The following is a 56463-nucleotide window of genomic DNA, read 5'->3' as shown; positions in this document are numbered from 1 at the left end:
GGTGCTGGTGCCCGTGTTCGTGCTGCTGAACTGGTGGTACGAAGATGAGATGCTGGCGCAACGCATCTTCCACGATGCGGCCTACTCGGTGGTGGTGCTGGTCGCGGCCTTCACGATGCTGCGGCCGGTGAAGGGTGATGATCGGATGATCAACAGCCTGGTCGCCTTCTTCCTGATGGGCATTGCGGGCGCCATGGCAGCCCGCAGCCTGGTGGCCGCCCAGGTGGCCAGCCCCGAGGCCTTGCAGAACCACCCCATCCACTCCCTGACGCTGGCCGTGGTGGTGCTGAGCATCATGGGCTGGACCTACAGCGTGCACATGGCCTGCTATGTGCGCTCCCAGGCCTCGCTGCGGCTCATGCTGAACAAGGACCCCGTCACCGGCTTGAGCGGCCGCCAGCGCATGGTCGATTTCATCCAACGCGAGATTGCCCGAAGCGAGCGATCGGGAATTCGTTTCAGCTACCTGCTCGTCGATCTGAACGAGTTCCACCGCCCCGGCCGACACAACGACAGCGCCCTGCGAGACGAAGTGCTGGTGGCGCTGAGCAAACGCCTGGACGAATACGCCCGTGATGCCGACTTTGCCAGCCCGCTGGGTGAAGACCTTTTCGGAGTGGTCTTGCACCACACCCCCACCCAGGAGCACCTGCGGGGCGCGGTGGCCCGCTTGCGCAACCTGCTGGCCCAACCCCTGGAGGTTCGCAACACGCCCGTCCAGCTCGACATCAGCCTGGGCATGGCCATGTGGCCCACCGACGGTCAGACGCTGGAAGCGCTGGAAAACATCGCCACCCAACGCATGCAGGCCGAGAAGTTCTCGATGTTCAAGCCCTACGTGCAAAGCGAAGGCCTGCGCACCGGCTGAGCCGGGGCTCAGCCCGGGCTTTCGCCCGATCCCTCAAAGACCGCCTGCGGTCGCTCACCCGCCAAGGCCTGCAGCAGGTTGGTGGTGGCCAACTCGGCCATGGCATGCCGGGTTTCCAGGGTGGCCGAGCCGATGTGGGGCAAGGCGGTGATGCGCGGGTGGCCGCGCAGGGGCGAGTCCAATGGCAGGGGTTCGGTGGCGAACACATCCAGACCCGCCGCCCACAAGGGGCCGGACGCCAGGGCCTGCAACAAGGCGGCCTCTTGCACGATGGCCCCCCGGGCGCCGTTGATGAAGATCGCGCCCGGTTTCATCCGATTGAATTCACGCGCGCCCATCAGGCCCCGCGTCTCTTCACTGAGGGGCAGCACCAGCGCCACCACATCGGCTTGGGCCAATACCTCGTCCATCGGCGCCTGACGCACCCGCCCCAGCAACTCGGGGGCCTGCACCGCCAGGTCCACCGTGCGCCGGGCATGGAAGATCACCGGCATCCCAAAGCCCAGTGCCGCGCGGCGGGCCAGGGCCTGGCCGATGCGGCCAAAACCGAGGATGCCCAGGGTCTTGCCGTGCACGTCGCGACCGAACAGGTCTTCGCCGATGTTGCGCTGCCAATGCCCCTCGCGCACATGGTTGGCCAGTTCGACCAGACGTCGACTGGTAGCCAGGATGAGCGCAAAAATCGTGTCGGCCGTGGTCTCGGTCAGCACGCCGGGGGTATGGCAAAGCAGGATGCCGCGCTGCTGCAGCGCCGCCAGAGGGTAGTTGTCCACGCCCACCGAGATGCTCGAAATCACCTTCAATCGCGGTGCCCGTGCCAGCAGGGCCGGCGTGATGGGGTAGCTGGAACCGATCAGACCCTCGGCCTGGGCCAGGGCGGCCTCGAAGGCCTCGATCTGCTCGGGCTGCCGGGGGTCGGCCACCGTGACCTCGTGCAGGGCCTGCAGGCGGGCCAGTTGGTCCGGCGGCAAGGCCCGGAACACCAGCACCCGCTGGCGCCCTGCCCCTACCTTGGTCAGCGCGTTCACAGCGCGGCCTCGTTCAACTGGGCCCGCGTCGGCAGCCCTTCGGTATCGCCCAGCACCTGCACCGCCCGGGCGCCGATCCAGGCGCCGCGGCGCACGGAGTCAGCCACGCTGCGCCCCTCCAGCAAGGCACTGACCACGCCCACGGCAAAGCCGTCGCCGGCGCCGACCGTGTCCACCACCTCGGCCACCGGAAAGCCCGCCACCCGCCCCTGCACCGACTGGCCGGCATGGCGGCCCTCGCAGTAAGCGCCCTCGGCCCCCAGCTTGACCACCACCAGTTGAGCGCCCTGCGCCAGGTAGAAACGGGCAATGGCCTCGGGGGTGTCGTGGCCGGTGAGCACCCGCCCTTCCTCGATGCCGGGCAGCACCCAGTCGGCCAGGCTGGCCAGTTGATTGACCTCGCGTCGCATCACCTCGGCCGAGGGCCACAGCGTGGGGCGCAGGTTGGTGTCGAAAGAGATGCTGCGGCCGGCCGTCCGCATCTGCTGCAGGGTCTCGCGGGTCAGCGCCAGGGTGCTGGGCGAGACGGCGGCAAACACGCCCGTGGCGTGCAAGTGCCGGGCCGCGGTCAGCCAGGGCAGGTCCAGGTCGGCCGGGCCCATCTGGCTGGCAGCCGAGCCTTTGCGGTGGTATTCGATCGGCGGGTCGCTGCCATCATCGACCCGGCCCTTGATCAGAAAGCCCGTGCGTTGGGTGGCATCGCAGACCACGTGTGAGCAGTCGACGCCCTCGCGCTGCATTTCGGCCAGCAGGTAGCGGCCCATCGAGTCGGTGCCCAGGCGGCTGGCCCAACCCACCCGCAGGCCCAGCCGGGCCAACCCGATGGCGGCATTGGTCTCAGCCCCCGCGGTGCGCTTGTGAAAGCCGTTCACGGCCTCCAAAGGGCCGGGGCTGTCGGCCACCAACATCATCATGGCCTCGCCAAAGGTGATCACGTCCAGCGCTGGTGCGCCTGCAGGGTTCAAGGAATCAGTCATGGAGTGGCGGAGTCAGGTCAAAAAGGGGCGGGTCATGCCAGCTCGTGCGCCCGATCGGCTCGGGCTTCACGCAGGCGCCGGGCTTCGCGGCGCAGCAGGGCCAGCTCGGCCTGCACCACGGCCGTCAGGTCTGCGCCCTGAAGGGGGTATTCAATGGCCCAGGGCACCTCGGCCGGCAAGTGGCCCAGCACCGCCCGCCATGGGGCTTGCGACTGGGCCAGGGGCACGGCCACCCAGCGCCCTGGCTCGCGCAGCACGCCCTTGCAATGCACATAGCCCACGCGCCAGCCCAGGGCCTGGGCCGCGGCTTGCGGGCATTCACCCACCCAGTGCCAGTTGCCCATGTCAAAGGTCATGGCCAGCGGCAGACCCTGGGCCTGGGTGGCCGCAAAAAAGCCTTGCAGCGCGGGCAGCGTGCCGGCCTCGGGGGTCTGGTCGTTCTCGATCAGCAACTCAGGCCCGGAGCCGTTCTGAAACCAGGACTTGAGCACCTCCCAACCGTCCGCCGATGCGGGGCCAAAGCCGCCGATGGCCATCTTGAGGCGATCGGCCCCCAGCCGCCGGGTCGCCGCCAGGGCTGCGCCCAGCGTGACCTCGTCCAGTGTGCCGTCCTCACGCCAAAGGCCGCTGGGGCACGAGTACACCGCCCGCAGGCCCCGGGCGGCCAACTCGGCGGCCAGTGGGGGCAGTTCGGTGTCGGGATCCCGCAGCAGCTCCTCGCGCACCTCCACGCCGTCGGCGCCGGCGTCCGCGGCCACACGGGTGAAATGCAACTGGCCCAGGCGCAGCACCTCGCTGGCGCCAAAGGCGCCCAGCGAGATCAGCACCGCAAAGCCCTGCGTCGGGTGGGGCACCACCTGGGTCTGGGAGTTGCTCATCACGCGCCCTGGTGCGAGGGCAGGATCTGCCCCAGGAACTGGCGCGTCTTCTCGTGCTGCGGCTCGCCAAAGAAGCGCTCGGGCGGGGCTTGCTCCAGGATGCGACCGTCGGCCATGAAGATCACGCGGTCGGCCACGCTGCGGGCAAAACCCATTTCATGGGTCACGCACAGCATGGTCATGCCGTCTTCGGCCAGGCCGATCATGGTGTCGAGCACCTCCTTGACCATCTCGGGGTCCAGGGCCGAGGTGGGCTCATCGAACAGCATCACCTTGGGCGTCATGCACAGGGCCCGGGCAATCGCCACGCGCTGTTGCTGACCACCCGAGAGCTGGCTGGGGTACTTATGCGCCTGATCCGGAATGCGCACCCGGGTCAGGTACTTCATGGCGACGTCCTCGGCCTGCTGCTGGCTCATGCCGCGCGAGCGCATGGGGGCCAGCGTGCAGTTCTGCAGAATCGTCAGGTGCGGGAACAGGTTGAACTGCTGGAACACCATGCCCACCTCTTGCCGCACTGCATCGACCTCACGCCCGCCGGCCGTCAGTTCATGACCATCGACCACGATGCGCCCCTGCTGCACCGTCTCCAGGCGATTGATGCAGCGGATCAGCGTGCTCTTGCCCGAGCCCGAAGGCCCGCAGATCACGATGCGCTCGCCGGGCTGCACCGACAGGTTGATGTCGCTGAGCACCTTGAATTCGCCATACCACTTCTGGACTTGTTCCAGGCGGATGATGGGCGGGGCGTCAGCAAGGGCGTGGGTGGCGTGTTCGGTCATGGCATCGGCGGGCAAAAGAAGGTGTCAGGGGTTCAGGACAGCTTGGGCAGGTCGCTTTCCAGCCACTTGCGGTAGAGCTTGTTGAGTTCGCCGTTGGCGGTGTTGCGGGCCACGAAATCGTTCACGGCTTTGAGCAGTTCAGCCTGGTTGGGGCGCAGTGCGATGCCCATGGCCTGCTGCAGCAGGTTGAACTTGACTTCAAAGCTGCCCGCCGGGGCGCGCTTGTTGATCTGGGCGGCCACTGTGACCGAGCAACCGATCGCGTCCACCTGGCCCGACAGCAGCGCCTGCATGGCCGAGGCATCGTCGTCGAAGCGGCGGATCTCGGTGCCCTCGGGGGCCGCCTTGGTGACGGCCACGTCTTGCGTGCTGGCCCGGGCCACGCCCACGCGCAGGCCCTTGAGGTCGGCAGGGCTCTTGATGGCCGACTTGGTGGCACCGAACAGCACGATGGTCGCGGCCGCATAGGGCTGCGAGAACTGCACCTGCTTGGCGCGCTCGGGCGTGATGGCCAGAGAGGCCACCAGCAGATCCACCTTGTTGGTCAGCAGGAAAGGAATGCGGTTGGGGCCGGTGACGGGCACCAGGTTGACCTTCAGGCCCAGGTCCTTGCCCAACAGGCGGGCCACATCGGCGTCGTAGCCATCGGGCTGATTTTGCGCATTGGTGGTGCCATAGGGCGGAAAGTCGACCAGCATGCCGATGGTGAGCTCGCCCTTCTTCTTCAGCTCGTCCAGGGTCTGGGCCGAGGCACCCGAGGCCAGCAGGCCCAGGCTGGAGGCCACAAGAGCGGCCGTGAAGGTGCGACGGCGGGCGCCCGCGGGCGACAGGGTGAGGGTCTGATCGTGCATGAAAGTCTCCTGGGTGGCTGTTGTTGAACGAAGGGATGAGGGAGGGGGACGGCCAGCGCGGGTTCAGCGGGCGGTGGCCGCGGCCTGGCGCCGCTCCATGCGGGCGGCCAGCAGGGACAGCGGCCAGCACAGCACAAAGTAGAGGGCGGCCACGGCGCTGAACACCAGCAGGGGCTGGAAGGTGGCGTTGTTGATGATCTGGCCGGCCCGGGTGATCTCGGTGAAGCCGATGATGGCGGCCAGCGAGGTGCCTTTGATGATCTGCACGCCATAGCCCACGGTGGGCGGCACAGCGATGCGCCAGGCCTGCGGCAGCACCACGTCGCGCATGCGGTCCACATACGACAGGCTCAGCGCCTCGGCGGCTTCCCACTGGCCTCGGGGCACGGCCTGGATGCAACCGCGCCAGATCTCGCCCAGAAAGGCGCCACTGTTGAGGATCAGTGCGGCACCAGCGGCCACCCAGGGGTTGATGTCCAGGCCCAGCACCGGGGCCCCGAAAAAGATCAGAAACAACTGCAACAGCAGTGGCGTGCCTTGAAACACCTGGATGAACAGCCCGGCGCCGGCCTGGGCCCAACGCGACTCACTGGTGCGGGCCAGGGCCACCACCAGGCCCACCACCGAACCGCCGACAAAGGCCAGCAGTGACAGGGCCAGCGTCCAGCGGGCCGCCTCGAGGATGAACATGAACTCGGCGAAACCGAAACTGCGCATGGGTCAGGTCTCCGTCGCCCGCGGCGGGCAGATCAGGGTTGCGTGAAAAGGGGTCATGGGGACTCAGCGGCGGTCGGGGTAACTGAGCGCGGCGCGGTAGATCAGCTTGAACAGCGCCGAGAAGGCCATCGACAGCGCCAGGTAGATCAGAGCCACCACGATGTAGATCTCGAAGCTGCGAAAGGTCTGCGACTGCAGGTTGGCCGCCACCGAGGTCAGGTCGTCGGCCGAGATCACCGACACCACCGCCGAACTCAGCATCAGCAGGATGAACTGGCTGGTCAGGGCAGGGTAGATGGCCTTGAGCGCCGGCTTGAGGATCACAAAGCGGAAGATCTCCCAGCGTTTGAGGTTCAGCGCCAGGCCGGCCTCGATCTGACCGCGCGGGATGGATTCGATGCCCGCACGGATGATCTCGGTGGCATAGGCCCCCAGGTTGATCACCAGGGCCGTCAGGGCCGCGGTGTAAGCGCTCCAGCGCAGGCCGATGGCCGGCAGCGCAAAGAAAAAGAAGAACAGCTGGACCAGAAACGGCGTGTTGCGGATCAACTCGATGTAGGCCTGGATCACCCAGCGCAGCGGTCGTGGGCCGGCGGTCTTGCCCCAGGCGCACAGAATGGCCAGCCCCAGGCCCAGCGCCATGGCCAGCATCGACAGCTGCACCGTGATCCAGGTGCCCTTGAGCAGCAGCGGCCAGGCGGCCAGCACATCGGCAAATTGAAAGCTGTAGTTCACGATCGATCCGATAGAAAAGAGAACCGGTGGCGGACGGCGCCCACTGGAGGCAGGCACGATTTGAAACCCTGAAATCCATCCTGAAACCGTTTTCAGCAAGTTTAAGAAACCGGTTTCAGGTTTCCATGGGTGAAAACCCTGGCTTCACCCCGCCCAGAAAATCTCAGGCGCCCGCGGCCAGACCCGAGGTCGAGCCCCGCACCCGCAACTGGCCCGGCAGCAGAATCTGGCGGGGCGCCAGGCTCAGGCCACCCAGGCGCTCCAGCAGGCAACTGGCCGCGAGCCGCCCCAGATCGTGGGTGGGCTGTGCCAGGGTGCTGATGCCGGGGCCCACATAGGGCGCCCAGTCGGGATCGTCAAAGCCCACCACCCCCAGCTCACGCCCGGCCTGCCAGCCCAGGCGGGCCAGGGCGGCGCACACGCGAAGCATGACCACCGAATTGCTCGCCAGCACCGCCGCAGGCTGCCCTCCGGCCTGCTGCCGGCAGGCCTGCAAGGCCTCGGCCAGGGCCTGCACCTGGGCTTCGGGTGCGTCGTCCTGGTTTTCGAAAGTCTGGCCCAGCAGGGCCGGGCCGTCGTGGCCGGACTGGTGGCAGCCCTCGCGAAAGGCCGCCTCGCGCTCGGTGCGCGAACTCACGCCCCGCACCGGCTCGGTCACGTACAAAAGCTGTCGATAGCCCTGGGCCTGCAAGTGGGCCAGCACCATGCGCATGGCCTGGGCGTTGTCCAGCGACACGAAATCGGCCTGCATGCTGCTGTGGCGCCGGTCCACCAGCACCACCGGGCGCCCCAGGCGCAGCGCCTCGGCAGCCACACCCGGATCACGCCCCAGGGTGTTGAGGATGAACCCCTCGACCTGGTAAGAGGCCAGGGCTGCCATGGCTTCGCGTTCACGCCCACTGTCATTGCCCAGGTTGAACAGCATGACCAGGTAGCCCGCCTCCTGGCAGGCCTGCTCGGCGCCGCGCAACACGGCCACCGAGTAGGGGTTGGTCACATCGGCCACGACCAGGCCGATGAGTCGGGTACGCCCTCGTTTGAGGGCTTGCGCCATCGGGCTGGGCGAGTAGCCCAGCGCCGCCACCGCCCGCTCGACCCGCATCGCGATGTCGGGGCTGAGCAGGGTTTCGCGGTGGTTCAGAAAGCGTGAGACGGTGGCCTTGGACACCCCCGCCTCGCGCGCCACATCGGCGATGGTGGCGCGGGCGCCGGCGGCACCTGACGGGGCCGCAGCGGCGGCGATGGCGGTAGAAGGGGGAGTGGAGCGGGGCACGGGCAGGGTCGAATCAGGCAGAGCTAGCACTGGCCACAGCCCCGGGGCACCTGCGACATCAGGACGCAGCGAAAGGCCGGGAAGCCTGAAACCAGTTTCAGAGCATGATCTTAGTGTCTTGCCCCGCCACTGGGCACCCGGTGAAAACCCGCCCTAGGTCACCACGTTAGGCCGCCGCCCTGCGCAAGCGCCACAGGCTGGTGACCTCGGCAGAGCGGGCCTTGTGCAAGGGGTCGGTGGGGTCGCTGGCCTTGGGGTGCTGGGGCCGGGCATCACGCCGGCCCACGACTTCGATGCCCGCCTCACGGGCCCAACCCTGCCACTCCTCGCGGCTGCGCAGGCCCAGCAATTCGGCCAGGTCGGACAAGATCAGCCAGGCCTCGCCATCGGGGCTCAGGTGCGCTGCCAGGCCTTGCAGAAAGCCACGCAGCATGCGGCTGTCGGGGTCGTAGACCGCGTACTCGATGGGGGAACTGGGCCGGGCGGGCAGCCAGGGCGGGTTGCACACCACCAGGGCCGCGTGGCCCGGCGGAAACAAGTCGGTCTGCTGCAACTGGACCTGGGCCGACAGCTTCAGGCGGGCCAGGTTGGCCCGCGCACAGGCCAGGGCACGCGGGTCCTGATCGGTGGCCACCACCTGACGGGCTCCACGCCGGGCCAGCACCGCCGACAGCACACCCGTGCCCACGCCGATGTCGAACACCGGCTGATCGGTGCTGAAGCCGGCTGGCCAAGGGGTCTTGGCCAGCAGATCGACGTACTCACCGCGCACGGGTGAAAACACGCCGTAATAGGGGTGGATGCGCGCCTCCGGCCCCAGGGCTGGCACGGGCACGCCCTTCTTGCGCCATTCATGCGCGCCCACCAGGCCCAGCAGCTCGCGCAGGCTCAGCACCGACGGTTGCGCCTCGGGTTCGCCCCACACCTCCTGCAAAGCCTGCCGCACATCGGGTGCGCGGCGCAACGGCACGGTGAAATCGGCATTCACCGGCACCAGCACCTGACCGAGCACACGAGCCCGCTGGGCCTGGCCCTGGCGATGCTGGTGGAACGCTTCGGCCAGCGTGGTGGCCGGTGCCTTGAGCTTGCGCGGCTTGCGGTCCACCCGGCGTGCCAGCGCCTGCAGCAGTTGCCGGGCGTTGTGGAAATCACCCTGCCAGAGCAAGCCTGTGCCCTCGCAGGCCAGGCGGTAGGCGGTGTCGGCGTTCAGGGTGTCATCGGCCAGTTGCAGGCGGCGCGGTGCAGGTACACCGGCTTCGGAGCGCCAGCGGGCTTGCTGCGGCAGGCCCTGGGCATCGGTCCAGCTCAGGCTGGGTGGGGTATCGGTCATGCCCCCATTGTCGCGGCTTGAGCGCCGCCCACGTGGGCTGCATTGCGAGGAATCACCTGCTCAAAGGTCGAATTTAGCGTGTCAGCGCACATTCTTTGGCCCATGCACCCAGAATCAAGCGCGTTCCTCTGCCTCGGAACGAAGCTCAGACCTCAAAAAACAGGAGACAACATGGCATTGACATCCCCGACCCTGCGCCCCTTGGGCGCGCGTGCCCGCCGTTGGGCGCAGGCCCATCTGCTGGGCCTGCTGACCTTGGGCGCGGCCCTGAGTGCGGCCCTGCCCGGCCACGCAGCCAGCATGGTGCTGGCCGATCAGGCGCCCTCGGCTGCGCTGGGCCGCCCCCTGCCCTTCACGGTCTACCTGCCAGATGGGTATGAAAAAGCCCAACAGCCCTACCCCGTCGTGTACTTGTTGCATGGCGCAGGCGGCGACGAAAACGAGTGGCGCACCAAGGGCGGTGCGGTAGAGACCCTGGACGGCCTGATCAAGCGCGGCCTGATCCGGCCCTCGGTGGTGGTGATGCCGACAGCGGGCCCCGCATCGTGGTGGGCCGACGGGGCCGCCGAGAAGGCCGGCACGGCCATCATGAACGAGCTGTTGCCCTATGTGGAGACGCATTACCGGGTGCAGAAAGAGCGCAGCGGCCGGGCCATCGGCGGCCTGTCCATGGGAGGCTACGGTGCGCTGAACCTGTCGCTGCGCCACCCACAGAAGTTCTGCGGGGCGGCCGTGATCAGCCCGGCGATCTACGATCCCCTGCCTCCCGAAACCTCGGCCGCACGCCGCACGCCGCAGTTCGTGCGCAACGGCCAGTTCGATGCCGACACCTGGAAGGCGCTGAACTACCCGGCTGCGCTCGACGCCTACCGGGCCGGCACTGCGCGGGTGCCCATGTGGATCGTGTCAGGCGACCACGATTACCTGGGCATCGCCCCGATGTCGGCCAACCTGTTCTGGCGCCTGCATCAGATCCAGCCGCGGCAGGTCGAACTGCGCGTGATCGATGGCGATCATGAATGGCTGGTGTTTCGCGACGCTCTGCCCGACGCACTGCAGTACGTCGATCAGGCCTGCCGCAAGGGCAGCTGAGGCCGCGAACGGCCCACCGATCGCCCACGAAAAAAAGGCCACTGCACGAGGGCGGTGGCCTTTGGGTCCGAAGACCGAGGGCTTTCAGAGGCACCCGACGGGCTGCGTCAGCAGCCTCTTGCCGGGCTCGCCAGGCTCAGTTCAGGTCGCCGCGCTTGAGGCGGATTTCCTCGAGCTTGATGGCGCCCATGGGCGTGGTCTTGGCGGTGTTCAGCTCGCGCTTGAAACCGGCCAGTTCCAGGAAGCGCATGGCGCGCTCATTGCGCAGCGGAACCCAGGCGGTGACGTTGGTGCAGCCTTCTTCAGACAGACCTTCGCGGGCGGCGTCCCACAGGGCCAGGCCAACGCCCTTGTCCCAGTGGCTGGGCAACACGTACAGGGCCCAGATTTCGCCGGTGGTCGGGCGGGACTTCGGATCGCGCGAGCGGTCAAAGCCGACAAAGCCGACCACCTTGCCTTCATCCATGGCCACTTGGACCTGGGGTTCACAGTATTCGATGGCTTCACGCCATTGGGCCACGCGCTTGTCAGTGGAGGAGCTTTTCAGAAACTCGTCGGGAACAATGCCTTTGTAGGCGGCTTGGGCAGCCACCGTGTGGATTTCGGCTACGGTCTTGGCATCTCGCAGGGTGGCAGGACGGATCTCAACAGTGGTCAGAGTGCTCATTTAGGATTTATTCTTCGGACGGTCAAAATTTTCGAGAGGCAGGATTGTCGCAGATTGCCCGAAGACACCCCCGGCTTTACCCTGATACCGGAGTTGCCCACGGTGCCGCGCCCCCGTAAAGACGAGGTCTGTGCTAGGGCTTGTTCCACCCATCAGAAACTCAGCGTGCCTGGCGCCCCAGCCCTTGCATCTGATGCACCAGCCCCTCGAAACGGTGCGGCGAGATCGCCCCGACACGGCCAATCAGCGTCTGACTGACCGGTGAGATGCCCATGTAGCCCAGCACGCTGCGGCGCATCGAGCGCAGGCCATGGCCGCCGTAAAAGGCGCGATAGAACAGGGCCGGCATGCCCATGGTGACCACCAGGCGGGCACTGCGCCCTTTGAGGCCAGGGCTGCTGCGCCCCTCTGACCCGGTCACCCGGACCAGGTCGGGCCGGGCCACCTGCTCCAGAAAGCCTTTGAGCATGGCGGGCATCTCACCCAACCACAGCGGGAAGAAGAACACCAGGTGCTGGGCCCAGCGCAGCTCTTCCTGCACCGACGTCAGCGCCGCCGGGATGGGCTTGCGCTCCCACTCCTCCTGGCTGCGCAGCAGGCTCAGGTCAAGTTGCGCCACACAGATCTGCCGCACCTCGTGCCCCTCCAACTGGGCACCGCTGGCATAGGCGTCTGCCAGGGCGTGGGCCAGATGAGGGGCCCGATGGTCCGGATGCCCCTGGATGATGAGAATGCGCCGCTTCATAGAACAAGCTCCCGAAATCGGAGCCCGGCTGTTCTGACGACCCCGATGCCACCGGACTTCATCCTGCCACCAGGGCCGCGGCCTGATGTTGACGTCCCTCAACCCGGCAGCGCGGTCAGCAGACTCAAACGATGCGCAGGTTCAATTCGGGCAGGCCGTCGATGTGGCATTCAATCAGGTCGCCGCGCACCACAGGCCCCACGTTTTCCGGGGTGCCGGAGTAGATGATGTCGCCCGGAAACAGCTCAAACGCCTCGGACAGGCGGCTGATCTGCTCGGCCACCGACCAGATCATGTGGTTGAGCGTGGCCTGTTGCTTGATCTGGCCATTCACCTTGAGCCAGATGGCCCCTTGCGTGTAATGGCCCGTGCGGGCCACCGGGTGGATGGGGCCGATGGGGGCCGAGTGATCGAAGCTCTTGCCGATCTCCCAGGGCTTCTTCTGATCGCCCATGCCACGCTGCAGGTCGCGCCGCGTCATGTCCAGGCCCAGCGCATAGCCATAGACACAGTCCAGGGCCCGCTCCATCGGGATGTCCCGGCCGCCCCGGTGCAGGGCGGCCACCAGCTCGACCTCGTAGTGGTAGTTGCGCGTGAGGCTGGGGTAAGGGTGATCAGCCACCGTGCCCGGGGCCACGAACTGGATCGCGTCGCTGGGCTTTTGAAAGAAAAAGGGCGGCTCACGGCTCGGGTCCGAGCCCATCTCGCGGGCGTGGGCGGCGTAGTTGCGCCCGATGCAATAGATGCGGCGCACCGGAAAGGCCAGGGGCTGGCCGTCGGCCGTGGCCACGGGCACGGTGGTGTGGCTCAGTTCGAAGGGGGTGGCCACCGGCCGCCCGGGCTGGGCCGTGCCTGGGTTGGCACAAGCGCTCAAGGCCCCGGCACTCATCAGCAGACCGCCCTGCAGCCAGCCACGTTTGTTCAAATCAGTCATCAAAGTCTCCGCCTGTAAAGATGTTCGAAAGCGACAGATTCCGACTGTAAAAACGCCGCACTGTGCCACCACCGCGCGGGCTTACGGTTTTCCAGCACAAAGTGGGCTGCACCTGCGTGTCGCCCCCAGAGCGACACTCAGAGCAGCACTCAGAGCGACACTCAGGCCGGGTGTTGCAGGCGCTGGCGCAACTGGTCGCGCCAGGCGCGCGGGCTCAGGCCCATGCTCTGGCGGAAGCGCCGCGTGAAATACGACTCGTCGGCGAAGCCCACCGCATGGGCCACCTGCATGACGCGCTGCGAGGTGTGGGCCAGCAGCTCTTGCGCACGCTCCATGCGGCGCTCGGTGAGCAGTTCGGTGAAGGTCTTGCCGGTTTCCTTCTTGAGCAGGTTGGCCAGGTAATTGGGCGACAGGAACGCCGCCGCAGCGGCGTCGGCCAGCGTCAAGTCCTCGGCCAGGTGATCTCGGATGAAACGGGCCACACGCTGCAAGGCTTCGCGCTGGCTGGTCTTTTGCGCATGCTGGGCCGCCAGACGGGCCAGGTCGGCCTCGAACACCTGGCAGGTCAGGCCCAGCAGTTGCAACAGCAGGCCCCGCAACAGCGTGAGGCTGCCGTGGCGGCGCTGCGCGTTTTCACGCAGCATGCGCTGCACCAGGGCTTCGACCTCGGCAAATGCCCCGGGTCCAAAGGCAAAGTCGGTGTACTCCTGGAACAGGAACGGGCCCAGTTCGGGCGCCAGGCTCAGGGGAACGTCTTCCAGATCCAGGGGGTCGGCCTGCAGGTCGGGGCGCAAAAAGGCTTGCGAAAAGTTCAGGATCACATAGCGCGAACCTTCAGGGTGCGAGACCACATGCACCCTGTAGGGCAGCACAAAGCTCAGCGTGCCGCGGCCAAACGGCCGCACACTGGCCCCCACGGTCTGCTCGCCATCCCCCTGCAGGCTGACCTGGATCTGAAAATAGTCGTGCCGGTGCGGGCGCAGCAACGGTGGCCGCACCAGCTGCTCGCGGATGTCGAAATCGAGGTGGTTGGCCCGTTCGGCCATGCCATAGGTTTTGATGTCGCGGGAGGCGCTCACAGAGTCACACAGGGGCAGGAACAAGGCCACAAAAGCAGGGGTCAGCACAACGGCCACCAGCATCCAACGCGCACGGCGACCCCGAAAACGACATGTTAGCGGCGCCTGGATGCTTGCCGCGCCAAAACCCCCTTCAACACCCCACTCTTCGGGCCGGACAAACCCGGGCGCCCCGGCGAGGAGCGCCATGCAACAAGCGGTTCGCGCCATCGTCAGAGGCCTGTGACTCGGGTAAGCCCCGTTCCGCAGGCGGGGACTGCCCCCTAGATTCGGGCATTTGTTCATCCACCTGGGCGGGTCGTCACGTGTCTTTCAAGTTCTTACCAAGTCGGGCGGATGCGTCCGTGGGGTCGGTCTTCGGCTTGGGCCGTCGGGCAGGGGCATGGGCGTGCAGCGCCCTGCTGCTCGCAGGCGGGCTTGCCGGGCTGCCGGCAGGGGCCGCCGAGGCAGGCCCTCCCCCAGCCGGGCCGGCGCCCTTGCGCATCGGCCTGATCGGCCCCTTGACGGGGCCCTCGGCCGACTTCGGTGTGCCCATGGCCAATGGCGTGAAATTGGCCATGGACGAAATCAATGCGGTCGGCGGCTACCTGGGGCGCCCGCTGGAGCTGGTGATCAAGGACGACACGGCCGACCCGGCCCGCGGAAGGCAACTGGCCGAAGAACTGGTTCGCGACCAGGTGGTGGCCACGATCGGCTACTGCAACACCGGGGTGGCACTCAACTCGATCGAGGTGTTCCAGAAGAACAAGGTGCCGCTGATCGTCCCTTGCGCCACCGGCACGGCACTGACCACCCAGTACCCGGCACCCGAAAGCTACATCTTCCGCGTGCAAGGCCGTGATGCCCTGCAGGCCCCTTTCGTGGTGGACGACCTGCTCAAGCGGGGCTGGGACCGGGTGGCCATCTTTGCCGACACCACGGGCTACGGCGAAGGCGGCACCCGGGACGTGATCGCGGCCCTGGCGGCCAAGAACCTCAAGCCCGTTCACGTGGCCCGTTTCGCACTGGGTGTCAAGGACCTGTCCGACGAGCTCAAAGCCGCTCGGGCGGCGGGCGCCAACGTGATCTTCAGCTACACCGTGGGCCCGGAGAACGCCGTGGTGGCGCAAGGCCGCAAGGCCCTGGGCTGGAAAGTGCCCCAGGTCGGCCCCTGGACGCTGTCGTTCCCGTTTTTCATCGACGGCGCCAAGGACGCGGCAGAAGGCGCCCTGATGGCCCAGACCTTCATCGCCGAGCCCAGCAACGAACGGCGCGCCGCGTTTCTGGCCGGCTATGCGCGCAAGTTCAACAACCGCCGCATCCCGGTGCCCATGGCCGCGGCCAATGGCTACGACGCCAGCTACCTGCTGCTGTATGCCCTGCTGTCCATCCACAAGGGGCCGGCCGATGGCCCGGCCATCAAGGCTGCACTCGAAGGACGGATGAAGACCTACTACGGCGTGGTGGCCACCTATGACCATCCGTTCAGCGCTCAGGACAAGGAAGCCATCTCGGCCAACATGCTGGTGATGGGCCAAGTGCGCAACGGGCTGGTCACCTTTGCCTACCCCGAGGACGCCAAGCGCAATCTGTTCGTGCAACGCAAGCAATGAACCAGGCGACCCTCGGCCCGCCAACAACGGGGCCGCGCCCATGGGGCGGGCGTTCAGCGTTGCCAGCAATCGGCCACGCCGTTGCCGACCGCCGGCCCCACAAGTGACCGCTGCCCCGCCTGGTCGAGCACGAAATCACCGCAACGGTCCTGCGCCTGTGCGCCACGGCGCAGTGCGGTGAGGGTGTAGGCCCCCAGATCGGCGCTGGGCGCATACCGGATGTGGTAATGGCCGGCAGCGCTGAGGGCCAGGGTGGCTGGGTAGGCCGCCGCTTCGGGGTACTGCCCGTGGATCGAGGCCACGCGCTCAAGCCACTGCGCGCCCCGCAGCAAGGCCTCGCGGGCGTCGCTGCGGCGGGCGCGCTGTAGGGTGGCCTGGTAGCCGGGCCAGGCCAGGCTCACCAGCAACGCGATCACGGCCAGCACGATCAGAAGTTCGATCAGGCTGAAGCCCTGGGATCGACGACCTCGACAGACAAATTGCGCCATGCGTGCCCCTTGGACTCACTGAAGCTGGCGCCAGCCGATGCGCACCGAGGGCCCGCCCAGCACGCGCAGGCGCAGGGGCGCGCCCCGCCCCAGGCTGAGCACCTCCGAGCCCGCGGAGCGCTGCCACAGGCGCGCCTGAGGCCCTGATCGCCAGCCACTGATGTCGGCCAGCTCGGTGCCCGTGAAGCCGCCCCCGTCGGTGTCAAATGTCGGCCACGGGGCGGGCGCGCCGCTGAAGAGGTCCAGCAGGTACTCCTCGCTGATGGCCTCGCGCAGCGGGGCCTCACAGCTCGGTGCAGCCGGGTCGGCGGGCTCGCTGCGGGCCGGCACCAGGCTGCGCTGCAGCCACAGGCGGCCCAGCACCAGGCCATTGGAGACCACTCTTTCACGCGGCTGTGGCAGGTCCATGAACCAGCCCTGCACCGCGGCGGGCCCACGGTAGTTCACCGGATGGCGGCTGCTGCGGTAGTAGGTCTGCGCCCCCTGCCGGACCACCTCGGTGCGTTGCTGCGCCACCAAGGGCGCTGGCTTGAGTTGCCGCCAGCCCGGCCCCAGGGGCGCACCGGGCCCGATCTGCACACTTGAGGCCCCCATGCCCACGCGGGCCGTGTCCCAAAGGCCATAGAGGGTCTGCACGTCGGTGCTGCTCCGGTCACCCAGCGTCAGCAAGCGGCCGGTCCCCAGGCCCAGCATCACACCACCATAGGGGTGGGGAAGCCAGACCGGCGCCGCCGTGATCGGCTGACGCCGACCCTGGGGGTCCTCGGCGACAAAGATCGGCCCGCCGGGCGCGGCCACCCCCCAATCTGAAGGCTGGGCACTGCTGAGGTCGAACTTCCAGAGTTGTCCCAGTTGGTCTCCGGCATAGGCCACATCGACCCGGCCGTCGCCGTTGAAGTCGATCAACTGGGGCGTGGACAGGCCATTGCCCGCCCCGGCCGGCACCGGCACGGCGGTGGGCAGCTTGAGCAGTTCCTTCGCGCCGTCGAGGTACTGGATCAGCAGCACCGCGCGCTCGTTGCGGCTGTTCACGCCATTGCCCAACAGCACGGCCCAGCGGCCATTGTTGAGCCGGCTGAACTGCGACACCCTGGCAGGATGCGCCGGGTCCAGGGTGGGCTCCAGGATCTGGTGGCCGATGTCGGGGTCAGCCCCGTCGCTGCGGTCCATCACCACCTGCCGGGCCGGATCCTGCTCGGCAAACTGGGCGGGGGAACTCACATCCAGCACGAAATAGCCCCGGCCACCCCAACCCAGGGTGCCAAGCAGCAGGGTCTTCCAGGTGCCCGCATCCAGGACATCGCCACTCATGAGGCGGCCATCGACGCTGTAGCGGTGGGTGTAGGCCGGCTCGGTGAGGGCATGCAGCCGAGGCCAGGCGCCCAGGGGCACGTAGGCCAGCTTCTCACGCCCATCCAGGCTGGAAAAGCCGTGCAGCATGCCATCGTTGGCGCCCACATAGACCATGCCGACGCGGCCGCGGTGCTGCTGCACAAAGGCTGGGTAGCCCGGCTCGGGCCGCCCCGCCACCGGCGCCCCCACCCACCAGGGGACGGAATGCACGATGTCGCCCAGCACGGTGTCGCGATCGCGCAGGTGCCCGCCTTGCCGGGCCTCAGCCGTGCGGGCACCGCGCAGGTAGAGCAGGCGCAGCTCGCCCTCGGCATCGGGTGCACGCGGCCCGCCCTTGAGCAGTTCGCGCTGGGCGGTACTCAAGGCAGTCCATTCAAAGCGCACGCCACGCTGGCCGTCATGACTCCAGATCAGGCGCTGGGTGAGGTCCAGGCCCTGCAGGGCCTGGCCGGCCTCCCAGTCGGGCCGGGGCTGCAGCCGGCCTTGGTCGTCAACACCGATGGCTTGCAGCTCGCCACGCCAGGACGGCGCCCGGTAGCCGGCAAAGTACAGCTTGCCGCCGGCATCCAGCGTCTGGGTGTTGGCCGCCAAGGTCAGCTCAGCCTCGCCGCTGGCGGTCTGGATCTGCCCGAGGAAGTCGCTGAAGGCCTGCCGCAGGCCGTCCTGATCCGTGGCCTGAACAAAACGCCCTCGCCCGTTGAGGGCCACATGCCAGAGCTCTTGCAGGCGGGCCCGCGCCAGCGCATCGTCGATCAGAGGCCTGCCATCCGAGGGACTGGGCTCGACGCAGAAGTTGGGGGGCAGCGGCCCGTCGCCCTTCAAGGACGGCAGATGCCCCGAGCCCCCATCCACCCGCCCGCCGGCCGTGAACATCGGGTTGCACCAGCCCACCTCGCCGCGCACCAGGGCCTGGAAATCCCCCGACCAGGTGTCGCCCGCCCACCAGGGGCGTCGCCGCGGCCCGGTTTCAGGCAAGGCATCCTGGGCTCGCGGGTTGAAGCCTACGGTGGAGGTGCTCAGGTGCTGCCAGGTGGCCGGATCGTTTTTCGGGTTCCAGTACTCGGGCACCTTGTAGGGCGCAGCCGGCGTGCCGAAGTCGGCCTGGCCAGGCTGCCGCACACGAGGCGGAACCTGGTCGGCCAGTTGGGGTTGCAGGTCGCTGGCCCATTGGTCAAAGGCGAAATCAGCCAGGGTGTTGTGGTGCCAGCCCAGGTGGGCAGGGCTGGCGCTGGCTCGCGGCAGATAGCCATCGCGAAAGACCCGCGTCGGGGCCTCGGTCTGGCCCTCAGGGTCAAACACCACGCCGTCAGGCAGCACCCGGCGGGTGCCGTCGGCCGAGCCGGCATCGGCCGCATGCTCGCCTGCCGATGCCTCGTCACTCCAGCCGCCCGCGTCCACGAACAGGTGGTAAGACCTGCGACACGCCAGCACCGGTGCCTCAGCCTGGCCCGGAACAGCCGCATAGGGGCCCTCGACACCCGTGCTCCGCATGAAGCGCCCGACCTCAGCAAACAACAGATGCGCCGAGTTGGGGTGATCGGGCACCAGCGCATCGGCCCATAGAAAGAACGGCTCACGCTCGCGGGCATCGAAGCTGCGGATTTTCAAGGGCTTGCCGCAGCGGCCGTCAGGCTGGGCTCGGCAACTGCCGTACGACTGGTAGGCCAAACGCAGGCTGCCATCGGGCACGGCCTCGGCACTGAAGGCCGATCGGAGCACCGGCCGCAAGGCCTGCAGCCCGGCCTGGCCCAGGCGCCGGGAATCGCCCACGGACAGGATCAGGTTGGGCGGGGCCTCTGCGGCCCCTGCGGGCGCCGTCTCCAGCGGCAATGGCTCGGCCCAGGCAGGCCCGCACACCGCCACCCACCATGCCCACGCGAGGGCCAGCAGCGGCCACCCGACGGCTCGCACCAGGCTGGAATGCCCGCTCAGGCGCATGACCGCCATCAAGGGCCTCATGGCGCCCCCAGGCTGTGCCGTACCAGCAGGGTCTGCAACACGGTGGTGGCGCCTGAGCGCCGGCCCTGCACCACCGCGGTGATGCGGAAAATGAACGGGTCCGCCGGTGTGGGCGACCAGATCGCCAGGTCTCCGCCAGCCGCAGCGGCACCGGTGCTGTAGGGCAGCACCTCGATCCAGTACCAGGCGCCTCGGGCGGCGCTGGACAGCAGCAAGGGATTGCCCGCGCCCGCGGCTGCCGGGGCGCCACTGTAGCGACCATAGGGAACCCCGCCGCTTGCTGCCACGAAAGTGCCCAGCGTCTGCTCGTTGCGCCAGAAGCCGGCACCCGACTCGGCGGTGGCGGCAGCCCCCAGGCTCAGGCAAAGGCCATCGGCACAGGGTGGCTCGCGCAGGGTCAGCTGCTGGGCCAGCACATCAAAGTCTGCCAGGGTGCGCGGCAGCGTGGTGGTGGTGGCCGGGTTGCGGCACCCCACCCAGCCAGGGTCGGGCCGGCAGACCTGCCCCTGGGGCCCGAGGCCGAGCACATCCAACTCGGCGTCGCGCAGCAGGGCTTCAGCCGCCTCGAAGCCCCGGGTGGCTTCGCTGTCGTTGCCGGCCAGCATCTCGGACACACGAACAATCTGGGCACCGGCCAGCACCAGCAAGGCGCACAGCAGGGTCATCACGACCACGATCAGCAGCGACACCCCTTGTTGGCCCGGCCGCCGGGTCATCGCGGGCGCCCCGCGCCGCGCAGGACAAAGGTATTGCGCAACACGATGTGCCGGCGACCATCGTGGGCCTGTTCGAGCCCGCTGCAGGCCAGGAACGAACGCCCCTCCAGTCGGGGCCCGCCCACCGAGCCCACTCTCTGAAGACAGACCTGAATGGCCAGCACCTGAAGCCATCGGCCAGCCACCTGGGCAGCGTCCAGCCATTGCAGCGTGGCACCGCCACCCACGCCCTGCAACAGCGCATAGCGCACCTGGAAATCTTCCAACGACTCAGCCACCGGCTGTGCCGTGCCGGGATTGCTGGAACCCTGACACATCAAGCGGCCCTCACGCATGAAGAAGCGGCTGTCCACCCGGTGCAGGCCTTTGGCGGTGCCGGCGCCCAGACAATCGGGGGTGATGCTGGCAGATCGGTTCTCGAAGCTCAGCACCAAGGTGTCGCCAGCGCCGGTCGGTCCATCCAGCCCCCAGACATACGCACCGTCGGCCAGGCCATCGCCGTCGACGTCCAGACCATCAAAACGTTGGCTGTAAACAAAGCTTTGCTCCGCAGGAGGGCTCGCCGGGTTGAGGGGCAAAAGCTCCACCGCGCCGGCCGGCCTGGCCTGGCTGCCGATCAGACGCATCGCGTTGTTGGCCTGGGCCATCAACTCGGCCTCGTCCAGGGTTTGCCGCGACAGCACCCGTGTTGAGGCCAGCAACCCCACCGCAGCCAACGCCACCAGCAGGCCGACGGCCAGACCTGTGAGCAGCTCAGGCAGCGACACGCCGTGTGCAGCCCGATGGCGCACTTCGGGTGCTTGACGATGAAACACCGACCGCTTCATGGCGCCGTGTAAAGAAGCTGGCAGATCTGCCCCTCGGGACAGCGCAGCAAGGGACGACCCGGCAGGGGCGAAATTTGCAGAGGGGCCAAATAGCGCGCGTCGTGGGCGGCCTCGTTGGCCCGCCAAGCCAAGAGCACGCCCAACTGACCCGCGCTGCCTTCTGGCACAAAGACGGTGGCCCGCCCCAGGGGCAGATCACGGCCAAGCTGCTGCTGCCACTGGTCGAGATCCCAGGCAGCCAGGGCCAGCGGATCACAAGGCTGGGCCCGGCAGTCCATGAGGGGGCCTGGGACAGGGTCGAGCGCTGCTTCCGGCCGGTCGGTCGGGGTCAGGTAGGCCTGAAACACCGCGGCACCACCCGGGTTGGCCTTGACCCGTTCGAACAGGTCTTGTGCCAGGCGGGTGGCCAATGTGCGTTGCGCGGCCAAATGCCCGTCGGTGCCAGTGCGCATCTGCAGCGCCAACAGCCCCAACAAGGCAAAGGCCAGCACCCCCAGGGCGACCAGGGCCTCCAGCAGGGCCACACCAGACAGGGTGTGCGAAGGCTTCATGAGGCGGAGCAGGCCACGGTGGTCGGCAACTTGCGGATGCGCCCCCCAGTGGCGCTGCAGACCTGGTAGGTGGAATCGAGCCGGTTGTTGGGCGGCGTGAAGGTGAACCCCAGGTTGACGCCGCCCAGTTGCCCCCAACGGTTCACGACAAAGGAGCGAAGATTGAGCGAGCGCATGACCGCAGTGCCATCGGCCACCCGGAACACCTGGATCAGTTGGTCAGGGGTCGCGCGTCCAGAGCGGGTGCTTGGGTTGAACAGACCGTCGCCGTCGCGATCGGCAAAGACCACCCAACCACAAGACCAGTCCTGGACGGAATCCGGGCGAGCGCAACTGGCGTCCTCCAGGCGCTGAACCGCCACGCCGCCGCCACGCCGCAGGGCCTCCAGGCGCGCAAGACTCAGGGCTGCCACCATCTGGCTGGCCGCCAGATCGGCCTTGTAGCGCTGTGCCAGCACGCTGAAGCCCGGGGCCGCCAACCCGGCCAGAACGCCCACCAACGCGAGCGTGACCATGAGCTCGACCAGGGTCAGGCCCAGGCAGCAGCGTGGCGGCTTGTTTTTGGCGTTTGACGACCCAGGTGATGACATCCGACGAAAATACGTGCTTCGGCCCGATCACGACACACCGACACGAACGACGGTTTTTATCTCAGGACCACTGGATTGACACGCCCCGACGCACTCCCCTTCGCCCACCATGAGCACCCGATGGACCTGGCGCAGGCCCTGGCCGCCCAGGCCCGGCTGATCTGCCCGCCCAACCCCGCCGTCGGTGCGGTGCTGATGGGCCCGGACGGTCGCGTCCTCGGCTGCGGCCACACCCAGGTGCGGGGCGGCCCCCATGCCGAGGTCATGGCCTTGCGCGACGCCCAGGCGCGGGGCGAATCGACCCAGGGAGCCACCGCCTATGTCACGCTGGAGCCCTGTTCCCACCACGGGCGCACCGGCCCCTGTTGTGATGCCCTCATTGCCGCTGGTGTGAGCCGCGTGGTGGCCTCGCTGCAAGACCCCAACCCCCTGGTGGCCGGCCAAGGCTTTGCCCGCCTGCGGTCTGCCGGCATCGCGGTCGAGATCGGGCCCGGCGAAGTGGCTGCGCGTGAGCTCAACATCGGCTTCTTCTCGCGCATGGTTCGCGGGCGCCCGTGGGTGCGCAGCAAGATCGCCGGCTCCCTCGATGGCCGCACGGCACTGGACAACGGTGTCAGCCAGTGGATCACCTCGCCGGAGGCACGTGCCGATGGCCAGACCTGGCGCGCGCGCGCCGATGCCGTGCTCACTGGGGTGGGCACGGTGCTGGCGGACGACCCGCTGCTCAATGTGCGCGACGCGCACGGTGTACCTACAGCGCGCCAGCCCCTGCTGGTGGTGGTAGACAGCCAGTTGCGCACACCGCCCAACGCCCGCCTGCTCACGCTTGAACGAGCTTGCCTGCTGGTCACCACGGTGGCCGACCCCGAGCGCCACGCCCCTTACCTGGCCCGCAACGCCGAAGTGATGGTCTTGCCCGGTCCGAACGGTCGGATCGATCTGGCGGCCCTGATGGCCGAACTGGGGCGCCGCGAGATCAACGAGCTGCATGTCGAGGCCGGCCCCATCCTGAACGCGGCCCTGCTGCAGGCCGGCATGACCGACGAGTGGCTGTTCTACCTGGCCCCCAAGCTGCTGGGGCCCGGACGGCCCCTGCTGGCACTGCCGGCGCTGAACCAGCTGGACGGTGCCTGCACGCTCGAATTCACCGACATCGATCGCGTCGGCCCGGATCTGCGCCTGCTGGCGCGCCGGGCCGGAGCCCCATTTCCACCTCAACCTTCTGACAGGACAAGCTGAACATGTTCACTGGAATCATCACTGGCGTCGGCCGCATCGTGGCCTTGCAAGACCTGGGCAGCAGTGCCAGCCACGGCAAACGCCTGAGCATCGAGACCCCTGCGGGCTACCTGGACGATGTCGGCCTGGGCGACAGCATCGCACTCAATGGCGCGTGCATGACCGTGACCTCGCTGCAACTGGCGGAACGCCAGTTCACGGTCGACATATCGGCCGAATCCCTGGACAAGACCAGCGGCCTGGACCGCACCGGCACCATCAACCTGGAAAAGGCCCTGCGGGCCAACGATCGCCTGGGCGGCCACATCGTGTCGGGCCATGTGGATGGACTGGGCACCGTCGTGCGCTTCGAACAGATCAGCGAAAGCTGGGAGCTGCGCATCGGCGCCCCAGCCAGCCTGGCGCGCTTTCTGGCCTACAAAGGGTCGATCACAGTCAACGGCGTCAGTCTGACCGTCAATCAGGTGCAAGACACGGCCGATGGCGCAGAAATCAGCATCAACCTGATTCCCCACACGGTCGCCAACACCGCGTTGGGCGTGTTGAAGGCCGGTGATCGGGTCAATCTCGAAATCGACACCGTGGCGCGCTACGTCGAACGAATGCTCTCAAGCACCCACAAGTGAATCGCAATAACAGATTCGAAATGTAAAAATCCGGGCGCAGCCCGGATTTTATTTGGCGCCCCTCAATATCTGATTAAAGATAAAACCAGAATATCAACACCACTCATACCTCCAATAAAGCCACTCAATATCAATCCTCAGGCCTTCAAGGCATCAAATCGCTGAAATTTGAGACGCCTTTCAGAGGGAGGCACTGGCAGAACGGCCAATCCCGACAGGGATGATTTTCAGCAAATAACACTTAAATTATTTGCTCACACAAAATCAGTTCAATTTTGAAATCCCTCCAGATTCGCATCACTTCTCCATTAAATTCAACCGAGCCGATGCGTGCGAAAAGGCAGCGAACGACCTGCGATCACAGGTGTCGGCACGGTGCTGATGCACAGATCCTCATGGCAACAGCACCACTCAATTTCAATTCTGGAGAATGTCATGAAGAAACTTGTTCTGTCCCTGGGCCTGGCCTTGACCCAATTGGCACTCATTCCTGCCCACGCCAACCCGACTGGCGAAGCCGCGGCCCAAGCCGCCAAGAACAACGGCAGCGGCGAAGCAGCGACCGCGGACGACCGCGCCAAAGCGTCCAAGCCCGCCAGCGCCGAGCAAAAGGCTGAGGCACGTGCCAAGCGCAAGGCGGCAGGTGCCGCCGCTGCCAAGGCCGACAAGGCCAATGGCTCTGGCGAAGCCGCCAGTGCCGACGATCGCGCCAAGGCCTCTCAGCCCGCCAGCGCCGAACAAAAGGCCGAAGCCCGGGCCAAGCGCAAGACCGCAGGTGCAGCCGCTGCTCAAGCCGACAAGACCCAAGGCTCGGGCGAAGCCGCATCGGCCGACGACCGCGCCAAGAAATAAAAAGCCCGCACCCTCGGGCGAGCCCGTCGCCAGGGGTTGGCGACGGACTCGCCCGACCTGAATCCACAGCCCCCCCACCCCACCCCCGGCAACGCCCCAAGCCCCACGGGGCTTCCAAAATTGGCACGCCACTTGCTTGAGCTGGCGTAACTTCCTGCGATGGAAGCTCACGAATTTTCAAAATCTCAACTTTTGATTCGTGTCAAGCACCCAAATCAAAAAACCCCATCCCAAGCCAAAAGTGTCGCAACTCGGACACTTCGACCGCTCATCGCAAAAAAACATCCGCCCACTCCGTTAGAGTGGTGTTACTGCGCCTGCGAGTTCGGCCATGGGCTCCCTGATGTTGACTGGCAGGCACAGCAAAACGTGCAAGCGTCCGGTCCTGGACGTTCACTGACTAGCTCGGATTTTTGGAGAAACGTATGAAAAAAGTGATTCTTTCCGTGGGTGTGGCTCTGGTTCAACTGATGGCCGTCAACGCTTTCGCCGCTGGTGAAGTGGACGCTGCTGACAGCAAGGCTGCTGCTTCGACTCCCGCCACCAAGGCTGAAAAGCAAGCTGCACGCGCCGAGCGCAAGGCTGTTGGCGCTGAAGCCGCCAAGGCTGCCAAGGCCTCCGAGAACGGTGATGCCGCTGGTGGCGCCGACAAGGCTGCTCCTTCGGCCAAGGCCACTGCCGCCGAAAAGAAGGCTGCGCGCGCCAAGCGCAAGGCCGCCGGCGCTGAAGCCGCCAAGACCGAAAAGATCGGTCAGTGATGGGTTTTGGGCTGCGCACTGGCGTGGCCCGATCCGGCCTCTGAACAGACCGGCCCCAACATTGAGACAGCAGGCGCGGAGACATCCGCGGCCTGCTGTTTTGCTTTGGATCAGCGCTTTCCGGCCCCGCTGGCGCAGGCGGTGAAGCGCTGGCATCGGCATTCCGCGGGTGCAGGTGCCCGCCCGCCATGCCGAACGGCAGGCTTTGCGGCGATAATCGGGGTTTGTCGGTTCATCCAGGATCTCCCCAAGAGGCTTCCCGCATCACCCTGACACACCGTGGCCTGCCGGCCAGGCTCGCGCCCTGGCGTCCGGGCACTGACCCGCGGGGCGACGGAAACAACCGAATCAACCCATGGACCACACCCTGCCCCGTTCCGCACCGATGCACACGCATCGGCCGGATGCCGGCGAGCTGGCCCGATCACATCGACACCCATGACAAGCAAATCACTCACGCCCGTGGCGATCTCCCCGGTGGAGGACATCGTGGCCGACATCCGTGCCGGCCGCATGGTCATCCTGGTGGATGAAGAAGACCGCGAGAACGAAGGCGACCTGGTGCTGGCGGCAGACCATGTCAGCGCCGAGTACATCAACTTCATGGCACGGTATGCCCGCGGCCTGATCTGCCTGACCCTGTCGCGCGAGATGTGCGAGAAGCTGCAGCTGCCACCCATGGTGGCCCGCAACGGGGCCAAGCACTCGACAGCCTTCACGGTCTCGATCGAAGCTGCCGAAGGCGTCACCACGGGCATCTCGGCAGCCGACCGCGCACGCACCGTGCAGGCTGCCGTGGCCCGCCATGCCCAAGCCAGCGACCTGGTTCAGCCTGGCCACATCTTTCCCTTGCAGGCCGTCGATGGCGGCGTGCTGATGCGCGCCGGCCACACCGAAGCCGGCTGTGATCTGGCCACCATGGCCGGATGCAGTCCCGCCTCGGTGATCTGCGAAGTGATGAACGAAGACGGCACCATGGCCCGGCTGCCTGACCTGCAACTGTTTGCTGCCGAGCACGGCCTGAAGATTGGCACCATTGCCGATCTGATCGAATACCGCAGCCGCACCGAATCCCTGGTCGAGAGCCTGGGCGTGCGCAGCATCCGCACCGCCTATGGCGAGTTCCAGGCCCATGCCTTCCGCGACAAACCCAGCCAGGGCATTCACCTGGCCCTGGTGAAGGGTCAATGGCAGGCCGATGAAGTGGTGGATGTGCGCGTGCACGAGCCGCTGTCGGTGCTGGATGCCCTGGAAATCAACCGCAGCATGCACTCCTGGGGGCTGGACGCCAGCCTGGCGCACTTTGCCGCCAGCGGCAAGGGCGTGGCCGTGCTGCTCAACTGCGGCGAAAGCGCTGCCGAACTGCTGGCCCAGTTCGAGGGCCGGGCCCGCGCGGCCCAGGCCCCTGAGCGGGGCCGCATGGACCTGCGCACCTACGGCGTGGGGGCACAGATCCTGCGCGCCTGCGGCGTGCACCGCATGCGCCTGATGGGCAACCCGCGCCGCATGCCCAGCATGACCGGCTACGGACTCGAGATCACCGGCTACCTCACCAAGGAATAAGACACATGTTTGGCGCAGAAAAAGGCACGTCCGACAAGCTGGACGGTAAAAAACTCCACATCGGCATCGTGCAGGCCCGCTTCAACGAGAGCATCACCAATGCACTGGCCGACGCCTGCAAGGCCGAGCTGGCCGCATTGGGCGTGCTGGACAAGCACATCCACCACGTGCTCGTGCCAGGCGCACTGGAAGTGCCCGTGGCCCTGCAGGCCATGGCCGAAAAGGACGAGTACGACGCCCTGATCGCCCTCGGCTGCATCATCCGTGGCGAGACCTACCACTTCGAACTCGTGGCCAACGAATCGGGCGCCGGCGTGACCCGCCTGACGCTGGACTACCAGATCCCGATCGCCAACGCGATCATCACCACCGAAAACCTGGAGCAGGCCGTGGCCCGCCAGACCGACAAGGGACGCGATGCGGCCCGGGTGGCGGTCGAGATGGCCAACCTGCTGGACGAACTTTCATGAGCGACACCCCCTCCCCCGCCCCTCGCCAGCCGCGCGCCCCGCGCAAAGGCACGACCAGCACCGGCGCCCGCAAGGCGGCCTCGAAATCCGACCGCAGCCGTGCGCGTGAATTCACCCTACAGGCGCTGTACCAGTTTCTGGTGGGCAAGAACGACGCCAGCGACATCGACCACTTCACGCGCGACCTGTCGGGCTTTCACAAGGCCGATGCTGCGCACTACAACACCTTGCTGCACGGTTGCGTGGCCCAGGCCGATGATCTGGATGCCCAGATCGAGCCCCTGCTCGACCGCAAGCTGGCCGAGATCTCGCCCATCGAGCACGCCGTGATGTGGATCGGCGCCTACGAACTGCAGTTCTGCCAAGACGTGCCCTGGCGCGTGGTGCTCAACGAATGCATCGAACTCGCCAAGGAATTTGGCGGTACCGATGGTCACAAGTACGTGAATGCGGTGCTCAATGGCTTGGCCCCGCGCCTGCGCGCCGCCGAAGTGGCCGCCGACAAGAGCAAGGCGCCCCAGGCCAGCCCAGCAACGACCCCAGACGCAGCAGCCACACCGCCGTCTGCCGACTGAACTGCCGCCCGCCCCTGCACAGCCTCCTTTGCCTGTATTGCCCCGCGCATGAAAATCTCCACCCGAGCTGGGCGCATCGAGCCCTTCTATGTCATGGAGGTGGCCAAGGCTGCTTCCGAACTGGCCCGCGAGGTGGCGCACAGCAGCCGCCCGATGATCTTCCTGAACATTGGCGAGCCCGACTTCACGGCCCCGCCGGCCGTGCAGGAGGCCGCTGCCAAAGCCATCCGCGATGGGGCCACCCAGTACACCCAGGCCACCGGCCTGATGGCGCTGCGTGAACGCATCAGCCAGTGGTATGCCGACCGGTTTGGCGCTCAGGTGCCGGCGCGGCGCATCGTGATCACGGCCGGCGCCTCGGCCGCCCTGCAACTGGCCTGCCTGGCCCTGATTGATGCGGGCGACGAGGTGCTGATGCCCGACCCCAGCTACCCCTGCAATCGCCACTTTGTGAGTGCCGCCGAAGGCAACGCGGTGCTGATTCCCACCACGGCCGCCGAGCGCTACCAGCTCAGCGCCGACAAAGTGCGCCAGGCCTGGACACCCCGCACCCGTGGCGTGTTGCTGGCCTCGCCCTCCAACCCCACGGGCACCTCGATCCATCCCGATGAACTGCGCCGCATCCACGAGGTGGTGAAGCAGCACGACGGCATCACGATGGTCGACGAGATCTACCTGGGCCTGAGCTACGACGACACCTATGGCCACACGGGCCTGGGCATCGACGACCAGCTCATCAGCATCAACAGCTTCAGCAAGTACTTCAACATGACGGGTTGGCGCCTGGGCTGGCTGGTGGTGCCAGACACCCTGGTGCCGGTGGTCGAGCGCCTGGCTCAGAACCTCTTCATCTGCGCCAGCACCGTGGCCCAGCACGCCGCCCTCGCCTGCTTCGAGCCCGACAGCCTGGCCGAGTACGAGCGCCGTCGCGCCGAATTCAAGGCCCGGCGTGATTACTTCATCCCGGCGCTGGAAAGCGTGGGACTGACTGTGCCTGTGAAGCCCGACGGGGCCTTTTACGCCTGGGCCCACTGCCGCGACTGGTGCCAGCGCCTGGGCGTGAAAGACAGCTGGGACCTGGCCTACGCCCTGATGCGCGAAAGCCATCTGGCCGTCACCCCGGGGCGCGACTTCGGTACGGCCGAGACAGCGGATTTCCTGCGCTTCTCCACCGCCAGCTCGATGGCGCACCTGCAAGAGTCGATTGCCCGCTTGAAGGCCCTGGCCGGATGAGCCCACAAGCCACCCCGCAAAGTGCCGCCTACCGCCACAGCGTGCGCGTGTACTGGGAAGACACCGATGCCGGTGGCATCGTGTTCTATGCCAACTACCTCAAGTTCTTCGAGCGCGCCCGCACCGAATGGCTGCGCAGCCTGGGTGTGGGCCAGCAGGCGCTGCGCGAAGCCACGGGCGGCATGTTCGTGGTCAGCGAGACCCGACTGCGCTACCACCGGCCGGCGCGGCTCGACGATCAACTCATCGTCACGGCGAGCCTGCACACGCCGGGCCGGGCCTCGCTGGAGATTGCCCAACAGGCCTGGCTGCAGGATGCAGCAGGCCTGCCCGTGGAACTTCTGTGCGAAGGCACGATCCGCATAGGTTGGGTCGATGCGGCCAGCCTGCGCCCCGCCCGCATCCCGACGAACATCCTGGAAGTACTCTCATGAATTCTCAAGACCTGTCCATCGTGCATCTGGTGCTGCATGCCAGTCTGGTGGTCCAGTTGGTCATGGCCTTGCTGGCCTGCATCTCGATCGCCAGCTGGACAGCCATCTTCCGCAAGCTGTTCTCGATCAAGCGCGTGAAAGCCCTCAATGAGGAGTTCGAGCGCGAGTTCTGGTCGGGCACCAGCCTGAACGACCTGTTTGCCGCCGCGGCCCAGAACGCACGCCAGTCCGGCCCCATGGAACGCATTTTTGCCAGCGGCATGCGAGAGTTCCAGAAGCTGCGTGAGCGCCGCATCAGCGATGCCGGCACCTTGATGGATGGCGCCCGCCGCGCCATGCGCGCCAGCTTCCAGCGCGAAATGGACGTGATCGAATCCAATCTGTCCTTCCTGGCCTCAGTGGGCTCGGTGTCCCCCTATGTGGGCCTGTTCGGCACGGTGTGGGGCATCATGGGCGCGTTCTCGGGCCTGGCCGCCCTGCAACAGGTCACCCTGGCCACCGTGGCCCCGGGCATCGCCGAAGCCCTGGTGTCAACCGCCATCGGGTTGTTTTCTGCCATCCCGGCCGTGGTGGCCTACAACCGCTTTGCGCGCGACATCGACCGCGTGGCCATCCACCAGGAAACCTTCATCGAAGAGTTCTCCAACATCCTGCAACGCAACCTGGGTGCCCAGGCTGCGCAGGCATCGGCCTCGGGCCGCTGAACCCCGTCCGGAGACCCCACGATGCCCGCCATGGTTTCACGCGGCCGCGGCCGCCGCACCATCAACGAGATCAACATGGTGCCCTTCATCGACGTGATGCTGGTGCTGCTGATCATCTTCATGGTCACCGCCCCGCTGATCACGCCCAGCAACATCGACCTGCCCAGCGTGGGCAAGGCCGCCAAACAGCCTGACCGCGTGGTGCAGGTGGTGATCGGCAAGGACGAAAAGCTGGAACTGCGCCGCCCCGGCAAGCCCGAAGAAACCCAGGCCATCAACCAGGCCGGTCTGGTGGCCGCCGTGCGCCAGGCCCAGGAGGGCGATGACAACAACCCGGTCGTGATCAGCGCCGACCGCAACGTCAAGTACGAGTCGGTGGTGAAGGTGATGGACGCCCTGCAGCGCGCCGGCGTCAAGCGCGTGGGCCTGTCGGTGCAACTGGCCCCCTGACCCAGGCCCCCGAGCTTCATGACGCACGCCCTCTCCGAACGCAACGAATTCGCGCCGCCGCCACAGCGCGGCATGGGCCGCGCTGTGGCCTTGGCGCTGCTGGCCCATGCCTTGCTGGTGGCCGGCCTGACCTTCAGCGTGCAGTGGAAGCGCAACGCCGAGGACACGGTGGCCGAGGCCGAGCTGTGGTCTGCCGTGCCGCAAGAGGCCGCCCCGCGCGCCGTCGAACCGCCGCCCCCCCCTCCTCCTCCACCGGCTCCGCCCGAGGAGATCGTCAAGCCCCGCCCCGCCCCGCCGCCAGCGCCGGAGGTCAAGCCGCCGCCGGCCCCGGACGAATCGCTCAAGGACGCCCAGATCGCCCTCGAAAAAGAACGCAAGCGCAAGGAACTTGAGAAGAAAGAACGCGAGCACCAGCGCGAACTTGAGAAAAAAGCGCAAGAAAAGAAAGAGCGCGAGAAGCAGGAAAAGCTGGACAAAGAAAAAGCCCTGCAGCAAAAGCGCGAGGCCGACAAAGCCGCCGAGAAGGCCGCTGAGAAAGCCGCTGAAAAGAAGCGCCAGGAACAACAGCAACGAGAGAAAGACCAGGAGCGCAAGAAGCAGGAGGCCGAGGCCGACAAACGCCGAGCGACCGAAGCCGACGCCAAGCGCAAGAAAGACGCTGAAGCCGCCGATGCCAAGCGCCTGGAAGCCCAGCGCGCCGACAACCTCAAACGCATGGCCGGCATGGCCGGTGCCAGCGGCGGCGCCAGTGCCACGGGCACCGCACTGCGCTCCTCCGGGCCGTCTGCCAGCTATGGCGGGCGCGTCAAGGCTGCCGTCAAGCCCCGAATCGTCTTCACCGACGACCTGCCGAACAACCCGGTGGCCGAGGTGGAGGTGCGACTTGCCCCGGACGGCACCATCGTGGGCCGCAAGCTGAGCAAATCCAGCGGTGTGGCGGCCTGGGACGACGCTGTGCTCAAGGCCATCGACAAGACCGAGGTGCTGCCCCTTGATGAAGGGCGAGCCCCACCATCAAGTCTGATCATCACATTCCGACCCAAGGACTGAGGCGACGAGCCCGCCAGGGCTGCCCCTTTGTCCGCCCGCACCGCCAGTCCGGCGGTGCGCCGGCTGCATGCGGGGCAAAGGGCCTCACGATGGCCCGCCATGGCCTCAGACACTGCCCACGACAGCGGCTACAAGCAACTGTTCTCCCACCCCGACATGGTGCGCGACCTGCTCACCGGCTTCGTCCCCGGGCCCTGGCTGCAGGCCGCGCGCTTCGAAACGTTAGAACGTGTCAATGCGAGCTATGTCAGCGAATCGGACAAGCAACGCCACGACGACATGGTGTGGCGGCTGCAAGTGGGGCCACGCTGGGTCTGGGTCTACCTGCTGCTGGAGTTCCAGAGCCAAGATGACCCGTGGATGGCCGTACGCATGATGGTCTACGTGGGCCTGCTGGCGCAGCACCTGATCAAGGAAAGGCAGTTGGAGGATGGTCGATTGCCCGCACTGATCCCCTTGGTGCTTTACAACGGCGCACAGCCCTGGCGGGCACCCACCGATGCGGGCCACTGCTTTGCCCCCAGCCTGCCCGGCCTGGCCCGGTTCCGCCCCAGACTCATGTACCACCTGATCGACGAGGCCCGGCTGCAACTGTCCCCCTCCCATGACATCCACAACATGGTCGAAGCTCTGTTCAAACTTGAACGCAGCACCGCCTCAGATGACATCATCCGACTGATCCTCGCGGCTGGAAGAGTGCTGCAAGCCCCCGAGCAAAAAGCACTTCGGCGCACCCTGGACCTCTGGTTTCGCCGCCTGATCCGTCGCAAAATGCCCGAAACTGCCGAGCCCGATCTGGCCGCCATCCCCAACCTCTTTGAAGGAGCCCCCATGCTTGAAGATACCCTGGAGCGCATTTTCAAACAGGCCCACAAGGATGGCCTCAAGGCAGGTCGCCAAGCGGGCTTTCAGGAGGGGCGTGACGAGGGTCGAGAGAAAGGCCGAGAAGAGGGTATCAGCCTCATGCTACGCCGGGTGCTGGAGCAGCGTTTTGACCACTTGCCGCCCTGGGCCGAGCGACGCCTGAGCGAGGCCACCCGCCATCAGCTTGATCAGTGGTCGCAACACATGCTGAGTGCCCCCAGCCTTGAAGCGCTCTTGAACCGGACCGAAAGCTGAATCGCGCTCAGCCCTTAAAATCCGCTCCAGCCGGTGCTGTCAAGGCCACGTGTCTGGACCGTACCCCCTTTTTTGCCCAGCGGCAGACAGCCCCCGTCTGCCGCCTGTGCGGTCGGCGCCCGTCGCACGACACAGGTTGGCGAAGCCAGCCGGCCCCCCTCAGGACACCCCACCATGACCCTCAAAGCCCCCGAACTGCTGCTGCCGGCCGGTTCCCTCGAAAAGATGCGCGCCGCCTATGACTTTGGCGCCGATGCCGTCTATGCCGGGCAACCCCGCTACTCGCTGCGCGCACGCAACAACGAGTTCCGCCTGGAGCAGATTGCCCAAGGCATTGGCGAAGCCCACGCGCGGGGCAAAAAGTTCTTCGTCACCAGCAATCTGATTGCCCACAACGACAAAGTGCGCACCTACCTGCGCGACATCGAACCGGTGATCGAATGCCGCCCCGACGCCCTGATCATGGCCGACCCGGGCCTGATCATGATGGTGAAAGAAAAATGGCCCGAGACCGAGATCCACCTCTCGGTGCAGGCCAACACCACCAACTGGGCCACGGTCAAGTTCTGGCAGAAGATGGGCGTGACCCGCATCATTCTGTCGCGTGAACTGAGCCTGGACGAGATCGAGAAGATCCGCCAGGAATGCCCGGACATGGAGATCGAGGTCTTCGTGCACGGCGCCCTGTGCATCGCCTACTCGGGCCGCTGCCTGCTGTCGGGCTACTTCAACCGGCGCGACCCCAACCAAGGCACCTGCACCAATGCCTGCCGCTGGGAGTACAAGACCCAGTCAGCCGCCATCGACGCCAACACCGGCGAAGCCCTGGCCCAGCCACTGGACAAGGGCTTCAGCTTCGAGCAGGCCCGCGACGAGGCCGATGCCCAGTTCACCAGCACCTGCGGCAACCAGCAACGCCACCCCGCAGCAGACCAGGTCTACCTGATCGAGGAGCTGGGCCGCCCAGGTGAGCTGATGCCGGTCATGGAAGACGAACACGGCACTTACATCCTCAACTCGAAAGACCTGCGCGCCATCGAGTACGTGGAGCGGCTGGCCCAGATCGGCGTCGACTCATTGAAGATCGAGGGCCGCACCAAATCCCTCTATTACGTGGCCCGTACCGCCCAGGCCTACCGCCGTGCGATTGACGACGCCGTGGCGGGCCGCCCCTTCAACCCGGCATTGATCACCGATCTGGAGGGCCTGGCCAACCGGGGCTACACCACCGGTCTGCTGGACCGACGCCCGGCCAACGATTACCAGAACTACGAAACCGGCCATTCGGTGGCCCACCGCAGCCAGTTTGTGGGTGAGGTGCGTGGTGCGGCCGATGGCTGGGTGGAAGTGGAAACCAAAAACCGCTTCGCCGTGGGGGACACCCTGGAGGTGATCCACCCCAGTGGCAACCACAAGGTCAAGCTCGCCGAGATGCGCAACAGCGACGGTCAGCCCGTCGATGTGGCCCAGGGCAACCCGATCAAGGTCTGGATCCCGCTGGAGGCCCGCTTCGCGGGTGCCTTGCTGGCCCGGGTGTTTGAGCCCGAAGCGGTGGCATGACAGGCCAGCAGGCCTAGCACAGATCCACCCGCCAAACGACCGGAAAGGCCTGCTTCGCAGGCCTTTTTTGCTCCTGTTTCGGTAGCAAAATTCGCACTTTTCAACACAGGGTTAACCCTGCTCAAACAGTAAGCAGCCTGTTGAAAGCCGCGCCAGTCAAGGCTTTGGCGGCTTGTTCATGCACTCACCCACAAAGTTGTCCACAGAAGCTGTGGACGAATGTGACAAGCTGGCGACAGCCTCACGGCACCAGGAGGCCCCGGCCCGCAAGGGCGCTTGAACAGGGCCTGTCGCGGGTGTGATCGCGCCGACGCCGGGGCTGCGGCAGCATGACCCCGATCAAGAGCCCACCGAGCGCACACCATGACAGAGACAAGCCCGCCCACCCCGATCACCACCACCCACCACCGCATCTGCCCACTGTGCGAGGCCTGCTGCGGCCTGGAAATCAAGGTCAGCGAGGGCCGTGTGACCCGCATCAGCGGCCAGGCCGACGATGTGTTCAGCCAGGGCTACATCTGCCCCAAGGGCGCCGCGCTGAAAGACCTGCACGAAGACCCCGACCGCTTGCGTCAGCCATTGATCAAACGCAACGGACGCTTCGAACCGGCCAGTTGGGAGGAGGCCTACACCGAGATCGAACGCCGCCTGCAGGCCGTGCAAGCGCAGCATGGGCGCCACAGCGTGGCCGCGGTGGCCGGCAACCCCAGCGCTCACAAGATCGGGCTGATGCTTTACTACCCCCGTCTGCTCAAGGCCCTGGGCACGCGCAACATCTTCAGCGCCGCAACCCTCGACCAGATGCCTCGCCATGTGGTCAGCGGACTGATGTACGGGCAGTGGATGAGTGTGCCCGTGCCCGACATCACCCGCACCGACTGGCTGCTGGTGCTGGGCGCCAACCCGGTGGCCAGCAACGGCAGCATGTGGACCGTGCCCGACTTCCGCGGCAAGGCCAAGGCATTGCAGGCACGCGGCGGCAAGCTCATCGTCATCGACCCGCGCCGCAGCGAAACCGCCGCATTGGCTGATGAACACCACTTCATCCGCCCGGGCGCCGACGTCTATCTGCTCTTGGGCATGCTGCACACCGTGTTCGAGTCGGGCCTGGCGCGGCCCGGGGCGGTCGAAGGCCTGATCAGACCGTGGGACGAACTTCGGCAAGCCGTGGCGGGCTTTACCCCAGAGCGGGTGGCCGAACGTTGTGGGCTGCCCGCACAGACCATTGTCCGTCTGGCGACCGAACTGGCCACCACCCCCCGCGCCGTGCTGTACGGCCGCATCGGCACCTGCACCCAGGATTTCGGCAGCCTGTCCACCTGGCTGCTCGACCTGCTGAACCTGCTCACCGGACACCTTGATCAGGTCGGTGGATCGATGTTCCCCAAGGCGGCCGCCTTTGCCGCCAACACGGCAGGCCCTGCCGGACAGGGCCGTGGGGTCAAGCTGGGTCGCTTCAGCAGCCGAGTCAGCGCCGCACCTGAAGTGATGGGCGAGCTGCCCATCAGTTGCCTGGCCGAAGAGATCGACACCCCGGGCGAAGGGGCTGTGCGGGCCTTGATCACCATTGCCACCAACCCCGCGCTGTCCTCGCCCAACGGCGAACGCCTGACCAAGGCCCTGGGTCAGCTCGACTTCATGGTCAGCCTGGACATCTACCTCAACGAGACCACGCGCCATGCCGATGTGATCCTGCCCGCGCCGTCGCCGCTGGAAGACCTGCATTACGACGTGCCCTTTCCCCAGCTCTCGTGGCGCAACCATGCGCGCTACAGCGCGCCTATCTTCCAGCGCCCCGCTGAGCAACCTGCCGAATGGCAAAGCCTGCTGAGGCTGGCGGCCATCGCCCAGGGCGAGCAAGGCCCGCAGGACAGCCAGAAGCTGGACGACGCGTACTTTGCCGATGAATTGAAGCGCCTGCCCGCCGAGCTGGCCGAAGCCGCCCGAGCCGCCAGTGGCCATCTTCAGGGCCCGGACCGCCTGCTTGACCTAGCCCTGCGCGCCGGCCCTTACCGGCTGAGTCTGGAACAGGTGCAGGCCGCTCCGGCTGGCCTGGACCTGGGTGAGCTGCAGCCCCGCCTGCCTGAGCTGCTGCGCACACCCGACGGCCGCATCGACCTGACGCCACCGGCGCTGATGCAAGACCTGCAGCGTGCCGCCATCGCCCTGAGCGAACCGGCCCCAGCCCTCACCCTGATCGGCCGGCGCGATGTGCGGTCGAACAACAGCTGGATGCACAACCTGCCCATCCTGGCCAAGGGGCCAGAACGCTGCACCCTGCTGGTCCACCCCAACGATGCCCAACGCCTGGGCCTGCAAGATGGCAGCCAGGCCCGCCTGAGCCGCAGTGACCAGCCGGCCAACACCCTGCTTGTGCCCATTCAGCTCAGCGCCGCCATGATGCCCGGCGTGGTCAGCCTGCCGCACGGCTGGGGGCACGATCAGCCTGGGGCGCGCCTGAACCTGGCGGCTGAGCGCCCTGGGGTCAACCTGAACGCCTTGTTGGATGAACAAAGACGCGATCCTTTGTCAGGCAATTCGGTCTTGAGCGGGGTGGCCGTCAGCCTGGTCGCGGCCTGAGCCTTCGCGACCGCCTCATCGGAGGTTTTTGTCACACTTTGGGCCTTGCCCATCGACCATGCCGTCACACAGCGCAGTTACAACCGGGGTTCATTCAACACCGGGAGTTCCCCATGGGCTTTTTCAGCAGCATTCTTTCCAAACTGGGTTTTGGCGAACAGGCCGTCGCCGCCGCCGAGCAAGCGCCCAGCGCCCCCACGGCAGCGGCACCGGCAGACGCCCCCGCGGCCATCAGCGTGGTCGATGTCCTGGGTCAACTCGAAGCACTGGCCGCCAGCCACGCTGAAAAGCTCAACTGGAAGGTCTCCATCGTCGACCTGATGAAGCTGTTGGGCCTGGACAGCAGCCTGGCCACACGCAAGGCCCTGGCCACCGAGCTGGGCTGCCCGAGCGAAAAGATGGAGGACTCTGCCGCCATGAACATCTGGCTGCACAAGACGGTGCTGCAAAAGCTGGCGGCCAACGGGGGCAACGTGCCTGCAGACCTGCTGCACTGATCATCCCCATTGCCCCCTGCAGACAACCTGGGGCATAGGCAGACATCAGCAAAAAGCCCCGCAGACTCACGCCAGCGGGGCTTTTTTTGACAGACGTTTCAGCACCAGGGCTGAAAACGGGCCTTTTCAGGCCCGGGGTCCTCAGGCGGTCACGCCCTTGGCCACTTCTGCGTACTCTTCGATCTGGTTGAAGTTGAGGTACTTGTAGATCGAGGCGCCGTCCTTGTTCACGATGCCCATGGCTTCGTGGTACTCGGCCACGGTGGGCAGCTTGCCCAGCTTGGAGGCAATGGCGGCCAGTTCGGCCGAGCCCAGGAACACATTGGTGTTCTTGCCCAGGCGGTTCGGGAAGTTGCGGGTGCTGGTCGAGATGACGGTCGCACCTTCGCGCACCTGGGCTTGGTTGCCCATGCACAGCGAGCAGCCCGGCATTTCGGTGCGGGCACCGGCGGTGCCGAAGGCGGCGTAATGGCCTTCCTTGATCAGCTCGCTCTGGTCCATCTTGGTCGGCGGGGCAACCCACAGCTTGACCGGGATGTCGCGCTGGCCGCCCAGCAGCTTGGCTGCCGCGCGGAAGTGACCGATGTTGGTCATGCACGAACCGATGAAGGACTCATCGATCTTGGTGCCGGCCACTTCGGACAGGAACTTGGCGTCATCCGGGTCGTTCGGGCAGCAGACGATCGGCTCCTTGATGTCGGCCAGGTCGATCTCGATGACGGCGGCGTACTCGGCGTCCTTGTCGGCTTCGAGCAGGTTGGGCTGGGCCAGCCAGGCTTCGACCTTCTCGATGCGGCGCTGCAGGGTGCGGGCATCAGCGTAGCCGTCGGCGATCATGTTCTTCATCAGCACCACGTTGCTGGTGAGGTATTCCTTGACCGGCTCGGGGTTGAGCTTGATGGTGCAACCCGCTGCCGAGCGTTCGGCCGAGGCGTCAGACAGTTCGAACGCTTGCTCGACCTTCAGATCCGGCAGGCCTTCGATTTCGAGGATGCGGCCCGAGAACACGTTCTTCTTGCCGGCCTTGGCCACGGTCAGCAGACCGGCCTTGATGGCGTACAGCGGGATCGCATGCACCAGGTCACGCAGGGTGACGCCGGGTTGCATCTGGCCCTTGAAGCGGACCAGCACCGACTCAGGCATGTCCAGGGGCATCACGCCGGTGGCGGCACCGAAGGCCACCAGGCCGGAACCGGCGGGGAACGAGATACCGATTGGGAAACGGGTGTGCGAGTCGCCACCGGTACCGACGGTGTCAGGCAGCAGCAGGCGGTTCAGCCAGCTGTGGATCACGCCGTCGCCCGGACGCAGGGCCACGCCGCCGCGGCTGCTGATGAAGGCCGGCAGTTCGCGGTGGGTCTTGACGTCGACCGGCTTCGGATAGGCGGCCGTGTGGCAGAAGGACTGCATCACCAGGTCAGCCGAGAAGCCCAGGCAAGCCAGATCCTTCAGCTCGTCACGGGTCATGGGGCCGGTGGTATCTTGCGAGCCCACGGTGGTCATCCGGGGTTCGCAGTAGGTGCCAGGGCGCACGCCTTGACCTTCAGCCAGACCGACTGCGCGACCGACCATCTTCTGGGCCAGCGTGAAGCCAGCGTTGGTGGCAGCAGGGGCCTGCGGCAGACGGAACAGGGTGGAAGCGCCCAGGCCCAGGAATTCGCGGGCCTTGGCCGTCAGCGAGCGGCCGATGATCAGGTTGATGCGGCCGCCGGCGCGCACTTCATCAAACAGCACATCGCTCTTGAGCTTGAACTCAGAGACGGTTTCGCCGTTCTTCACGATCTTGCCTTCGTACGGCAGGATGTCGACCACGTCGCCCATTTCGAGCTTGGACACATCCACTTCGATCGGCAGCGAACCCGAGTCTTCTTGGGTGTTGAAGAAGATGGGGGCGATCTTGCCACCCAGGGTCACACCGCCAAAGCGCTTGTTGGGCACGAAGGGGATGTCTTGGCCCGTGGCCCAGATCACGCTGTTGGTGGCCGACTTGCGGCTGGAGCCGGTGCCCACCACGTCGCCCACGTAGGCCACCAGGTTGCCCTTTTTCTTCAGGTCTTCAATGAACTGCATCGGACCGCGCTTGCCGTCTTCCTCGGGCTTGAAGGCCGCGTCGGGACGGGTGTTCTTCAGCATGGCCAGGTAGTGCAGCGGGATGTCCGGACGACTCCAGGCGTCCGGGGCGGGCGACAGGTCGTCGGTGTTGGTTTCGCCGGGCACCTTGAACACGGTGACGGTGATCTTCTTCTCGACTTCGGGGCGGGTGGTGAACCACTCGGCGTCCGCCCAGCTCTGCACCACTTCCTTGGCCTTGGCATTGCCGGCCTTGGCCTTCTCGGCCACGTCGTTGAAGAAGTCGAACATCAGCAGGGTTTTCTTGAGGCCTTCGGCAGCCACAGCAGCCACTTCAGCGTCGTCCAGCAGTTCGATCAGGGGGTGCACGTTGTAGCCACCCACCATGGTGCCCAGCAACTCGGTGGCCTTGGCCTTGGAGATCAGGCCGACAGCGATGTCGCCATGGGCCACGGCTGCCAGAAAGCTGGCTTTGACCTTGGCGGCATCGTCAACGCCCGGGGGCACGCGGTGGGTCAGCAGATCGAGCAGGAAGGCATCTTCACCCGCGGGCGGGTTTTTGATCAGTTCGATCAGCTCGGCCACTTGCTTGGCATCCAGCGGCAGGGGAGGAATGCCCAGGGCTGCGCGTTCGGCAGCGTGTTGGCGGTAGGCTTGCAACATGTTGTTCTCCTGTCAGTTCACTAAGGGGATAGTGGGGCGGTTTTTGAAAATCTGAGGTTTACTTGGCCAGTGCAGTGGCCGGGGCATCAAGCAGGCTTGGGGCCGGGTTCTTGCGCAGGCTGTCGGCCACAATGGCCTGTTCGGGGCTCATGCATTCGTCGGCCAGGCGTTGGCCCAGCTTCTGGTTCATCAGCATCGATTTGTTGGCGATCTGGATCCACACGGCGCCAGCCTTCTCGTCTTCCAGGCGCAGAGCGCCAGTGCGGCTGGCCACAGGCGACATGCGGTACTTGAAGCCCTTGCCCACCACACTGAAGTAGCCCAGTGCCTTCTCGTCAGCCGTGACGGTCACGTAGGCGCCCAGTTCGCAGGGAATGCGACCGGTGTGCACGCGGTCGGCCAGCGCCAGTTCCTCGGGCGACAGGGCGGCCTCGGCGGCCTCCACACCCGCCGCCATGTTCTTGGCGGTGCTCTTGATTTCGGTGCGGCTGACGCTGGGCTTGGCCTTGGCCTTCTTCTCGCTGTGGGCCTTGTGGGCCGCGTCAGCCGTCGGGTTCTGGGCCAGGGCCAGGGTGCTGGCGCCCAGGATCAGGGCTGCGGCGATCAGATGTTTCATGCTTGTAACTCCCGGGGTGGGTCAAAGATGGCTAGGCGCGAAATACGCCTGCGCCTCGGCAGGCAGGGCGCAACCCGTCTGGTGGGCGCGCTCCAGCACTTGCCAGAAATAACGGTAACTCGCGCGATCATGCAATTGGGAGGCGTGGCTGATCGGGGCCCAATCAGCCGCCTCAGCCGCCAGGATGATGCGCGTTGCGGTCTCGATCTCCCGCTCGTCGGGCGAAAAGGCCTCGAGAATGGGCTGGATCTGAGAAGGGTGAATGCTCCACATGCGGGCATAGCCAAATTCACGCGAGGCCTTCTGGGCCGCCGCGCGCATCACCGCCATGTCGCTGAATTCGGTGACCACGCAGTGCGAGGGGACTTTGCCGTGAGCATGGGCGGCCGAGGCGATCTCGAGCTTGGCACGCACCACCAGCGGATGGGTGAACTGCCCCGCAGCACCCATGCCCGCAGAGGGTATGGCACCGGCGTGGGCGGAAACAAAGTCCATCAGGCCGAAGCTGAGCGATTGCACCTGGGCACAGGCAGCAATGTCGAAGGCGCGGTGGACGGCTGCAGGCGACTCGATCAGCACCTGCAGCGGAAGATCAGGGTGACCCGCGGCCGCCAGGGCACGGGTCGCTCGCTCGACGTCCTGCACGGTTTCCACCTTGGGCACCATCACATGGCACAGGCGGGCTCCGGCTCGACCCACGATGGTCTGCACGTCAGCGTCAAAAGAGGGGTGATCGACCGGGTGGACCCGGGCTGCCACGCGGGCCCCGGGCGCGGCGCCCAGCGCCAGCTCGGCCACCAGCGCAGCATGTTCCGCCTCACCACCAGCCGGAGCACCGTCTTCGCAGTCAAGGGTGACATCGAAGACACAGGTGCCCAGGCGCGCGGTCATTTCAGCCTGCAGCTGCAGGCTTTTGCGCATCCGCAGCTCAACGCCGCTGTAATGGTCACAGACCGGCAACAGGCCCCGTTGGGCCTGGGCTTCCAGCAAGACGTCGCGCGGATGCTTCTTCACGGATTGCAGTCCGATCAGAGCAGGTGGGCCACGCCGGCTTGCTCGTCGGTCAATTCCTTCAGGGTCTTGTCGATGCATTCTTGCGAGAAGGCGTCGACATCCAGACCTTGAACGATCTTGTACTCACCGTTTTCGGTGGTGACCGGGAAGCCGAACATGACGTCCTTGGGGATGCCGTAAGAGCCATCCGACGGGATGCCCATGGTGACCCACTTGCCGTTGGTGCCCAGGGCCCAGTCGCGCATGTGGTCGATGGCAGCGTTGGCAGCCGAGGCTGCCGACGACAGGCCACGGGCGGCGATGATGGCGGCACCACGCTTGCCCACGGTCGGCAGGAAGGTTTCGCGGTTCCAGGTTTCGTCGTTGATCATGGCCTTGACCGACTCACCACCGATGGTGGCGAAGCGGTAGTCGGCGTACATGGTGGGCGAGTGGTTGCCCCAAACGGCCAACTTTTCGATGTCCGACACGGCCTTGCCAGTCTTGGCAGCCAGTTGCGAGGCAGCGCGGTTGTGGTCCAGGCGCAGCATGGCAGTGAAGTTCTTGGCCGGCAGATCCGGGGCCGACTTCATGGCGATGTAAGCGTTGGTGTTGGCGGGGTTGCCGACCACGAGCACCTTGACGTTGCGCGAAGCCACGGCGTTCAGGGCCTTGCCCTGGCCAATGAAGATGGCGCCGTTGACGGCCAGCAGCTCGGCACGTTCCATGCCCGGGCCACGCGGACGCGAACCCACCAGCAGGGCGTAGTCGGTGTCCTTGAAGGCGGTCATCGGATCGCTGTGGGCTTCAATGCCGGCCAGCAGCGGGAAGGCGCAGTCTTCCAGTTCCATGATCACGCCCTTGAGCGCGTTCTGGGCCTTTTCATCGGGGATTTCCAGCAATTGCAGGATCACCGGCTGGTCCTTGCCCAGCATTTCGCCGGAGGCGATGCGGAACAGCAGGGCGTAACCAATTTGGCCTGCGGCGCCGGTAACGGCAACACGGACGGGCTTTTTGCTCATGAGGAACTCCAGGAGGTTGTGTAAAACGGGTGTCGCCACAGTGCTGGACCTGTCCCAGGAACTAGCGTCCGAGCCTGCGAAACAGCACAAGAGTGTACTCTCGTTACAGCACCTCGGTCAATTTGTCTTATGTCTTATATAAGATATGATGCGAGCCCGCGCCACGTTGAAAAATAACGCGGACCTCGCCCAGCCCGATGCCACCCGACACCACGATGCCACCGCCCTCACTGAGCCCATCCGACGCCAGTTCCCCGGACGCCGGCGGCATGGTCACCCCCGCCTTCAGTCCACTGTACCAACAGATCAAAGGTCTGATCCTGCAAAGCCTCCAGGCGGGCGACTGGAAACCCGGCGAGTCCATCCCCAGCGAGATGGACTTGGCTGCACGTTACCGCGTGAGCCAAGGCACGGTGCGCAAGGCCATCGACGAACTGGCAGCCGACAACCTGGTGGTGCGACGCCAGGGCAAGGGCACCTTCGTGGCGACCCACGCCGAACAGCATGTTCAATACCGCTTCCTGAAACTCAAGCCCGATGTGGGTGACATCGCCGCCGAAGGCCCTGCACAGCGCACCATCATCGAGTGCCGCCGGGCCCGGGCCAGCGCCGAAGTGGCCCGCCCCCTGGCCCTGCGCAGCGGTGACGCCGTGCTGCAGGTCCGCAGGATCCTCGCCTTTGGTGGTGTCCCCACCATCCTGGAAGACCTGTGGCTGCCGGGCCAGGCTTTCAAGGGCCTGACAGCCGAGCAAATGGCTCAGTTTCATGGGGCCACTTACGCGATGTTCGAGCTCGAATTTGGCGTGCGCATGGTGCGCGCCGAAGAAAAAATCAAGGCCGTGCTGCCCGACGAAACACAGGCCAGCCTGCTGCAGATCAGCCCTCAAACCCCGCTGCTGAGCGTGGAACGCGTGGCCTACACCTACAACAACGCCCCCATGGAACTGCGGCGCGGTCTTTACCGAACTGATACCCATCACTACAGGAACGAACTCAACTAAAGAAAGAAGCGGCACCAACTTGATGAGAAACGTCGAAAATAGGCACCGACCCAAGCCCCCCATTGCTGCATTGCAATAGAATTTTGGGTCGATCGCATTTACGAAATTACAGAGCAGTTACATCCACGAAAGCACATCCAATGTCCGAACTCGCAAAAAAGCGGCCAGAGTTCCGCAACATCAACGCCTTCAAGGACCTGACCACCTACCGCCTGCCTCCGGCCGGTTGGGTGTCGATTCTTCACCGCGCCAGTGGCGTCATCATGTTCTTGCTGATGCCTTTCATCATCTGGATGTTTGACGCTTCCGTCTCCTCCGAAATTTCGTTTTCGAAGTTCAAGGCCGCTTTCAACAGCGGCCTTGGTTTTGTTCCGGGCGTGTTCATCAAGCTGGTGGCTCTGGCCCTCATCTGGGCCTACCTGCACCACTTCATCGCCGGCCTGCGTCACCTCTACATGGATGTGAACCACGCCGTGAGCAAAGAGTTCGGCAAGAGCTCCGCCCTCGTGACCCTCACCCTGAGCATTGGCCTGACCCTGGTGCTGGGTGCCAAGCTGTTCGGCCTCTACTGATTACACAGGAGCAACAACCCATGTCCGTCAACTACGGCTCCAAGCGCATCGTCGTCGGTGCTCACTATGGTCTGCGCGACTGGCTGGCCCAGCGCATCACCGGCGGCCTGATGGCCCTGTTCACGATCATCGTGCTGGCTCAGGTGCTTCTGGGCTCCGGCCCCATCGGCTACGACAAGTGGGCCGGCATCTTCTCGGCCCAGTGGATGAAGGCCCTGACCTTCTCGGTCATCATCGCCCTGCTCTACCACGTCTGGATTGGCGTGCGTGACATCTTCATGGACTACGTCAAGCCCGTCGGTCTCCGTCTCACCCTGCAAATCTTCTCCATTGTCTGGCTCGTCAGCTGCGCTGGTTGGGCGATTCAAATCCTGTGGAGACTGTAAAAAATGACTTACTCGAAATCTGGCATCACCACCCGCAAGTTTGACGTCGTCATCGTGGGGGCCGGCGGCTCCGGCATGCGCGCATCGCTGCAACTGGCCCGTGCAGGCCTGAATGTGGCCGTTCTGTCCAAAGTGTTCCCGACCCGCTCGCACACCGTGGCGGCTCAAGGCGGCATTGGCGCCTCGCTGGGCAACATGTCCGAAGACAACTGGCACTATCACTTCTACGACACCATCAAGGGCTCCGACTGGCTCGGCGACCAGGATGCGATCGAGTTCATGTGCCAGGAAGCGCCCAAGGTGGTTTATGACCTTGAGCACATGGGCATGCCTTTCGACCGCAACCCAGACGGCACCATCTATCAGCGCCCCTTTGGCGGCCACACCGCCAACTACGGCGAAAAGCCGGTGCAACGTGCCTGCGCAGCCGCTGACCGCACGGGTCACGCGATGCTGCACACGCTGTACCAGCAGAACGTCAAGGCCAAGACCAGCTTCTTCGTCGAGTGGATGGCCCTGGACCTGATCCGCGACGCCGAAGGCGACGTGGTCGGCGTGACCGCCCTCGAAATGGAAACCGGCGACCTGCATGTGCTGCACGCCAAGACCGTGCTGCTGGCCACCGGCGGTGCCGGCCGCATCTTCGCAGCCTCCACCAACGCCTTCATCAACACCGGTGACGGCCTGGGCATGGCTGCCCGTGCAGGCATCGCGCTGCAAGACATGGAGTTCTGGCAGTTCCACCCCACCGGCGTGGCCGGTGCCGGCGTGCTGCTGACCGAAGGTTGCCGTGGCGAAGGCGCGATTCTGCTCAACAGCAATGGCGAACGCTTCATGGAACGCTATGCGCCGACCCTGAAGGATCTGGCCCCGCGTGACTTCGTGTCGCGCTCGATGGACCAGGAAATCAAGGAAGGCCGTGGCTGCGGTCCCAACAAGGACTACATCCTGCTGAAGCTGGACCACCTGGGTGCCGAGACCATCCACAAGCGCCTGCCCTCGGTGTACGAAATCGGCGTGAACTTTGCCAACGTCGACATCACCCGCGAGCCGATCCCGGTCGTGCCCACCATCCACTATCAGATGGGCGGTATCTCGACCAACGTCAATGGTCAGGTCGTGGTTCAGAACGGTGATGTTCACAACCAGGTCGTCAATGGCCTGTATGCCGTGGGTGAATGCTCCTGCGTGTCGGTGCACGGCGCCAACCGCCTGGGCACCAACTCGCTGCTTGACCTGCTGGTGTTCGGCCGCGCGGCCGGCAACCACATCGTCGAGTTCGCCAGCCGCACCAAGTCGCACAAGCCGCTGCCGGCCGATGCGGCCGATTACACGCTGGAGCGCCTGAACCGCCTGGACAACGCCAAGAGCGGCGAATACGCCCAGGACGTGGCCAACGACATCCGCGCTGCCATGCAGCAGCACGCCGGCGTGTTCCGCACCCAGGCGAGCATGGATGAAGGCGTGGTCAAGATCGCCGAACTGCGCGAACGCGCCAAGAGCGTGGGTCTTTCCGACAACTCCAAGGTGTTCAACACCGCGCGCATCGAAGCGCTGGAAGTCGACAACCTGATCGAAGCCGCCCAGGCCACCATGGTCTCGGCTGCTGCCCGCCGTGAATGCCGTGGCGCCCACACCGTGGACGACTACGAACACCCGGCCGATCACCCCACGGCACCGCTGGGCCGCGACGACGCCAACTGGATGAAGCACACCCTGTGGCACAGCGCTTCCAACAGCCTGACCTACAAGCCCGTGAACCTGAAGCCGCGCACCGTTGAATCCGTGCCGCCCAAGGTCCGCACGTTCTGATCCGTCCCGCACGAAAGCCCACGATATGACGAAACGTACTTTTCAGATCTACCGCTACGATCCGGACAAGGATGCCAAGCCCTACATGCAGACCATCGAGATCGAACTCGACGGTCACGAGCGCATGCTGCTGGACGCCCTGATCAAGCTCAAGGCCCAAGACCCCAGCATCGCCTTCCGCCGCTCCTGCCGCGAAGGTGTTTGTGGCTCTGATGCCATGAACATCAACGGCAAGAATGGTCTGGCCTGCCTGACCAACATGAACACGCTCAAGGGCGTGATCACGCTCAAGCCGCTGCCCGGCCTGCCGGTCATCCGCGACCTGATCGTGGACATGACCCAGTTCTTCAAGCAGTACAACTCGATCAAGCCTTACCTGATCAACGACAACGTGCCGCCCGAGAAAGAGCGCCTGCAGTCGCCCGAAGAGCGCGAAGAGCTCAACGGCCTGTACGAGTGCATTCTGTGCGCCAGCTGCTCGACCAGCTGCCCCAGCTTCTGGTGGAACCCCGACAAGTTCGTGGGCCCCGCCGGTCTGCTGCAGGCCTATCGCTTCATTGCGGACAGCCGCGACGAAGCCACCACCGAGCGCCTGGACAACCTCGAAGATCCGTACCGCCTGTTCCGCTGCCACACCATCATGAACTGCGTCGACGTCTGCCCCAAGGGCCTGAACCCGACCAAGGCGATTGGCAAGATCAAGGAACTGATGGTCCGTCGGGCCGTTTGATGGTTCAGGCATGACACTTGATCTGCCCAGTCACCTCGGAGATGACGGCGAGCTCGCCCTGCGGGCTGCCGACGAGCCCTTGGGTGAACGTGCCTACAGCAAGCTGCAGTGGCGCTGCCGCCGCGGCCTGCTGGAAAACGACCTGTTCATCGAGAAGTTCTTCACCCGGCACGGCGCTCACCTCACCGTGGGCCACGCCCGGGGCATGTATGCCTTGATGGACTTGGCAGACAACGATCTGCTCGACCTGCTGCTGCGCCGCAAGCCGCTTGCCGAGACATTGGACACTGAAGAAGTGCGTGCAGTACTGGCCCTGCTGACCCCCTGAGGCCTCATCAAAGGCCTGGCAGAGCCCCCACCCAAGACGGGCAAATTACTCTAGGAAAGTGCATATGAAGCTAGCTGACAATAAAGCCACCCTGTCGTTCAGCAACGGCAGCCCCAGCGTTGACCTGCCGGTCTACCACGGCAACATCGGTCCGGACGTCATCGACATCCGCAAGCTGTACGCCCAGACCGGCATGTTCACCTACGACCCGGGCTTTCTGTCGACGGCCTCGTGCCAGTCGGCCATCACCTACATCGATGGCGACAAGGGCGAACTGCTGTACCGCGGCTACCCCATCGAGCAGTTGGCCGTGAACTGCGACTTCCTGGAAACCTGCCACCTGCTGCTGTACGGTGAACTGCCGAACGCCACGCAAAAGTCTGACTTCACCAACCGTGTCACCCAGCACACGATGGTGAACGAACAGATGCAGTTCTTCCTGCGTGGTTTCCGCCGTGATGCCCACCCGATGGCTGTGCTGACCGGTCTGGTGGGTGGTCTGTCGGCCTTCTATCACGACAGCACCGACATCAACAACCCTGAGCACCGCGAAATCGCTGCCATCCGCCTGATCGCCAAGCTGCCGACCCTGGTCGCCATGGCGTACAAGTACAGCGTGGGCCAGCCCTTCATGTACCCGAAGAACGACCTGTCGTACGCCGGCAACTTCCTGCGCATGATGTTCGCCACCCCGTGCGAAGAGTACAAGGTGAACCCGGTGATCGAGCGTGCGCTCGACCGCATCTTCATCCTGCACGCTGACCACGAGCAAAACGCCTCCACCTCGACCGTGCGTCTGTGCGGCTCGTCGGGCACCAACCCGTTCGCCGCCATCGCGGCTGGCGTGGCCTGCCTGTGGGGCCCTGCCCACGGTGGCGCCAACGAAGCCTGCCTGAACATGCTGGAAGAAATCCAGGCCATGGGCGGTGTGGCCAAGGTCGGTGAGTTCATGGAAAAGGTGAAGGACAAGAACTCGGGCGTGCGCCTGATGGGCTTCGGTCACCGCGTGTACAAGAACTACGACCCGCGCGCCAAGCTGATGCAGGAAACCTGCAACGAAGTGCTGGAAGCCCTGGGCCTGGAAAACGACCCGCTGTTCAAGCTGGCCAAGGAACTCGAACGCATCGCCCTGTCGGACGACTACTTCGTGTCGCGCAAGCTGTACCCGAACGTCGACTTCTACTCGGGCATCGTGCAACGTGCCATCGGCATCCCGGTCAGCCTGTTCACCGCCATCTTCGCGCTGGCCCGCACCGTGGGCTGGATCGCCCAGTTGAACGAAATGATCGGCGACCCCGAGTACAAGATCGGCCGTCCGCGCCAGCTGTTCACCGGCTCGCCCCGTCGCGACGTCCAGCCCCTGGGCCAACGTTGATGACCCCGGCACAGGCCACCTCGGTGGCCCGTGCCTGAAGGCCTCAAGCCTGACCAAGCCCGCCACCCGGCGGGCTTTTTTCATGGGGCTTCGCCAAAGCGCTCGCGGTAGGCCTGGGGGGTCACACCCAAGCGACGGATGAACAAGGCCCGCAGCGCCTGCTCGGATTGGAAGCCCACCCGCACCGCCACCGCCTTGACGGGCAGACCGGCGCCCTCCTCCAGCAAGCGCCGGGCCCCCTCCAGGCGGGCTGTCTCGATGAATTCGGATGGGCTTTGCCCGCACTCCTGCGCGAACACGCGGCGGAAGTTGCGCTCGCTCATCGCCGCCTGCGAGGCCAGCAGCGCCAGGCTGATCGGCTGGTCCAGGTGCGACAGCACCCAGGCCTGCACCTCGCGGATGCCGGGGTGGCGCGTGGCCTGGCTGGCCAGGTGCACGCTGAATTGCGACTGCCCGCCGGGGCGCTTCAGGTACATCACCAAATCACGCGCCACCTCCAGGGCCAGGGCATGGCCGAAGTCCTCTTCGACCAGGGCCAGGGCCAGATCGATGCCGGCCGTCACCCCGGCCGACGTCCAGAACTTGCCGCTGCGCACATAAATCGCATCCGGATCGACCTGCACCTGGGGAAATCGCTGGCGCAGCAACTCGGTCACGCTCCAGTGCGTGGCCGCGGGCCGGCCATCGAGCAGCCCGGCCGCCGCCAGAAAAAAGCACCCGGAACACAAGGCCACCATGCGCCCGACCTCCGGGGCCGTGCGGGCCGCCCAGGCCACCAGGCCGGGTGAGGCCTGCAGGGCCTGCTCGATGTGCCTGGAACCCACGATCAAGGCCACGTCAGGCACCGGCCCGACACCGGCCTGGCGCGTCGCCTCCAGGGCCATGACGGTGTCCGAACGCACCAGGCCCGTCTGCTCGGCCACCACCGACACCAGGTAGCCCGGTCCCAAGCCGCGCCGGGCCAGGTGCAGATTGGCATAGTCAAAGACCGACAAGGGCCCCACCGCCTCCAGGGCCTTGAAGCCGGGGTAGACGACGATGTCCACGGTGAACGGAGCGGAGGCAGGCAATGAGGACATGGGCAACAAGGGGGCAGGAAAACAGCGTGTAACGACAAGGCCACGGCGCAGCCATCGACCGGGCTGAATGGCCGACGGCCAATCTAGCGATGGCAGCGGCCAAATTGTGCGGCACTTCCAGCCCGTCCCCCGCAAGAGCGGCCGAGTTCGGTAGAGTGCGCCACCAGACACCTCTTCTTTCCTGAACACCCCCGGAGCCCACCATGAAAACGCGTGCCGCCGTCGCCTGGCAAGCTGGCCAGCCCCTCACCATCGAAACCGTCGACCTGCAAGGCCCCAAGTTTGGCGAAGTGCTGGTCGAGATCAAGGCCACCGGCATCTGCCACACCGACTACTACACCTTGTCGGGCGCCGACCCCGAAGGCATCTTCCCGGCCATCCTGGGCCATGAGGGCGCCGGCATCGTGGTCGATGTGGGCCCTGGCGTGACCACCCTCAAAAAGGGTGACCACGTGATCCCGCTCTACACACCGGAATGCCGCCAGTGCAAGTTCTGCCTGTCGCGCAAGACCAACCTGTGCCAGTTGATCCGCGGCACCCAGGGCAAGGGCCTGATGCCCGACGCCACCAGCCGCTTCAGCCTGGACGGCCAGCCCATCTTCCACTACATGGGCACCAGCACCTTCAGCAACTACACCGTGGCCCCGGAGATCTCGCTGGCCAAGATCCGCGAAGACGCACCGTTCGACAAGGTTTGCTACATCGGGTGCGGCGTCACCACCGGGATCGGTGCCGTGATCTTCACGGCCAAGGTCGAGGCAGGCGCCAATGTGGTGGTGTTCGGCCTGGGCGGCATCGGCCTGAACGTGATCCAGGGCGCCAAGATGGTGGGCGCCGACAAGATCATCGGGGTCGACATCAACCCGGCCCGCCAAGAAATGGCGCGCCAGTTCGGCATGACCCACTTCATCAACCCCAAGGAAGTCGAAAACGTGGTGGACGCCATCGTGCAGTTGACCGATGGCGGTGCCGACTACAGCTTCGAATGCATCGGCAACACCCAGGTCATGCGCCAGGCCCTGGAATGCACCCACAAGGGCTGGGGCCGCAGCATCATCATCGGCGTGGCCGAGGCCGGCGCCGAAATCAGCACCCGGCCCTTCCAACTGGTCACCGGCCGCAAATGGGAAGGCTCGGCCTTCGGCGGCGCCCGTGGCCGCACCGACGTGCCCAAGATCGTCGACTGGTACATGGAGGGCAAGATCAACATCGACGCCCTGATCACCCACACCATGCCGCTCGAAGACATCAACAAGGGCTTCGACCTGATGAAGCGCGGCGAATCGATCCGCGGCGTGGTGCTCTACTGACACCGGCAACGGCCATGATGCTTGAAACCCTCAGCCAGCACCGCTGCTTTGGCGGCGTGCAACGCTTCCACCGCCACGCCTCCAGCACCATCGGTCTGCCGATGCGCTTTTCGGTCTACCTTCCCCCGCAGGCCGAGACCGGCCCGGTGCCGGTGCTGCTGTACCTGGCCGGGCTGACCTGCACCGAAGAGACCTTCATGATCAAGGCCGGTGCCCAGCGCGTGGCCGCCGAACTGGGCCTGGCCCTGGTCACGCCCGACACCAGCCCGCGCGGCGCCGGTGTGCCGGGTGAGGCCGAAGCCTGGGATTTCGGAGTGGGCGCCGGCTTCTACCTCGATGCCACCCAGGCCCCCTGGTCCACCCACTGGCGCATGGAAAGCTACCTGCTCGACGAGCTGTTGCCCTTGCTGGGCACCCTGCAAGGGCTGGACGTGACACGCGTCGGCATCACCGGCCATTCGATGGGTGGGCATGGGGCCCTGACCCTGGCGCTGCGCCACCCAGGCCGCTTCCGCTCACTGTCGGCCCTGGCGCCCATCTGCGCCCCCACCCGCTGTCCCTGGGGCGAGAAGGCCTTCACCGGCTACCTGGGGCCAGACCGCCAGCACTGGTCGGCCCACGACGCCACCGAACTGATGAGCGCCCGCAACGCGCCGCTGCTGCCGCAGGACATCCTGATCGACCAGGGTCTGGCCGACAACTTCCTGGCCGAGCAATTGCACCCGCACCTGTTCGAGGCGGCCTGCGCCCAGGTGGGCCAAGGCCTGGCGCTGCGCCGCCACGAAGGCTATGACCACGGCTACTACTTCGTGAGCAGCGTGATCGAGAGCCACCTGCGTCACCACGCCGCCACGCTTTGCGCCTGAGCGCTCTGCCGCACCACAGGGTTTGACGCAAGGCACAGGGGCCGGCTGCATCGGCCTCCATAATGCGTCTCATGCGTTCAAAACGACCGTTCAGCCCTTACCCACCGAGGCCCTGCCTCGCCGTTTGCGGGCAGGCAGGGGCACTGCCAGGCCTGCTGACGGGCCTGTGGTTACTGCCGACACTGGCATTGGCACAGGCCGAGGCAGGCGCCCCGCCCGTGGCCCCTGCCCTGCCCCAAGCCCTGGACCTGCGTCTGGCCAACGCCGGCACGGAAGCAGGCGCCACGCCAGCAACGCCAACGCCAGCTGTCGCATCGGCCCCAGGCGGCCCCGTGTTGTCCGGCGAGGCCCGCACCCCCGGTGTCGGTTTTGAGCCGCCCGAACCCCGCCTCAGCTACCTGCTGGGCGCCGGCCTGCGAAGCAGCCCCAACTACTCAGGGGCAGCCGGCAGCCAGCATCGCATCAGCCCGGTGTGGCTGGTGTCATACGGACGCTTCAAGCTGAGCACCGGTGGGGCCAACGCCTTGCTGGGCTATGGCGCCGAAATGGGCGGATCGGGCGCCACCGCCACCCTGCTGAGCCTGCGCGACCTCCAGCTCAATGCCTCGCTGGGCTTTGACAACGGGCGCAGCGCCTCTGACGATCCCCGTCTGAGCGGCCTGCCCGATGTGCGACGCACCATCACGGGGCGACTGGGCCTGGGCCTGGCACTGGGCTATGGCTGGGCCGTGGGCACCGGCCTGACCCAGGATCTGCTGGGGAGGGACGCTGGCAGCCAGGTCGACACCTCGCTCAGCTACACCTGGCAAGCCACGCCACGCACCCGATTGGTGCTTGGCGGAGGCACCAGTTGGGGGAATGGCACCTACATGAACAGCCACTACGGCGTGCCAACCGGCGCCTCGTCACTGCCTGCCTACCAGGCCGGGGCGGGCTTTTACAGCCGCTCGATCGGCCTGAGTTTCACCAGCGCGCTGACCTCCCAATGGCTGGTTTACGGGGGCCTGGGCGGAACCCAGTTGCGGGGCCCGGCCCGTGCCAGCCCATTGACGCAGCGTCCGAACAGCCTGTCCGCCAACCTGGGCGTGGCCTACCGTTACCGTTGAGCTGAGGCGCCGACGCCCCTCAATGGCCGGTCCGCTCAGCGCACACATCGAGCACGGTTCCCGCCACCCGGCGAGGCAGGGGCCCGGGTTCATCGTCAAACAAACCGGGCTGACGCCCAGCCTGCTCGGGATGGTGCATGAAGCGCGACAAGTCCAGTTCTACCCGCTCGCGGTTCAGCCCCAGGCGGGTGCAGGCGCGGGCAAAGCGCTGACTCAGCAAATCAGCCCACAGGCCCTGCCCCTTCATGCGGGTTGAAAAATCACCTGCCGAATCATGCCCGCCGCGGTGGTCGCGCAAGCGGGCCAGCACGCGGGCGGCCCGATCCGGGTAATGCAGCTGAAGCCACTCGGTGAACACCTCGCGCAACTCCCAGGGCAGGCGCAGCACGGTGTAGAAGGCCGAGCGCGCGCCGGCCTCAGCAGCGGCCGTCAGCACCTGCTCCATGTCTTCGTTGAGGAAGGGGATCTGTGGCGCCACACTCACGCCCACGGGCACGCCCGCCTCGGCCAGCGTGCGGATCGTGCGCAGGCGCCGTTGCGGTGACGCGGCCCGGGGCTCCAGGCGGCGCGCCAGCTCGGCATCCAGGGTGGTGATGGTCACATACACCGCCACCAGGCCCTGGTGTGCCATGGGTGCCAGCAAATCCAGATCGCGCTCGACCAGGCTGGCCTTGGTGATCAGCGAGAACGGGTGCTGGTGCCGCTGCAAGACCTCGATCACGCGTCGCGTCAGGCGCAGCTCGCGCTCCACAGGCTGGTAGCAATCGGTGGCCGAGCCCAGGTTGGTCATGCGGGGCCGGTAGCTGGACCGGGACAAGGCCTGCTCCAGCAGCTCGGGCAGGTTGTGCTTGGCCACGATGCGGGTCTCGAAGTCCAGCCCGGGCGAATACCCCAGGTAGCTGTGGGTGGGCCGCGCATAGCAATAGCTGCAACCGTGCTCACACCCCCGATAGGGGTTGATGGCCTGATCAAACGCAATGTCGGGGGAGTCGTTGCGGCTCAAGGCACTGCGTGCGGTCTCGGTGATGACCTCGGTGGCGGGCCGGGCGCCCTCAAGTTCGCCCGCCTCACGATCGGACCAGCCATCATCCAGCCACTCGCGCTGGTCTTTGCTGAAGCGGTGGGGCACGGCACTGGACACCCCCCGCCCCTTCAGCACCTGCACAGGCCTGGGCACGATGGGGGGCGGGTCGAAATCGTCCATGAGGGCTCCAATAACTGTATTTTTATACAGTTTATCGGAAAGCCCGACACGTTGGTCAGCCCTGCTGCGGGCAGGGATTCAGCTCAATGGCCGCCAGCCGCCATGTTCACCGGCCCGCTCATGCCGCGCTGCAAAAACCAGGCACAAGCCGCTGCCAACAGCATGGGCACCAGCATCAGCCGGAAGATGTCGGGCATGGCCAGACCACCGCTGATCATGATTCCCACCATGCTGGCCCCCGTCAACGATCCCACGCGAGACAAGGTGGCAGCCCAGCCCACGCCGGCTCCCCGCATGTAGGTCGGGTAGACCGAAGCGGCCACGGCCTGCAGGCCCACCACCGGGCCGGCCACGCAAAAGCCGCTCAGCAAGGTCACCGGAATGAACCACGTCGTGCCCACCGCGGCCGTCAACAACCAGGTGGTCAAGCCACCGAGGACGAACACCGACCCCAGCCAGACCGCCGGGCGCAGCCGACGCAGGGCCAGCGCCGTGCTCACCGAACCGATCAAAGCGCCGATCTGAAAGCTGGACGCCAGCTTCGAAGCCTGGGCCGGATCGATGCCCCCCAGGTGCAACAGCGAAGGCAGCCAGCTGGCAATCGTGTAGAAGCTCAGCAACACGGTGAAATTCATGCCCCACAGGGCCATCGTGACGGCCGCAAAGCGCCCCCGGAACAATTCAGTCACCCGGGCTTTGGGGCCGGCCTGGGGGTTCTCGTGGCTGACGAAGGCGGTGCGGCTGAACTCGCGCCCCGGGAACAGCCTGTCCATGGCCGCCGGCACCCCTGCCGCGCGTTGAGGACGCAAGGCCATGTAGCGCGGCGACTCAGGCATCCACGCGGCCAGCAGCACGATCATGGCAATCGGCACCACCCCGCCAATGAGCATGATGCCCTCCCAACCCACCTGGTGCAGGTAGGCGCCGGTGATCAGGCCAGCCAACACCGAGCCCGTGAGAAAGCCACTGAAAACAATGGCCAGGATCGTCGAGCGCGAGCGGGCCGGTGTCAGCTCGGCGCACAAGGTGGACAAGGCAGGCAGCGCCGCGCCGATGCCGGCGCCGGTGGCAAAGCGCCACAGCATCAGTTCGGTGTAGCCCTTGGACATGGCGACACCAATGCAGGCCACACCAAAGATCAGCACGCTGATCACGCTGACCCGCTTGCGGCCGTACACATCGCAGAGCATGCCGCCCACGAAGGAACTGAGCAGCAGCCCCCCCATGCCGGCAGCAAACAGACCCGACACCTCGGTGCTGCTCAGTTGGAAGGCCTTGACCATCGAAGGCACCAGAAAGCCGATGGCGGCGGTGTCAAAGCCTTCGATGGTGATGAAAAGAAAGATCAGGAAGAAGATCACCAGCCGGCGAAAGCCCAGCGGCGATTGCTCGATGACCTCGACAAGATCGAGGGTAGGCAACTTGGACAAGATGGTTCCTTGGACGGACCAGGCCGCCACGGGCCTGGAGTGGAGAAGATCGGGGGCGGGGACCATCGGCCCTGTCTCTTCTCCACATCTCCGAGCCCACGAGACAGTGGTTAAGATCTGGGGGGGGGGGGTTTTGTTTGTGGGGGGGGGGGGGGGGG

At 65.9% G+C, this 56463-nt stretch carries 55 protein-coding genes (1 of these 55 running past the window's edge); 29 read left to right on the top strand and 26 right to left on the bottom strand.

Annotated elements, in window-relative coordinates; genetic code table 11:
- Positions 1–868: the 3' portion of a GGDEF domain-containing protein gene (locus tag AC07PT_RS00355; protein WP_492348780.1), read on the top strand. The gene continues 305 nt to the left of window position 1, outside the view; 868 of the gene's 1173 nt are visible here — the last part of the coding sequence; the start codon falls outside the window, past its left edge; it ends in the stop codon at positions 866–868.
- A gap of 8 nt (positions 869–876) precedes the next feature.
- Here the strand turns inward: AC07PT_RS00355 and AC07PT_RS00350 are convergent, their stop codons facing one another.
- The 9 genes from AC07PT_RS00350 to AC07PT_RS00310 form a co-directional block, all read right to left on the bottom strand.
- Positions 877–1896, bottom strand: a complete 1020-nt coding sequence (locus tag AC07PT_RS00350; RefSeq protein WP_494655452.1) for a 2-hydroxyacid dehydrogenase — start codon at positions 1894–1896, stop codon at positions 877–879.
- Complete coding sequence (locus AC07PT_RS00345; protein ID WP_494655451.1) at positions 1893–2873, bottom strand: sugar kinase; 981 nt, start codon at positions 2871–2873, stop codon at positions 1893–1895. The genes AC07PT_RS00350 and AC07PT_RS00345 overlap by 4 nt, the downstream gene beginning before the upstream one ends.
- Positions 2874–2905: 32 nt before the next feature.
- Positions 2906–3751: a sugar phosphate isomerase/epimerase family protein gene (locus AC07PT_RS00340; RefSeq protein ID WP_494655450.1), complete on the bottom strand. Its 846-nt coding sequence runs from the start codon at positions 3749–3751 to the stop codon at positions 2906–2908.
- Entirely contained in the window at positions 3751–4533 is a 783-nt protein-coding gene (locus tag AC07PT_RS00335) for an amino acid ABC transporter ATP-binding protein (protein ID WP_494655449.1), read from the bottom strand. Before AC07PT_RS00335 ends, AC07PT_RS00340 begins: the two co-directional genes overlap by 1 nt.
- Positions 4534–4565: 32 nt before the next feature.
- On the bottom strand, positions 4566–5384 hold the full coding sequence (locus AC07PT_RS00330; RefSeq protein ID WP_492348775.1) for a transporter substrate-binding domain-containing protein: 819 nt from the start codon (positions 5382–5384) through the stop codon (positions 4566–4568).
- Between the two features lie 63 nt (positions 5385–5447).
- A complete protein-coding gene (locus AC07PT_RS00325) occupies positions 5448–6101 on the bottom strand; it encodes an amino acid ABC transporter permease (protein WP_492348774.1) in 654 nt (217 codons plus the stop codon).
- Positions 6102–6164: 63 nt separating this feature from the next.
- Complete coding sequence (locus AC07PT_RS00320) at positions 6165–6836, bottom strand: amino acid ABC transporter permease (RefSeq protein ID WP_492348773.1); 672 nt, start codon at positions 6834–6836, stop codon at positions 6165–6167.
- A 163-nt stretch (positions 6837–6999) separates the two neighbouring features.
- Positions 7000–8079, bottom strand: coding sequence for a LacI family DNA-binding transcriptional regulator (locus tag AC07PT_RS00315; RefSeq protein WP_494655675.1), 1080 nt, complete (start codon positions 8077–8079; stop codon positions 7000–7002).
- A gap of 196 nt (positions 8080–8275) precedes the next feature.
- A complete protein-coding gene (locus tag AC07PT_RS00310) occupies positions 8276–9439 on the bottom strand; it encodes a methyltransferase (protein WP_492348772.1) in 1164 nt (387 codons plus the stop codon).
- Between the two features lie 171 nt (positions 9440–9610).
- Here AC07PT_RS00310 and AC07PT_RS00305 point away from each other — a divergent pair, with 171 nt between their 5' ends.
- Positions 9611–10531, top strand: coding sequence for an alpha/beta hydrolase (locus AC07PT_RS00305; RefSeq protein ID WP_494655448.1), 921 nt, complete (start codon positions 9611–9613; stop codon positions 10529–10531).
- Between the two features lie 136 nt (positions 10532–10667).
- On the opposite strand, the gene AC07PT_RS00300 is transcribed toward AC07PT_RS00305, so the two are convergent.
- The 4 genes from AC07PT_RS00300 to AC07PT_RS00285 form a co-directional block, all read right to left on the bottom strand.
- Positions 10668–11198, bottom strand: a complete 531-nt coding sequence (locus AC07PT_RS00300; protein ID WP_019574394.1) for a GNAT family N-acetyltransferase — start codon at positions 11196–11198, stop codon at positions 10668–10670.
- A gap of 160 nt (positions 11199–11358) precedes the next feature.
- Positions 11359–11943, bottom strand: a complete 585-nt coding sequence (locus AC07PT_RS00295; RefSeq protein ID WP_492348770.1) for an NAD(P)H-dependent oxidoreductase — start codon at positions 11941–11943, stop codon at positions 11359–11361.
- A 124-nt stretch (positions 11944–12067) separates the two neighbouring features.
- Complete coding sequence (locus AC07PT_RS00290) at positions 12068–12877, bottom strand: fumarylacetoacetate hydrolase family protein (RefSeq protein WP_492348769.1); 810 nt, start codon at positions 12875–12877, stop codon at positions 12068–12070.
- A 161-nt stretch (positions 12878–13038) separates the two neighbouring features.
- Positions 13039–13923: a helix-turn-helix transcriptional regulator gene (locus AC07PT_RS00285; RefSeq protein WP_492348839.1), complete on the bottom strand. Its 885-nt coding sequence runs from the start codon at positions 13921–13923 to the stop codon at positions 13039–13041.
- A gap of 377 nt (positions 13924–14300) precedes the next feature.
- Here AC07PT_RS00285 and AC07PT_RS00280 point away from each other — a divergent pair, with 377 nt between their 5' ends.
- Positions 14301–15548 carry an ABC transporter substrate-binding protein gene (locus AC07PT_RS00280; RefSeq protein ID WP_492348768.1) on the top strand — a complete coding sequence of 416 codons (1248 nt, stop codon included), beginning with the start codon at positions 14301–14303 and terminating at the stop codon, positions 15546–15548.
- A gap of 53 nt (positions 15549–15601) precedes the next feature.
- Here the strand turns inward: AC07PT_RS00280 and AC07PT_RS00275 are convergent, their stop codons facing one another.
- From AC07PT_RS00275 to AC07PT_RS00250, 6 genes are read right to left on the bottom strand one after another with little or no spacing between them, the layout of a single operon-like run.
- Positions 15602–16036 (bottom strand): type IV pilin protein, encoded by a 435-nt coding sequence (locus tag AC07PT_RS00275; RefSeq protein ID WP_492348767.1) that lies wholly within the window; start codon positions 16034–16036, stop codon positions 15602–15604.
- 15 nt (positions 16037–16051) lie between these two features.
- Positions 16052–19336, bottom strand: coding sequence for a pilus assembly protein (locus tag AC07PT_RS00270; RefSeq protein WP_494655447.1), 3285 nt, complete (start codon positions 19334–19336; stop codon positions 16052–16054).
- Positions 19337–19344: 8 nt separating this feature from the next.
- Positions 19345–20064 (bottom strand): pilus assembly PilX family protein, encoded by a 720-nt coding sequence (locus AC07PT_RS00265; protein ID WP_494655446.1) that lies wholly within the window; start codon positions 20062–20064, stop codon positions 19345–19347.
- On the bottom strand, positions 20061–20879 hold the full coding sequence (locus tag AC07PT_RS00260; protein ID WP_494655445.1) for a PilW family protein: 819 nt from the start codon (positions 20877–20879) through the stop codon (positions 20061–20063). The genes AC07PT_RS00265 and AC07PT_RS00260 overlap by 4 nt, the downstream gene beginning before the upstream one ends.
- Before the next feature lie 8 nt (positions 20880–20887).
- The gene (gene pilV / locus AC07PT_RS00255) at positions 20888–21442 is read right to left on the bottom strand and encodes a type IV pilus modification protein PilV (protein ID WP_494655444.1); all 555 of its coding nucleotides are present in this window, start codon (positions 21440–21442) and stop codon (positions 20888–20890) included.
- Positions 21439–22032: a GspH/FimT family pseudopilin gene (locus AC07PT_RS00250; RefSeq protein ID WP_494655443.1), complete on the bottom strand. Its 594-nt coding sequence runs from the start codon at positions 22030–22032 to the stop codon at positions 21439–21441. The genes pilV and AC07PT_RS00250 overlap by 4 nt, the downstream gene beginning before the upstream one ends.
- Positions 22033–22152: 120 nt before the next feature.
- On the opposite strand from AC07PT_RS00250, the gene ribD reads away from it, so the two are divergent.
- The 16 genes from ribD (at position 22153) to AC07PT_RS00170 (ending at position 37742) form a co-directional block, all read left to right on the top strand.
- Positions 22153–23271 (top strand): bifunctional diaminohydroxyphosphoribosylaminopyrimidine deaminase/5-amino-6-(5-phosphoribosylamino)uracil reductase RibD, encoded by a 1119-nt coding sequence (ribD, locus tag AC07PT_RS00245; protein ID WP_494655674.1) that lies wholly within the window; start codon positions 22153–22155, stop codon positions 23269–23271.
- 2 nt (positions 23272–23273) lie between these two features.
- Positions 23274–23897: a riboflavin synthase gene (locus AC07PT_RS00240; RefSeq protein ID WP_492348761.1), complete on the top strand. Its 624-nt coding sequence runs from the start codon at positions 23274–23276 to the stop codon at positions 23895–23897.
- Between the two features lie 435 nt (positions 23898–24332).
- On the top strand, positions 24333–24749 hold the full coding sequence (locus tag AC07PT_RS00235) for a hypothetical protein (RefSeq protein WP_494655442.1): 417 nt from the start codon (positions 24333–24335) through the stop codon (positions 24747–24749).
- A gap of 425 nt (positions 24750–25174) precedes the next feature.
- Positions 25175–25507: a hypothetical protein gene (locus AC07PT_RS00230; RefSeq protein WP_494655441.1), complete on the top strand. Its 333-nt coding sequence runs from the start codon at positions 25175–25177 to the stop codon at positions 25505–25507.
- A 438-nt stretch (positions 25508–25945) separates the two neighbouring features.
- Complete coding sequence (ribBA, locus tag AC07PT_RS00225; protein WP_492348758.1) at positions 25946–27070, top strand: bifunctional 3,4-dihydroxy-2-butanone-4-phosphate synthase/GTP cyclohydrolase II; 1125 nt, start codon at positions 25946–25948, stop codon at positions 27068–27070.
- Positions 27071–27075: 5 nt separating this feature from the next.
- Complete coding sequence (gene ribH, locus AC07PT_RS00220) at positions 27076–27540, top strand: 6,7-dimethyl-8-ribityllumazine synthase (protein WP_492348757.1); 465 nt, start codon at positions 27076–27078, stop codon at positions 27538–27540.
- Positions 27537–28115, top strand: a complete 579-nt coding sequence (gene nusB, locus AC07PT_RS00215; RefSeq protein WP_494655440.1) for a transcription antitermination factor NusB — start codon at positions 27537–27539, stop codon at positions 28113–28115. The genes ribH and nusB overlap by 4 nt, the downstream gene beginning before the upstream one ends.
- A gap of 48 nt (positions 28116–28163) precedes the next feature.
- Positions 28164–29348: a pyridoxal phosphate-dependent aminotransferase gene (locus tag AC07PT_RS00210; protein WP_494655439.1), complete on the top strand. Its 1185-nt coding sequence runs from the start codon at positions 28164–28166 to the stop codon at positions 29346–29348.
- The gene (gene ybgC / locus AC07PT_RS00205) at positions 29345–29782 is read left to right on the top strand and encodes a tol-pal system-associated acyl-CoA thioesterase (protein ID WP_494655438.1); all 438 of its coding nucleotides are present in this window, start codon (positions 29345–29347) and stop codon (positions 29780–29782) included. Before AC07PT_RS00210 ends, ybgC begins: the two co-directional genes overlap by 4 nt.
- Positions 29779–30486 (top strand): protein TolQ, encoded by a 708-nt coding sequence (gene tolQ / locus AC07PT_RS00200; RefSeq protein WP_492348753.1) that lies wholly within the window; start codon positions 29779–29781, stop codon positions 30484–30486. Before ybgC ends, tolQ begins: the two co-directional genes overlap by 4 nt.
- Before the next feature lie 21 nt (positions 30487–30507).
- On the top strand, positions 30508–30936 hold the full coding sequence (gene tolR, locus AC07PT_RS00195; protein ID WP_492348752.1) for a protein TolR: 429 nt from the start codon (positions 30508–30510) through the stop codon (positions 30934–30936).
- A gap of 18 nt (positions 30937–30954) precedes the next feature.
- Positions 30955–31986, top strand: coding sequence for a cell envelope integrity protein TolA (gene tolA, locus AC07PT_RS00190; RefSeq protein WP_494655437.1), 1032 nt, complete (start codon positions 30955–30957; stop codon positions 31984–31986).
- A 99-nt stretch (positions 31987–32085) separates the two neighbouring features.
- The gene (locus AC07PT_RS00185) at positions 32086–33105 is read left to right on the top strand and encodes an Rpn family recombination-promoting nuclease/putative transposase (protein WP_494655436.1); all 1020 of its coding nucleotides are present in this window, start codon (positions 32086–32088) and stop codon (positions 33103–33105) included.
- 174 nt (positions 33106–33279) lie between these two features.
- Positions 33280–34665 (top strand): prephenate-dependent tRNA uridine(34) hydroxylase TrhP, encoded by a 1386-nt coding sequence (trhP, locus tag AC07PT_RS00180; RefSeq protein WP_492348749.1) that lies wholly within the window; start codon positions 33280–33282, stop codon positions 34663–34665.
- A 363-nt stretch (positions 34666–35028) separates the two neighbouring features.
- Complete coding sequence (locus AC07PT_RS00175) at positions 35029–37245, top strand: molybdopterin-dependent oxidoreductase (protein ID WP_494655435.1); 2217 nt, start codon at positions 35029–35031, stop codon at positions 37243–37245.
- A gap of 113 nt (positions 37246–37358) precedes the next feature.
- Positions 37359–37742, top strand: a complete 384-nt coding sequence (locus AC07PT_RS00170; protein WP_494655434.1) for a DUF3597 domain-containing protein — start codon at positions 37359–37361, stop codon at positions 37740–37742.
- A gap of 141 nt (positions 37743–37883) precedes the next feature.
- Here AC07PT_RS00170 and acnB read toward each other — a convergent pair whose 3' ends face one another.
- Genes acnB through AC07PT_RS00150 form a run of 4 tightly spaced genes read right to left on the bottom strand, consistent with a single transcriptional unit; the run spans position 37884 to position 43106 of the window.
- Positions 37884–40475: a bifunctional aconitate hydratase 2/2-methylisocitrate dehydratase gene (gene acnB, locus AC07PT_RS00165; RefSeq protein ID WP_492348746.1), complete on the bottom strand. Its 2592-nt coding sequence runs from the start codon at positions 40473–40475 to the stop codon at positions 37884–37886.
- Between the two features lie 58 nt (positions 40476–40533).
- A complete protein-coding gene (locus AC07PT_RS00160) occupies positions 40534–41091 on the bottom strand; it encodes a hypothetical protein (RefSeq protein ID WP_494655433.1) in 558 nt (185 codons plus the stop codon).
- Between the two features lie 21 nt (positions 41092–41112).
- Entirely contained in the window at positions 41113–42105 is a 993-nt protein-coding gene (locus AC07PT_RS00155) for an HpcH/HpaI aldolase/citrate lyase family protein (protein WP_494655432.1), read from the bottom strand.
- Between the two features lie 14 nt (positions 42106–42119).
- Complete coding sequence (locus tag AC07PT_RS00150) at positions 42120–43106, bottom strand: malate dehydrogenase (RefSeq protein WP_492348743.1); 987 nt, start codon at positions 43104–43106, stop codon at positions 42120–42122.
- A 215-nt stretch (positions 43107–43321) separates the two neighbouring features.
- On the opposite strand from AC07PT_RS00150, the gene AC07PT_RS00145 reads away from it, so the two are divergent.
- From AC07PT_RS00145 to AC07PT_RS00115, 7 genes are all read left to right on the top strand, one after another.
- Positions 43322–44107 carry a GntR family transcriptional regulator gene (locus AC07PT_RS00145; protein WP_492348742.1) on the top strand — a complete coding sequence of 262 codons (786 nt, stop codon included), beginning with the start codon at positions 43322–43324 and terminating at the stop codon, positions 44105–44107.
- A gap of 140 nt (positions 44108–44247) precedes the next feature.
- Positions 44248–44679 carry a succinate dehydrogenase, cytochrome b556 subunit gene (gene sdhC, locus AC07PT_RS00140; protein WP_492348741.1) on the top strand — a complete coding sequence of 144 codons (432 nt, stop codon included), beginning with the start codon at positions 44248–44250 and terminating at the stop codon, positions 44677–44679.
- A gap of 20 nt (positions 44680–44699) precedes the next feature.
- Positions 44700–45065, top strand: coding sequence for a succinate dehydrogenase, hydrophobic membrane anchor protein (gene sdhD, locus AC07PT_RS00135; protein ID WP_492348740.1), 366 nt, complete (start codon positions 44700–44702; stop codon positions 45063–45065).
- Between the two features lie 3 nt (positions 45066–45068).
- A complete protein-coding gene (gene sdhA, locus AC07PT_RS00130; protein WP_494655431.1) occupies positions 45069–46877 on the top strand; it encodes a succinate dehydrogenase flavoprotein subunit in 1809 nt (602 codons plus the stop codon).
- A 25-nt stretch (positions 46878–46902) separates the two neighbouring features.
- Complete coding sequence (locus tag AC07PT_RS00125) at positions 46903–47607, top strand: succinate dehydrogenase iron-sulfur subunit (RefSeq protein WP_019574360.1); 705 nt, start codon at positions 46903–46905, stop codon at positions 47605–47607.
- A 10-nt stretch (positions 47608–47617) separates the two neighbouring features.
- Entirely contained in the window at positions 47618–47935 is a 318-nt protein-coding gene (locus tag AC07PT_RS00120) for a succinate dehydrogenase assembly factor 2 (RefSeq protein ID WP_494655430.1), read from the top strand.
- 64 nt (positions 47936–47999) lie between these two features.
- Complete coding sequence (locus tag AC07PT_RS00115) at positions 48000–49310, top strand: citrate synthase (protein WP_492348737.1); 1311 nt, start codon at positions 48000–48002, stop codon at positions 49308–49310.
- Between the two features lie 80 nt (positions 49311–49390).
- Here AC07PT_RS00115 and AC07PT_RS00110 read toward each other — a convergent pair whose 3' ends face one another.
- Complete coding sequence (locus tag AC07PT_RS00110; RefSeq protein ID WP_492348736.1) at positions 49391–50389, bottom strand: GlxA family transcriptional regulator; 999 nt, start codon at positions 50387–50389, stop codon at positions 49391–49393.
- Positions 50390–50592: 203 nt separating this feature from the next.
- On the opposite strand from AC07PT_RS00110, the gene AC07PT_RS00105 reads away from it, so the two are divergent.
- The 3 genes from AC07PT_RS00105 (at position 50593) to AC07PT_RS00095 (ending at position 53671) form a co-directional block, all read left to right on the top strand.
- A complete protein-coding gene (locus tag AC07PT_RS00105) occupies positions 50593–51699 on the top strand; it encodes an S-(hydroxymethyl)glutathione dehydrogenase/class III alcohol dehydrogenase (protein ID WP_494655429.1) in 1107 nt (368 codons plus the stop codon).
- Between the two features lie 14 nt (positions 51700–51713).
- Positions 51714–52565: an S-formylglutathione hydrolase gene (gene fghA / locus AC07PT_RS00100; protein WP_494655428.1), complete on the top strand. Its 852-nt coding sequence runs from the start codon at positions 51714–51716 to the stop codon at positions 52563–52565.
- 218 nt (positions 52566–52783) lie between these two features.
- Positions 52784–53671 carry a MipA/OmpV family protein gene (locus AC07PT_RS00095; protein WP_492348733.1) on the top strand — a complete coding sequence of 296 codons (888 nt, stop codon included), beginning with the start codon at positions 52784–52786 and terminating at the stop codon, positions 53669–53671.
- A 19-nt stretch (positions 53672–53690) separates the two neighbouring features.
- Here the strand turns inward: AC07PT_RS00095 and AC07PT_RS00090 are convergent, their stop codons facing one another.
- Both AC07PT_RS00090 and AC07PT_RS00085 read right to left on the bottom strand, forming a co-directional pair.
- Positions 53691–54875: a PA0069 family radical SAM protein gene (locus AC07PT_RS00090; RefSeq protein ID WP_494655427.1), complete on the bottom strand. Its 1185-nt coding sequence runs from the start codon at positions 54873–54875 to the stop codon at positions 53691–53693.
- A gap of 83 nt (positions 54876–54958) precedes the next feature.
- Positions 54959–56305, bottom strand: coding sequence for an MFS transporter (locus AC07PT_RS00085; protein WP_492348731.1), 1347 nt, complete (start codon positions 56303–56305; stop codon positions 54959–54961).
- Positions 56306–56463: the final 158 nt, after the last annotated feature.

The organism is Curvibacter sp. GW821-FHT09D12 (assembly GCF_059416245.1).
This window is presented reverse-complemented; position numbering and strand designations above follow the sequence as displayed.

Bases quoted from the DNA above. Each gene is read 5' to 3' on its own strand.
- AC07PT_RS00345 (WP_494655451.1), bottom strand. From the start codon at position 2,873: ATGACTGATTCCTTGAACCCTGCAGGCGCACCAGCGCTGGACGTGATC.
- AC07PT_RS00340 (WP_494655450.1), bottom strand. From the start codon at position 3,751: ATGAGCAACTCCCAGACCCAGGTGGTGCCCCACCCGACGCAGGGCTTT.
- AC07PT_RS00335 (WP_494655449.1), bottom strand. From the start codon at position 4,533: ATGACCGAACACGCCACCCACGCCCTTGCTGACGCCCCGCCCATCATC.
- AC07PT_RS00330 (WP_492348775.1), bottom strand. From the start codon at position 5,384: ATGCACGATCAGACCCTCACCCTGTCGCCCGCGGGCGCCCGCCGTCGC.
- AC07PT_RS00325 (WP_492348774.1), bottom strand. From the start codon at position 6,101: ATGCGCAGTTTCGGTTTCGCCGAGTTCATGTTCATCCTCGAGGCGGCC.
- AC07PT_RS00310 (WP_492348772.1), bottom strand. From the start codon at position 9,439: ATGACCGATACCCCACCCAGCCTGAGCTGGACCGATGCCCAGGGCCTG.
- AC07PT_RS00305 (WP_494655448.1), top strand. From the start codon at position 9,611: ATGGCATTGACATCCCCGACCCTGCGCCCCTTGGGCGCGCGTGCCCGC.
- AC07PT_RS00300 (WP_019574394.1), bottom strand. From the start codon at position 11,198: ATGAGCACTCTGACCACTGTTGAGATCCGTCCTGCCACCCTGCGAGAT.
- AC07PT_RS00295 (WP_492348770.1), bottom strand. From the start codon at position 11,943: ATGAAGCGGCGCATTCTCATCATCCAGGGGCATCCGGACCATCGGGCC.
- AC07PT_RS00290 (WP_492348769.1), bottom strand. From the start codon at position 12,877: ATGACTGATTTGAACAAACGTGGCTGGCTGCAGGGCGGTCTGCTGATG.
- AC07PT_RS00285 (WP_492348839.1), bottom strand. From the start codon at position 13,923: ATGGCCGAACGGGCCAACCACCTCGATTTCGACATCCGCGAGCAGCTG.
- AC07PT_RS00275 (WP_492348767.1), bottom strand. From the start codon at position 16,036: ATGGCGCAATTTGTCTGTCGAGGTCGTCGATCCCAGGGCTTCAGCCTG.
- AC07PT_RS00270 (WP_494655447.1), bottom strand. From the start codon at position 19,336: ATGGCGGTCATGCGCCTGAGCGGGCATTCCAGCCTGGTGCGAGCCGTC.
- AC07PT_RS00265 (WP_494655446.1), bottom strand. From the start codon at position 20,064: ATGACCCGGCGGCCGGGCCAACAAGGGGTGTCGCTGCTGATCGTGGTC.
- pilV (WP_494655444.1), bottom strand. From the start codon at position 21,442: ATGAAGCCTTCGCACACCCTGTCTGGTGTGGCCCTGCTGGAGGCCCTG.
- AC07PT_RS00250 (WP_494655443.1), bottom strand. From the start codon at position 22,032: ATGTCATCACCTGGGTCGTCAAACGCCAAAAACAAGCCGCCACGCTGC.
- ribD (WP_494655674.1), top strand. From the start codon at position 22,153: ATGGACCTGGCGCAGGCCCTGGCCGCCCAGGCCCGGCTGATCTGCCCG.
- AC07PT_RS00240 (WP_492348761.1), top strand. From the start codon at position 23,274: ATGTTCACTGGAATCATCACTGGCGTCGGCCGCATCGTGGCCTTGCAA.
- AC07PT_RS00235 (WP_494655442.1), top strand. From the start codon at position 24,333: ATGAAGAAACTTGTTCTGTCCCTGGGCCTGGCCTTGACCCAATTGGCA.
- AC07PT_RS00230 (WP_494655441.1), top strand. From the start codon at position 25,175: ATGAAAAAAGTGATTCTTTCCGTGGGTGTGGCTCTGGTTCAACTGATG.
- ribBA (WP_492348758.1), top strand. From the start codon at position 25,946: ATGACAAGCAAATCACTCACGCCCGTGGCGATCTCCCCGGTGGAGGAC.
- ribH (WP_492348757.1), top strand. From the start codon at position 27,076: ATGTTTGGCGCAGAAAAAGGCACGTCCGACAAGCTGGACGGTAAAAAA.
- nusB (WP_494655440.1), top strand. From the start codon at position 27,537: ATGAGCGACACCCCCTCCCCCGCCCCTCGCCAGCCGCGCGCCCCGCGC.
- AC07PT_RS00210 (WP_494655439.1), top strand. From the start codon at position 28,164: ATGAAAATCTCCACCCGAGCTGGGCGCATCGAGCCCTTCTATGTCATG.
- ybgC (WP_494655438.1), top strand. From the start codon at position 29,345: ATGAGCCCACAAGCCACCCCGCAAAGTGCCGCCTACCGCCACAGCGTG.
- tolQ (WP_492348753.1), top strand. From the start codon at position 29,779: ATGAATTCTCAAGACCTGTCCATCGTGCATCTGGTGCTGCATGCCAGT.
- tolR (WP_492348752.1), top strand. From the start codon at position 30,508: ATGCCCGCCATGGTTTCACGCGGCCGCGGCCGCCGCACCATCAACGAG.
- tolA (WP_494655437.1), top strand. From the start codon at position 30,955: ATGACGCACGCCCTCTCCGAACGCAACGAATTCGCGCCGCCGCCACAG.
- AC07PT_RS00185 (WP_494655436.1), top strand. From the start codon at position 32,086: ATGGCCTCAGACACTGCCCACGACAGCGGCTACAAGCAACTGTTCTCC.
- trhP (WP_492348749.1), top strand. From the start codon at position 33,280: ATGACCCTCAAAGCCCCCGAACTGCTGCTGCCGGCCGGTTCCCTCGAA.
- AC07PT_RS00175 (WP_494655435.1), top strand. From the start codon at position 35,029: ATGACAGAGACAAGCCCGCCCACCCCGATCACCACCACCCACCACCGC.
- AC07PT_RS00170 (WP_494655434.1), top strand. From the start codon at position 37,359: ATGGGCTTTTTCAGCAGCATTCTTTCCAAACTGGGTTTTGGCGAACAG.
- acnB (WP_492348746.1), bottom strand. From the start codon at position 40,475: ATGTTGCAAGCCTACCGCCAACACGCTGCCGAACGCGCAGCCCTGGGC.
- AC07PT_RS00160 (WP_494655433.1), bottom strand. From the start codon at position 41,091: ATGAAACATCTGATCGCCGCAGCCCTGATCCTGGGCGCCAGCACCCTG.
- AC07PT_RS00150 (WP_492348743.1), bottom strand. From the start codon at position 43,106: ATGAGCAAAAAGCCCGTCCGTGTTGCCGTTACCGGCGCCGCAGGCCAA.
- AC07PT_RS00145 (WP_492348742.1), top strand. From the start codon at position 43,322: ATGCCACCGCCCTCACTGAGCCCATCCGACGCCAGTTCCCCGGACGCC.
- sdhC (WP_492348741.1), top strand. From the start codon at position 44,248: ATGTCCGAACTCGCAAAAAAGCGGCCAGAGTTCCGCAACATCAACGCC.
- sdhD (WP_492348740.1), top strand. From the start codon at position 44,700: ATGTCCGTCAACTACGGCTCCAAGCGCATCGTCGTCGGTGCTCACTAT.
- sdhA (WP_494655431.1), top strand. From the start codon at position 45,069: ATGACTTACTCGAAATCTGGCATCACCACCCGCAAGTTTGACGTCGTC.
- AC07PT_RS00125 (WP_019574360.1), top strand. From the start codon at position 46,903: ATGACGAAACGTACTTTTCAGATCTACCGCTACGATCCGGACAAGGAT.
- AC07PT_RS00120 (WP_494655430.1), top strand. From the start codon at position 47,618: ATGACACTTGATCTGCCCAGTCACCTCGGAGATGACGGCGAGCTCGCC.
- AC07PT_RS00115 (WP_492348737.1), top strand. From the start codon at position 48,000: ATGAAGCTAGCTGACAATAAAGCCACCCTGTCGTTCAGCAACGGCAGC.
- AC07PT_RS00110 (WP_492348736.1), bottom strand. From the start codon at position 50,389: ATGTCCTCATTGCCTGCCTCCGCTCCGTTCACCGTGGACATCGTCGTC.
- AC07PT_RS00105 (WP_494655429.1), top strand. From the start codon at position 50,593: ATGAAAACGCGTGCCGCCGTCGCCTGGCAAGCTGGCCAGCCCCTCACC.
- fghA (WP_494655428.1), top strand. From the start codon at position 51,714: ATGATGCTTGAAACCCTCAGCCAGCACCGCTGCTTTGGCGGCGTGCAA.
- AC07PT_RS00090 (WP_494655427.1), bottom strand. From the start codon at position 54,875: ATGGACGATTTCGACCCGCCCCCCATCGTGCCCAGGCCTGTGCAGGTG.